The sequence below is a fragment of the Aneurinibacillus sp. XH2 genome (assembly GCF_001439585.2).
GTDB classification, from domain to species: domain Bacteria; phylum Bacillota; class Bacilli; order Aneurinibacillales; family Aneurinibacillaceae; genus Aneurinibacillus; species Aneurinibacillus thermoaerophilus.
Genome location: NZ_CP014140.1, coordinates 3,490,001 through 3,542,500, shown reverse-complemented (window position 1 = coordinate 3,542,500; position 52,500 = coordinate 3,490,001). Strand labels below are relative to the sequence as shown.

Annotated in this window: 67 protein-coding genes, 1 rRNA gene and 3 pseudogenes (1 of these 71 running past the window's edge); 60 read left to right on the top strand and 11 right to left on the bottom strand. The window is 44.7% G+C overall.

The window, feature by feature from the left end:
• Nucleotides 1–296: 296 nt before the first annotated feature.
• From ACH33_RS17795 to ACH33_RS17765, 7 genes and pseudogenes are all read left to right on the top strand, one after another.
• Nucleotides 297–857 (top strand): annotated as a pseudogene (locus ACH33_RS17795) (group II intron maturase-specific domain-containing protein); the annotation flags it as partial.
• Between the two features lie 261 nt (nucleotides 858–1,118).
• Nucleotides 1,119–2,240 (top strand): 4-hydroxyphenylpyruvate dioxygenase, encoded by a 1,122-nt coding sequence (gene hppD / locus ACH33_RS17790; RefSeq protein ID WP_057900173.1) that lies wholly within the window; start codon nucleotides 1,119–1,121, stop codon nucleotides 2,238–2,240.
• Nucleotides 2,241–3,188 (top strand): fumarylacetoacetate hydrolase family protein, encoded by a 948-nt coding sequence (locus tag ACH33_RS17785; RefSeq protein WP_057900172.1) that lies wholly within the window; start codon nucleotides 2,241–2,243, stop codon nucleotides 3,186–3,188.
• A 21-nt stretch (nucleotides 3,189–3,209) separates the two neighbouring features.
• Nucleotides 3,210–4,316 (top strand): histidinol-phosphate transaminase, encoded by a 1,107-nt coding sequence (gene hisC / locus ACH33_RS17780; RefSeq protein WP_057900171.1) that lies wholly within the window; start codon nucleotides 3,210–3,212, stop codon nucleotides 4,314–4,316.
• A 13-nt stretch (nucleotides 4,317–4,329) separates the two neighbouring features.
• Nucleotides 4,330–5,492, top strand: a pseudogene (locus ACH33_RS17775) (homogentisate 1,2-dioxygenase).
• A gap of 14 nt (nucleotides 5,493–5,506) precedes the next feature.
• Nucleotides 5,507–6,129 (top strand): annotated as a pseudogene (locus tag ACH33_RS17770) (flavin reductase family protein).
• Between the two features lie 25 nt (nucleotides 6,130–6,154).
• Nucleotides 6,155–7,600: a branched-chain amino acid transporter BcaP gene (locus tag ACH33_RS17765; RefSeq protein ID WP_057900168.1), complete on the top strand. Its 1,446-nt coding sequence runs from the start codon at nucleotides 6,155–6,157 to the stop codon at nucleotides 7,598–7,600.
• Nucleotides 7,601–7,706: 106 nt separating this feature from the next.
• Here the strand turns inward: ACH33_RS17765 and ACH33_RS17760 are convergent, their stop codons facing one another.
• Complete coding sequence (locus tag ACH33_RS17760; RefSeq protein ID WP_091260761.1) at nucleotides 7,707–8,198, bottom strand: small multi-drug export protein; 492 nt, start codon at nucleotides 8,196–8,198, stop codon at nucleotides 7,707–7,709.
• A 176-nt stretch (nucleotides 8,199–8,374) separates the two neighbouring features.
• Between ACH33_RS17760 and ACH33_RS17755 the strand changes: the two genes are divergently transcribed.
• On the top strand, nucleotides 8,375–9,217 hold the full coding sequence (locus tag ACH33_RS17755) for an SPFH domain-containing protein (protein WP_057900167.1): 843 nt from the start codon (nucleotides 8,375–8,377) through the stop codon (nucleotides 9,215–9,217).
• A 9-nt stretch (nucleotides 9,218–9,226) separates the two neighbouring features.
• Nucleotides 9,227–9,427 (top strand): type II toxin-antitoxin system antitoxin, encoded by a 201-nt coding sequence (locus ACH33_RS17750; protein WP_057900166.1) that lies wholly within the window; start codon nucleotides 9,227–9,229, stop codon nucleotides 9,425–9,427.
• 57 nt (nucleotides 9,428–9,484) lie between these two features.
• Here ACH33_RS17750 and ACH33_RS17745 read toward each other — a convergent pair whose 3' ends face one another.
• The 3 genes from ACH33_RS17745 to ACH33_RS17735 all read right to left on the bottom strand — a co-directional run bounded on the left by ACH33_RS17745 (nucleotide 9,485) and on the right by ACH33_RS17735 (nucleotide 10,976).
• A complete protein-coding gene (locus ACH33_RS17745; RefSeq protein WP_057900165.1) occupies nucleotides 9,485–9,877 on the bottom strand; it encodes a kinase-associated lipoprotein KapB in 393 nt (130 codons plus the stop codon).
• A gap of 216 nt (nucleotides 9,878–10,093) precedes the next feature.
• Nucleotides 10,094–10,354, bottom strand: coding sequence for a helix-turn-helix domain-containing protein (locus ACH33_RS17740; RefSeq protein WP_057900164.1), 261 nt, complete (start codon nucleotides 10,352–10,354; stop codon nucleotides 10,094–10,096).
• Nucleotides 10,344–10,976, bottom strand: a complete 633-nt coding sequence (locus ACH33_RS17735) for a sigma-70 family RNA polymerase sigma factor (protein ID WP_057900163.1) — start codon at nucleotides 10,974–10,976, stop codon at nucleotides 10,344–10,346. Before ACH33_RS17735 ends, ACH33_RS17740 begins: the two co-directional genes overlap by 11 nt.
• A gap of 480 nt (nucleotides 10,977–11,456) precedes the next feature.
• Between ACH33_RS17735 and ACH33_RS17730 the strand changes: the two genes are divergently transcribed.
• On the top strand, nucleotides 11,457–11,993 hold the full coding sequence (locus ACH33_RS17730) for a C39 family peptidase (protein WP_057900162.1): 537 nt from the start codon (nucleotides 11,457–11,459) through the stop codon (nucleotides 11,991–11,993).
• A gap of 572 nt (nucleotides 11,994–12,565) precedes the next feature.
• Here the strand turns inward: ACH33_RS17730 and ACH33_RS19925 are convergent.
• Complete coding sequence (locus tag ACH33_RS19925; protein ID WP_204244849.1) at nucleotides 12,566–12,718, bottom strand: hypothetical protein; 153 nt, start codon at nucleotides 12,716–12,718, stop codon at nucleotides 12,566–12,568.
• A gap of 419 nt (nucleotides 12,719–13,137) precedes the next feature.
• On the opposite strand from ACH33_RS19925, the gene ACH33_RS17715 reads away from it, so the two are divergent.
• From ACH33_RS17715 to ACH33_RS17690, 6 genes are all read left to right on the top strand, one after another.
• Entirely contained in the window at nucleotides 13,138–13,704 is a 567-nt protein-coding gene (locus tag ACH33_RS17715; protein WP_057900159.1) for a glycerol-3-phosphate responsive antiterminator, read from the top strand.
• A 307-nt stretch (nucleotides 13,705–14,011) separates the two neighbouring features.
• Nucleotides 14,012–15,358: a glycerol-3-phosphate transporter gene (gene glpT, locus ACH33_RS17710; RefSeq protein ID WP_057900158.1), complete on the top strand. Its 1,347-nt coding sequence runs from the start codon at nucleotides 14,012–14,014 to the stop codon at nucleotides 15,356–15,358.
• Nucleotides 15,359–15,583: 225 nt separating this feature from the next.
• A complete protein-coding gene (locus tag ACH33_RS17705; RefSeq protein ID WP_057900157.1) occupies nucleotides 15,584–16,294 on the top strand; it encodes an MIP/aquaporin family protein in 711 nt (236 codons plus the stop codon).
• A gap of 44 nt (nucleotides 16,295–16,338) precedes the next feature.
• Complete coding sequence (glpK, locus tag ACH33_RS17700; protein WP_057900156.1) at nucleotides 16,339–17,838, top strand: glycerol kinase GlpK; 1,500 nt, start codon at nucleotides 16,339–16,341, stop codon at nucleotides 17,836–17,838.
• A gap of 206 nt (nucleotides 17,839–18,044) precedes the next feature.
• Nucleotides 18,045–19,715, top strand: coding sequence for a glycerol-3-phosphate dehydrogenase/oxidase (locus tag ACH33_RS17695; protein ID WP_057900155.1), 1,671 nt, complete (start codon nucleotides 18,045–18,047; stop codon nucleotides 19,713–19,715).
• 201 nt (nucleotides 19,716–19,916) lie between these two features.
• Nucleotides 19,917–20,384 carry a hypothetical protein gene (locus ACH33_RS17690; RefSeq protein ID WP_057900154.1) on the top strand — a complete coding sequence of 156 codons (468 nt, stop codon included), beginning with the start codon at nucleotides 19,917–19,919 and terminating at the stop codon, nucleotides 20,382–20,384.
• Between the two features lie 256 nt (nucleotides 20,385–20,640).
• On the opposite strand, the gene tatA is transcribed toward ACH33_RS17690, so the two are convergent.
• Genes tatA through ACH33_RS17675 form a run of 3 tightly spaced genes read right to left on the bottom strand, consistent with a single transcriptional unit; the run spans nucleotide 20,641 to nucleotide 23,314 of the window.
• The gene (gene tatA, locus ACH33_RS17685) at nucleotides 20,641–20,826 is read right to left on the bottom strand and encodes a twin-arginine translocase TatA/TatE family subunit (protein WP_057900153.1); all 186 of its coding nucleotides are present in this window, start codon (nucleotides 20,824–20,826) and stop codon (nucleotides 20,641–20,643) included.
• Nucleotides 20,823–22,535, bottom strand: a complete 1,713-nt coding sequence (locus tag ACH33_RS17680; RefSeq protein WP_057900152.1) for a GMC family oxidoreductase — start codon at nucleotides 22,533–22,535, stop codon at nucleotides 20,823–20,825. The genes tatA and ACH33_RS17680 overlap by 4 nt, the downstream gene beginning before the upstream one ends.
• A gap of 23 nt (nucleotides 22,536–22,558) precedes the next feature.
• Complete coding sequence (locus ACH33_RS17675) at nucleotides 22,559–23,314, bottom strand: gluconate 2-dehydrogenase subunit 3 family protein (protein WP_057900151.1); 756 nt, start codon at nucleotides 23,312–23,314, stop codon at nucleotides 22,559–22,561.
• Nucleotides 23,315–23,503: 189 nt separating this feature from the next.
• Here ACH33_RS17675 and ACH33_RS17670 point away from each other — a divergent pair, with 189 nt between their 5' ends.
• Complete coding sequence (locus tag ACH33_RS17670) at nucleotides 23,504–24,256, top strand: hypothetical protein (protein ID WP_057900150.1); 753 nt, start codon at nucleotides 23,504–23,506, stop codon at nucleotides 24,254–24,256.
• A gap of 47 nt (nucleotides 24,257–24,303) precedes the next feature.
• Here ACH33_RS17670 and ACH33_RS19575 read toward each other — a convergent pair whose 3' ends face one another.
• Nucleotides 24,304–24,477, bottom strand: a complete 174-nt coding sequence (locus tag ACH33_RS19575) for a hypothetical protein (protein WP_156424113.1) — start codon at nucleotides 24,475–24,477, stop codon at nucleotides 24,304–24,306.
• A 328-nt stretch (nucleotides 24,478–24,805) separates the two neighbouring features.
• Between ACH33_RS19575 and ACH33_RS19570 the strand changes: the two genes are divergently transcribed.
• The 40 genes from ACH33_RS19570 (at nucleotide 24,806) to ACH33_RS17475 (ending at nucleotide 47,471) form a co-directional block, all read left to right on the top strand.
• Nucleotides 24,806–24,940 carry a SelB domain-containing protein gene (locus tag ACH33_RS19570; protein ID WP_139184967.1) on the top strand — a complete coding sequence of 45 codons (135 nt, stop codon included), beginning with the start codon at nucleotides 24,806–24,808 and terminating at the stop codon, nucleotides 24,938–24,940.
• Nucleotides 24,941–25,245: 305 nt separating this feature from the next.
• A complete protein-coding gene (rpsJ, locus tag ACH33_RS17665; RefSeq protein WP_057900149.1) occupies nucleotides 25,246–25,557 on the top strand; it encodes a 30S ribosomal protein S10 in 312 nt (103 codons plus the stop codon).
• Between the two features lie 79 nt (nucleotides 25,558–25,636).
• A complete protein-coding gene (gene rplC / locus ACH33_RS17660; protein ID WP_057900148.1) occupies nucleotides 25,637–26,269 on the top strand; it encodes a 50S ribosomal protein L3 in 633 nt (210 codons plus the stop codon).
• 20 nt (nucleotides 26,270–26,289) lie between these two features.
• Complete coding sequence (gene rplD, locus ACH33_RS17655; RefSeq protein WP_057900147.1) at nucleotides 26,290–26,913, top strand: 50S ribosomal protein L4; 624 nt, start codon at nucleotides 26,290–26,292, stop codon at nucleotides 26,911–26,913.
• Complete coding sequence (gene rplW, locus ACH33_RS17650) at nucleotides 26,913–27,203, top strand: 50S ribosomal protein L23 (protein WP_057900146.1); 291 nt, start codon at nucleotides 26,913–26,915, stop codon at nucleotides 27,201–27,203. The genes rplD and rplW overlap by 1 nt, the downstream gene beginning before the upstream one ends.
• 32 nt (nucleotides 27,204–27,235) lie before the next feature.
• Nucleotides 27,236–28,066 carry a 50S ribosomal protein L2 gene (gene rplB / locus ACH33_RS17645; RefSeq protein WP_057900145.1) on the top strand — a complete coding sequence of 277 codons (831 nt, stop codon included), beginning with the start codon at nucleotides 27,236–27,238 and terminating at the stop codon, nucleotides 28,064–28,066.
• 60 nt (nucleotides 28,067–28,126) lie between these two features.
• Complete coding sequence (rpsS, locus tag ACH33_RS17640; protein WP_057900144.1) at nucleotides 28,127–28,405, top strand: 30S ribosomal protein S19; 279 nt, start codon at nucleotides 28,127–28,129, stop codon at nucleotides 28,403–28,405.
• A gap of 37 nt (nucleotides 28,406–28,442) precedes the next feature.
• Nucleotides 28,443–28,778, top strand: a complete 336-nt coding sequence (rplV, locus tag ACH33_RS17635; protein WP_057900143.1) for a 50S ribosomal protein L22 — start codon at nucleotides 28,443–28,445, stop codon at nucleotides 28,776–28,778.
• A 16-nt stretch (nucleotides 28,779–28,794) separates the two neighbouring features.
• Complete coding sequence (gene rpsC / locus ACH33_RS17630; RefSeq protein WP_057900142.1) at nucleotides 28,795–29,457, top strand: 30S ribosomal protein S3; 663 nt, start codon at nucleotides 28,795–28,797, stop codon at nucleotides 29,455–29,457.
• A 2-nt stretch (nucleotides 29,458–29,459) separates the two neighbouring features.
• Nucleotides 29,460–29,894, top strand: coding sequence for a 50S ribosomal protein L16 (gene rplP, locus ACH33_RS17625; RefSeq protein WP_057900141.1), 435 nt, complete (start codon nucleotides 29,460–29,462; stop codon nucleotides 29,892–29,894).
• Nucleotides 29,884–30,081 carry a 50S ribosomal protein L29 gene (gene rpmC, locus ACH33_RS17620; RefSeq protein ID WP_057900140.1) on the top strand — a complete coding sequence of 66 codons (198 nt, stop codon included), beginning with the start codon at nucleotides 29,884–29,886 and terminating at the stop codon, nucleotides 30,079–30,081. Before rplP ends, rpmC begins: the two co-directional genes overlap by 11 nt.
• A gap of 20 nt (nucleotides 30,082–30,101) precedes the next feature.
• Nucleotides 30,102–30,368: a 30S ribosomal protein S17 gene (gene rpsQ / locus ACH33_RS17615; protein WP_057900139.1), complete on the top strand. Its 267-nt coding sequence runs from the start codon at nucleotides 30,102–30,104 to the stop codon at nucleotides 30,366–30,368.
• Between the two features lie 42 nt (nucleotides 30,369–30,410).
• Entirely contained in the window at nucleotides 30,411–30,779 is a 369-nt protein-coding gene (gene rplN, locus ACH33_RS17610) for a 50S ribosomal protein L14 (RefSeq protein ID WP_057900138.1), read from the top strand.
• A gap of 61 nt (nucleotides 30,780–30,840) precedes the next feature.
• Nucleotides 30,841–31,149 (top strand): 50S ribosomal protein L24, encoded by a 309-nt coding sequence (gene rplX, locus ACH33_RS17605; protein ID WP_057900455.1) that lies wholly within the window; start codon nucleotides 30,841–30,843, stop codon nucleotides 31,147–31,149.
• Between the two features lie 29 nt (nucleotides 31,150–31,178).
• The gene (rplE, locus tag ACH33_RS17600; protein ID WP_057900137.1) at nucleotides 31,179–31,721 is read left to right on the top strand and encodes a 50S ribosomal protein L5; all 543 of its coding nucleotides are present in this window, start codon (nucleotides 31,179–31,181) and stop codon (nucleotides 31,719–31,721) included.
• Nucleotides 31,722–31,754: 33 nt separating this feature from the next.
• Nucleotides 31,755–31,940, top strand: coding sequence for a type Z 30S ribosomal protein S14 (locus tag ACH33_RS17595; RefSeq protein WP_057900136.1), 186 nt, complete (start codon nucleotides 31,755–31,757; stop codon nucleotides 31,938–31,940).
• A gap of 29 nt (nucleotides 31,941–31,969) precedes the next feature.
• Nucleotides 31,970–32,368: a 30S ribosomal protein S8 gene (gene rpsH / locus ACH33_RS17590; RefSeq protein ID WP_057900135.1), complete on the top strand. Its 399-nt coding sequence runs from the start codon at nucleotides 31,970–31,972 to the stop codon at nucleotides 32,366–32,368.
• A gap of 30 nt (nucleotides 32,369–32,398) precedes the next feature.
• Nucleotides 32,399–32,938, top strand: coding sequence for a 50S ribosomal protein L6 (gene rplF, locus ACH33_RS17585; protein ID WP_057900134.1), 540 nt, complete (start codon nucleotides 32,399–32,401; stop codon nucleotides 32,936–32,938).
• A 36-nt stretch (nucleotides 32,939–32,974) separates the two neighbouring features.
• Nucleotides 32,975–33,343 carry a 50S ribosomal protein L18 gene (rplR, locus tag ACH33_RS17580; protein WP_057900133.1) on the top strand — a complete coding sequence of 123 codons (369 nt, stop codon included), beginning with the start codon at nucleotides 32,975–32,977 and terminating at the stop codon, nucleotides 33,341–33,343.
• 34 nt (nucleotides 33,344–33,377) lie between these two features.
• Entirely contained in the window at nucleotides 33,378–33,875 is a 498-nt protein-coding gene (gene rpsE / locus ACH33_RS17575; RefSeq protein WP_057900132.1) for a 30S ribosomal protein S5, read from the top strand.
• A gap of 13 nt (nucleotides 33,876–33,888) precedes the next feature.
• On the top strand, nucleotides 33,889–34,074 hold the full coding sequence (gene rpmD, locus ACH33_RS17570; RefSeq protein ID WP_057900131.1) for a 50S ribosomal protein L30: 186 nt from the start codon (nucleotides 33,889–33,891) through the stop codon (nucleotides 34,072–34,074).
• Nucleotides 34,075–34,106: 32 nt separating this feature from the next.
• Nucleotides 34,107–34,547 (top strand): 50S ribosomal protein L15, encoded by a 441-nt coding sequence (gene rplO, locus ACH33_RS17565; protein WP_057900130.1) that lies wholly within the window; start codon nucleotides 34,107–34,109, stop codon nucleotides 34,545–34,547.
• A complete protein-coding gene (secY, locus tag ACH33_RS17560) occupies nucleotides 34,547–35,854 on the top strand; it encodes a preprotein translocase subunit SecY (RefSeq protein ID WP_057900129.1) in 1,308 nt (435 codons plus the stop codon). Before rplO ends, secY begins: the two co-directional genes overlap by 1 nt.
• 59 nt (nucleotides 35,855–35,913) lie before the next feature.
• Nucleotides 35,914–36,567 carry an adenylate kinase gene (locus ACH33_RS17555; protein ID WP_057900128.1) on the top strand — a complete coding sequence of 218 codons (654 nt, stop codon included), beginning with the start codon at nucleotides 35,914–35,916 and terminating at the stop codon, nucleotides 36,565–36,567.
• A complete protein-coding gene (gene map, locus ACH33_RS17550; protein ID WP_057900127.1) occupies nucleotides 36,564–37,310 on the top strand; it encodes a type I methionyl aminopeptidase in 747 nt (248 codons plus the stop codon). The genes ACH33_RS17555 and map overlap by 4 nt, the downstream gene beginning before the upstream one ends.
• 131 nt (nucleotides 37,311–37,441) lie before the next feature.
• Complete coding sequence (gene infA / locus ACH33_RS17545; protein ID WP_003322635.1) at nucleotides 37,442–37,660, top strand: translation initiation factor IF-1; 219 nt, start codon at nucleotides 37,442–37,444, stop codon at nucleotides 37,658–37,660.
• A gap of 83 nt (nucleotides 37,661–37,743) precedes the next feature.
• Nucleotides 37,744–37,857, top strand: coding sequence for a 50S ribosomal protein L36 (rpmJ, locus tag ACH33_RS17540; protein ID WP_057900126.1), 114 nt, complete (start codon nucleotides 37,744–37,746; stop codon nucleotides 37,855–37,857).
• 22 nt (nucleotides 37,858–37,879) lie between these two features.
• Complete coding sequence (gene rpsM / locus ACH33_RS17535) at nucleotides 37,880–38,248, top strand: 30S ribosomal protein S13 (protein WP_057900125.1); 369 nt, start codon at nucleotides 37,880–37,882, stop codon at nucleotides 38,246–38,248.
• Nucleotides 38,249–38,263: 15 nt separating this feature from the next.
• The gene (rpsK, locus tag ACH33_RS17530; RefSeq protein ID WP_082706214.1) at nucleotides 38,264–38,662 is read left to right on the top strand and encodes a 30S ribosomal protein S11; all 399 of its coding nucleotides are present in this window, start codon (nucleotides 38,264–38,266) and stop codon (nucleotides 38,660–38,662) included.
• A gap of 183 nt (nucleotides 38,663–38,845) precedes the next feature.
• Entirely contained in the window at nucleotides 38,846–39,790 is a 945-nt protein-coding gene (locus ACH33_RS17525) for a DNA-directed RNA polymerase subunit alpha (protein WP_057900123.1), read from the top strand.
• A 36-nt stretch (nucleotides 39,791–39,826) separates the two neighbouring features.
• Entirely contained in the window at nucleotides 39,827–40,192 is a 366-nt protein-coding gene (gene rplQ / locus ACH33_RS17520; protein WP_057900122.1) for a 50S ribosomal protein L17, read from the top strand.
• A gap of 183 nt (nucleotides 40,193–40,375) precedes the next feature.
• Nucleotides 40,376–41,218 (top strand): energy-coupling factor transporter ATPase, encoded by an 843-nt coding sequence (locus tag ACH33_RS17515; protein ID WP_327876328.1) that lies wholly within the window; start codon nucleotides 40,376–40,378, stop codon nucleotides 41,216–41,218.
• Nucleotides 41,203–42,096 carry an energy-coupling factor transporter ATPase gene (locus tag ACH33_RS17510; protein WP_057900121.1) on the top strand — a complete coding sequence of 298 codons (894 nt, stop codon included), beginning with the start codon at nucleotides 41,203–41,205 and terminating at the stop codon, nucleotides 42,094–42,096. The genes ACH33_RS17515 and ACH33_RS17510 overlap by 16 nt, the downstream gene beginning before the upstream one ends.
• Nucleotides 42,093–42,896: an energy-coupling factor transporter transmembrane component T family protein gene (locus ACH33_RS17505; protein ID WP_057900120.1), complete on the top strand. Its 804-nt coding sequence runs from the start codon at nucleotides 42,093–42,095 to the stop codon at nucleotides 42,894–42,896. Before ACH33_RS17510 ends, ACH33_RS17505 begins: the two co-directional genes overlap by 4 nt.
• Nucleotides 42,897–42,939: 43 nt before the next feature.
• Nucleotides 42,940–43,746: a tRNA pseudouridine(38-40) synthase TruA gene (truA, locus tag ACH33_RS17500; protein WP_236781924.1), complete on the top strand. Its 807-nt coding sequence runs from the start codon at nucleotides 42,940–42,942 to the stop codon at nucleotides 43,744–43,746.
• Nucleotides 43,747–43,888: 142 nt separating this feature from the next.
• Complete coding sequence (gene rplM / locus ACH33_RS17495; protein ID WP_057900118.1) at nucleotides 43,889–44,326, top strand: 50S ribosomal protein L13; 438 nt, start codon at nucleotides 43,889–43,891, stop codon at nucleotides 44,324–44,326.
• A gap of 18 nt (nucleotides 44,327–44,344) precedes the next feature.
• Entirely contained in the window at nucleotides 44,345–44,737 is a 393-nt protein-coding gene (gene rpsI / locus ACH33_RS17490; protein WP_057900117.1) for a 30S ribosomal protein S9, read from the top strand.
• Nucleotides 44,738–44,910: 173 nt separating this feature from the next.
• A complete protein-coding gene (locus ACH33_RS17485; protein WP_057900116.1) occupies nucleotides 44,911–45,354 on the top strand; it encodes a DUF2521 family protein in 444 nt (147 codons plus the stop codon).
• Between the two features lie 240 nt (nucleotides 45,355–45,594).
• Nucleotides 45,595–46,275, top strand: coding sequence for an N-acetylmuramoyl-L-alanine amidase CwlD (cwlD, locus tag ACH33_RS17480; RefSeq protein WP_057900453.1), 681 nt, complete (start codon nucleotides 45,595–45,597; stop codon nucleotides 46,273–46,275).
• Between the two features lie 68 nt (nucleotides 46,276–46,343).
• Nucleotides 46,344–47,471, top strand: coding sequence for an Mrp/NBP35 family ATP-binding protein (locus ACH33_RS17475; protein WP_057900115.1), 1,128 nt, complete (start codon nucleotides 46,344–46,346; stop codon nucleotides 47,469–47,471).
• Between the two features lie 358 nt (nucleotides 47,472–47,829).
• On the opposite strand, the gene gerD is transcribed toward ACH33_RS17475, so the two are convergent.
• A complete protein-coding gene (gene gerD, locus ACH33_RS17470) occupies nucleotides 47,830–48,459 on the bottom strand; it encodes a spore germination lipoprotein GerD (protein ID WP_057900114.1) in 630 nt (209 codons plus the stop codon).
• On the opposite strand from gerD, the gene ACH33_RS17465 reads away from it, so the two are divergent.
• Complete coding sequence (locus ACH33_RS17465; protein WP_236781923.1) at nucleotides 48,443–49,261, top strand: KinB-signaling pathway activation protein; 819 nt, start codon at nucleotides 48,443–48,445, stop codon at nucleotides 49,259–49,261. The two genes, gerD and ACH33_RS17465, sit on opposite strands and share 17 nt — an antisense overlap.
• Nucleotides 49,262–49,280: 19 nt before the next feature.
• Here the strand turns inward: ACH33_RS17465 and pdaB are convergent, their stop codons facing one another.
• The gene (gene pdaB / locus ACH33_RS17460) at nucleotides 49,281–50,039 is read right to left on the bottom strand and encodes a polysaccharide deacetylase family sporulation protein PdaB (RefSeq protein ID WP_057900113.1); all 759 of its coding nucleotides are present in this window, start codon (nucleotides 50,037–50,039) and stop codon (nucleotides 49,281–49,283) included.
• Between the two features lie 151 nt (nucleotides 50,040–50,190).
• On the opposite strand from pdaB, the gene ACH33_RS17455 reads away from it, so the two are divergent.
• Nucleotides 50,191–50,856 carry a stage II sporulation protein M gene (locus tag ACH33_RS17455; protein WP_057900112.1) on the top strand — a complete coding sequence of 222 codons (666 nt, stop codon included), beginning with the start codon at nucleotides 50,191–50,193 and terminating at the stop codon, nucleotides 50,854–50,856.
• A 437-nt stretch (nucleotides 50,857–51,293) separates the two neighbouring features.
• A 16S ribosomal RNA gene (locus ACH33_RS17450) occupies nucleotides 51,294–52,500 on the top strand; it runs 334 nt beyond the window's last position.

The following is a 52,500-nucleotide window of genomic DNA, read 5'->3' as shown; positions in this document are numbered from 1 at the left end:
GCGCTCTTACCCGGGGAGGTCTGTCTGATAAGCCGAGTATCCTCGGTAACCTCATTCGCGACAGAGGTCATAGTACATGCCATGTGACGACATGACATGGAAGGGCCGAACATTATGGAGAACGAAAGACCAGGCGTTCGAAGACACGCGATGAAGGCAGACAATCCGTATGGACTTATCCGAAGGAGGATGTGGTGAATTCCACGGGGGACTTCGGAAGGGCAGAGTGTGCCTTCGGCACAAAAGGAACCTTTCGCTCACGCAAGGATCCGTCGTTTCCTCCAATCTGGCATTATGGTGAACGGGTGAAACAGTCTGTCACTGCCTTTATCAAAGGGAAGCTAAAATTGAAGGTCAATCAAGAAAAGAGTGCTGTTGACCGACCATGGAAACGCAAGTTTCTCGGTTTCAGCTTTACTTCTCTCCTTGAACCAAAGATTCGCATTGCAAAACAGTCACTACAGCGGGTGAAGCAGAAAATCCGTCAGATTACATCTCGACGCAGACCTATTCCTATACAATGGAGAATCGAGGAACTTAATGAATATCTGATGGGATGGATAGGATACTTTGCGCTGGCAGATACGCCAAATGTATTTCAAAATCTCGACGCATGGGTGCGCAGGCGACTGCGTATGTGTTTGTGGAAAGAGTGGAAACTTCCCCGAACAAAAGTGAAAAGGCTTCTCGCTTTAGGCGTGCCTAGAGGAAAAGCCTATGAGTGGGGAAATTCCCGTAAGGGATACTGGCGTATCGCCAAAAGCCCTGTTTTACATCGGACTCTTGATAAACGATTCTTCGAATCGTATCAACTTAAGAGTCTAAAAGGACGATATCACGCCTTGCGGCGTACATAATGAACCGCCGTATACCGAACGGTACGTACGGTGGTGTGAGAGGACGGGGGCTAGTCACCCCCTCCTACTCGATTTTATGCATCAATTTTTAATATAACTATAATAATTACCATATTTAACTTTAACATAGCACAGTGCACACGCGTTAGTGTAATCGTTTGCAACATTTCAAAAAACAATGTATCATTTCAATAGTCCAATAACTCATAAAAAAATAAATATTTATACTAAAATAATCAGTTATATGTAGGAGGGACTCTGATGGCTAAAGAACTGTTTGAAGTAAAAAAAGTAGAGAAAAAAGAGCTTTTTCCGGTTCAGGACATTCATCATGTAGAGATTTATGCGGGTAACGCCAAGCAGGCAGCTTATTATTATTGTCGCGCCTTCGGTTTTAAAGTAAAGGCTTACCGGGGGTTGGAAACAGGCTGTCGTGACCGTGTATCTTATATGCTGGAGCAAGGGAACATCCGCCTAGTAGTTACCGGGGCGTTGGATGATCAAACGGATGTTGCAGAGTTCGTAAAACTACACGGAGAAGGGGCGAAAGATATCGCCCTCAAAGTAGAAAACGTGGAAGAAGCGTATAGAGGAGCGTTGGAAAGGGGAGCGATCGCTGTCCGCGAACCGTGGACGGAAAGCGATGAAAACGGTATCGTAAAAAAAGCCGTTATTGGTACATACGGCGATACCGTACACACATTGATTGAAAAAGCAGACTACAATGGTATTTTCTTGCCAGGCTATGAACCGAATGATTTTGAAATTCCATCTGTTTCTACAGGACTTGTAGGTATTGATCATATCGTTGGAAACGTAGAACGTATGGATGAATGGACTGAATATTATGAAAAAGTGTTCGGATTCACTGTATTCAAGCATTTCGACGACGAGGATATCTCCACTGAATATTCGGCGTTAATGTCTAAAGTTATGACGAATGGAACAGGCCGAATTAAGTTCCCGATTAACGAACCGGCGGATGGAAAGCGCAAATCGCAAATTCAAGAATATCTGGATTTCTACAAAGGTCCTGGTGTCCAGCACTTAGCGTTTCTGACCAATGATATTGTCGCAACTGTGAGCGCGCTAAAAGCAAATGGAGTGGAGTTCCTTTATACACCGGACACATACTACGAGAATTTGACAAATCGTGTGGGTGAAATTGACGAAGATCTGAAGAAACTGCAAGAGCTGAACATTCTTGTAGACCGCGATGACGAAGGATACCTGTTGCAAATCTTTACAAAACCTGTTGTGGATCGTCCAACGCTCTTTATCGAAATCATTCAGCGTAAAGGTGCGCTCGGATTTGGCGACGGAAACTTTAAAGCACTGTTCGAATCAATTGAGCGCGAACAAGAACGTCGAGGAAATATCTAAATGAAGCTTATCAGTTATTATCTTAGGGACAACAAAACGGTGAGAGCAGGCTGGATTCACAACGGAAAAGTATACGACATGGAAGAAACATACCGCTATCTGGCAGAAACGAGAGGGGAAGCTATTTCCCCTCCCGTTTCTCTGCTTGACTATCTGAATCTTCCGCAAGATAAAAAAAAATGGCTTTATGCGCTGACAAGGGAAAAGGAAGCTAAGATACCTGAGGTATGTGAGGAAAAGGGGGTAAAGCTGGCCGCACCTATCCCACGTCCGCCGAGCTTTCGTGACTTTTACGCGTTTGAGGAACATGTCAAAACTGCGCGGAGAAAACGCGGACTTGATATGGTACCAGAATGGTATAAATTTCCTGTTTTTTATTTCTCGAATGCAAGCGCCATCAAAGGATCGGGAGAGCCGGTAGAAAAGCCGAGCTATACCGAATGGCTGGACTACGAGTTGGAAGTGGCCTGCGTTATTGGGAAGGAAGGCCGAAATATTAAGCGCGAACAGGCGCTGGATTATATTGAAGGCTTTATGATTCTTAACGATTGGAGTGCACGTGATGTCCAACGTGAAGAGGTAAAAGTTGGGCTCGGACCGGCGAAAGGAAAAGACTTTGCTACTTCGATGGGACCGTACCTTTTGACGAAGGACGAATTGGAGGATCGTCGCAACGGCGAACATTATGACCTGGAGATGAAAGCATTTGTTAACGGAAAATTGTTGTCCCAGGGAAATATGAAGACACTTTATTTCTCTTTCGCACAAATGATTGAACGTGCCTCACAGGATTGCACGCTGTATCCTGGCGATGTTATTGGCTCCGGAACGGTCGGAACCGGTTGTATCCTTGAGTTGGGTGCCGAAGTGCATCGTTGGCTGGAAAAAGGGGATACAATTGAACTTTCTATCGAAAGATTGGGCGTGCTTCGTAACGAAATCATTTAGAAGTAGAGTGGAGGAAGCGATATGACAGTGGCAGGACACCCAAAAATTACGGCAAAAAAGCAGCTGGAAGGACTTGGTGTCTATAAGCCGGGTAAACCGATTGAAGAGGTAAAGCGGGAACTAGGTTTAACCCAGATTATTAAATTGGCATCTAACGAAAATCCGCTAGGCTATTCGGAACGCGCTAAAGAAGCGATGATTCGCGAAATGGATAATATTACATTATATCCGGAAGGAACGGCACCAATGCTTGCGCAGAAGTTGGCTGAGCGGCTTCAGGTAAAACCGGAACAAATCATTGTAGGTAACGGTTCGGATGAAATTTTGCATTTGCTAACCCGTAGCTACATTCGCCAAGGAGACGAAGCAATCATGGCGGATGTCACCTTTCCCCGCTATGAAACAAATGTCAGAATCGAAGGTGGCGTTCCGATACATGTTCCTTTGGTAAACGGCGTACACGACCTTGATGGAATGCTGGCGGCCATTACTGAGAAAACTCGAATGATATTTGTATGTAATCCGAACAACCCAACTGGCACCATTGTTGGAAAGGCGGAAATGCAGTCGTTTATCGAAAAGGTTCCGGATCATATTCTGTTAGTTATTGACGAGGCATATTTCGAATATGTCACGGACGAAAATTACCTAGACTCCGTTTCACTTATTGGCTCACATCAGAACTTGGTTGTATTGCGTACTTTCTCCAAAATCTATGGACTGGCTGCGCTTCGTGTTGGGTATGGCGTCATGAATGAGGCATTCGTTCAGGAATTGATGAAGGTAAAAGAGCCTTTCAACACTAACCGGCTAGCGCAGGCTGCTGCACTTGCTTCGCTTGACGACGAACAGTTTTTGCAAAATTGTAAAAAGAAAAACGAGACAGGCCGACGTTACATAGAAAACGAGGTTGAAAAGCTCGGGTTAGGTTATTTCTCTTCTCAGGGAAACTTTGTAATGGTGAAACTTCCTTGCTCTGGCGATGACGTGTTTAAAGCGCTTCTGAAAAAAGGCATCATCGTCCGTTCTGGAACCGTGCTTGGCTATCCGGAAACCATTCGGGTTTCCGTAGGAACGGATGAAGAAAATCGGGCGTTTATCGCAGCTTTGCGTGAAATTATTGGATAAAAGGGGAATATGAATGCCACATTACGTAAAAATGGGAAACATTCCGCACAAGCGTCATACGCAATTCCGCAAGCCGGATGGCGGACTGTATTATGAACAGCTTATGGGAACAAAAGGATTTTCAGGAATCCAATCACTTATTTATCATATTAATCCACCAACCCAAGTACGAGAAGCAAAAAAGATTAAAGATATTCGATTTGAATTCGAGGAACAGAACACGCTTAGGCACCGTCATTTTCGTACGTGGAACGTAGAGGCGGGTGGCGATTTCTATGAAGCGAGAAAAATATTACTTGCCAATGATGACTTGGCAATCGGTATTGCCCGTCCGACAGAGCAGATGTCTTATTTCTATCGGAACGGGGAAGGTGATGAGCTTCTGTATGTTCATGAAGGAAAAGGGAAGATTGAAAGCCTTTTCGGTGAGCTTTCCTTTTATCCGGGAGATTATATCGTGATTCCCAATTGGTACTACCTATCGTGTTCATCTGGAGACGGAGGAAGCACGTTTCCTTGTTGTGGAATCCAACTCAGCAATTGTGCCACCGAAGCGCTAACCGCAACGAGCATGGGCAACTGCTGGAGCATTCCCCTTATTGTGAGCGTGATTTTCGAACGCCGGAGAAGCTGGAGCCCAAAGATGAGAAAGGCGAGTTTGAAGTGCGTGTGCGTGCGCATAGCATGCTGACGTCCTATTTGTTCGATTTCCATCCACTTGATGCGGTTGGCTGGGACGGTTATCTGTATCCGTACGCTTTCAGCATCCATGATTTTGAGCCGATTACGGGACGTATTCATCAGCCACCGCCTGTACACCAGACGTTTGAAGGGCACAATTATGTTGTTTGCTCGTTTGTACCGCGTCTGTATGATTATCATCCAGAAGCGATTCCGGCTCCGTATATTCACAGTAATGTGGAGAGCGATGAAGTGCTATATTACGCGGATGGGGATTTTATGAGCCGGCGCGGCATTGAAGAAGGGTCTATTACGTTGCATCCGAGCGGACTGCCGCACGGGCCGCATCCAGGCAAAATCGAAGAAAGCATTGGCAAGAAAGAAACAAAAGAACTGGCGGTTATGATCGATACATTCCGCCCGCTTTATGTCGTAAAGCAGGCGCATGTTTACGAAGACGAAGGATACATGTATAGCTGGCTACCGCAAGAATAAAGGAGGGCTCTATCATGAATATCGAACCGAGTACATTACGCTGGGATGAAGCATACAAATTGATGACCGGTTCCATTCTTCCACGCCCGATCGCGTTTGTATCAACGGTAAATGAAACCGGACAGGCCAATTTGGCTCCGTTTAGTTTTTTCACGGCGATCTGTGCTGATCCGATGATGATCTGCTTCGCTCCGATGCGCAGAGGAACAGACGGCGCGCGCAAAGATACATTGAACAATATCGAAGCTACGCGCGAGTTGTTGTTAATATTGTTGGTGAGAAAATCGTCAAGCAGATGAACGATTGTGCAGTTGAATATTCGCCTGATGTAGACGAATTTGAAGAGGTCGGCTTGACGAAAGCATCGAGCCGTATCGTAAAACCGCCGCGCGTAGCAGAAAGCGACGTACAACTTGAATGCGTGCTTCATGATATACTGCACTTTGGAGACAAGCCGGGCGGCGGAAGTCTCGTAATCGGTCAGGTAGTTACTATTCATATTAAGGATGAATTATATTTTGACGGGAAAATTAACACAGAAAAGTTAAACCCAGTTGGCCGTCTGGCCGGTCCTGTATATACTCGGGCTGTTTCTGATACATTTGTGTTAGAGCGCAAAAAACAACCGGCTAAATAATTAATCCGCTTAAGGAGAGGACACTATGGATTTTTTTCGCAAAAAAAGTCTTTCTCAACAATTCACCAGAAAAAAAGATAGCGATTTAAAGAAGGCATTAGGTGCTTGGGACTTAACGATGTTAGGGCTTGGTTGCATTATTGGAACGGGAATTTTCGTAGTGACGGGGGTAGCGGCGGCGGAGCATGCGGGCCCTGCCCTCGTTCTCTCCTTTGTTCTTTCTGGACTTGCTTGTGTGTTTGCAGCTCTTTGTTATTCGGAATTTGCTTCTTCTATGCCTGTAACTGGGAGCGCTTACACTTACAGCTATGCAATATTTGGAGAAGTAATCGCCTGGATTATCGGCTGGGCGATGGTATTGGAATACGGGCTTGCCGCTTCGGCTGTAGCTAGCGGATGGTCCGGATATTTTCAGGGATTAATAAAAGGGTTTGGTGTCGAACTTCCAACTGCTATCACCAGTGCCTATAATCCAGAAAAAGGAACATATATTGACATCCCGGCAATTGCGATCGTGTTATTAATTACTTTTTTATTGACCCGTGGTATTCGTGAATCCGTGCGAGTAAACAATATTATGGTCATCGTAAAGGTAGCTGTCATTTTTTTGTTTATTGGAGTAGGTGTATGGTATGTCAAACCAGAAAACTGGACACCGTTTATGCCGTTCGGCTTCTCCGGTGTAGCTGCGGGTGCAGCGAGCGTATTTTTTGCGTACCTTGGCTTTGATGCAGTCGCTTCCGCCGCCGAAGAAGTAAGAAATCCACAGCGTAATATGCCCATTGGTATCATTGCTTCATTAACTATTTGTACGTTGCTGTATATCGTTGTTTCTATGGTTTTGACAGGGATTGTGCCTTTTACCCAACTAAACGTAAAGGAGCCGGTTGCTTTTGCGCTGAGATATATTCATCAAGACTGGGTGGCCGGGTTTATTTCTGTCGGTGCAATTGCAGGAATTACGACAGTATTGCTTGTTCTTTTGTACGCACAAACTCGTTTATTCTTTGCCATAAGTCGTGATGGTTTGCTGCCGAAAGTGATGTCAAGGATTCATCCTTTCACACAAACACCTATCGCGAACACATGGATTACCGGCATAATTATAGCTGTATTTGGAGGGCTTGTCCCGCTGCATCGATTAGCTGAACTTGTTAATATTGGAACACTTTTTGCTTATATTGTTGTGTCTATTGGTGTTCTTGTGCTGCGTAGAGCACAGCCCGACTTGCCGCGTGCATTCAAGGTACCGTTTGTGCCGGTCATTCCGATTTTAGCGGTTTTGCTCTGCGGTTATTTGATTTTTAACCTCCCATCTCTTACATGGATAGGATTTGGTGTATGGTTAGTACTTGGCCTTATCATATATTTTGCATATGGATATCGAAATAGTGTACTAGCTAAGCAGAGCGTGTTATCGTCAGAAGAAGCTTTGGACGAGCCATATGAAGCAAAGAAAGGAGCACTGTAAATGAATGGATTCGGGCGGCGAATTGGCCCGAAAAATCAATAGGCTGTACGATAAATTTAAAGGACAAAAAAGGCCGCAGCCCTAAAGAGTAAGCGCTGCGGCATATTTATTTTAGCCATTGTGTAAGAATATTCCGTTGCTCTTCCGGGATGATAAAGTGAAACCCAAGATGGGCTAGCACAGCAGAAATTATTGTCCAAATGCTTAGACTAATTCCCATCCAGGCCAGAATACGCTGGCGGGAAGCGCCGAAAGAAATTCCCATCAGAGCGGTGAGATGGCTGCCAACCAGAATGGGTCCAAGCAGAGAAAGGCCGGGAATACCGTAGCGGTTCCATAGTTTTTTGGCGCGTAGTTTACGTTTAGAGTCTTTTTCTTCCCCTTCTGGGCCCCCTCTCTTTTTTTTCCACCAGAGCTTCAAACGTTCGATAAATACGATTAGCAAAAATACTGTGAGAGCGTTGCCCAGAAAGGCAACAATACTGACGGGAAAAGAAGGCAATCCAGCGAGGATTCCCAGCGGAACAACAGTAAAGACTTCGAACATTGGGGTGGCCGCCAGCACAAACACCAAAAGATAGATCCATAAATTGCTCAAAATTATTTCCTCCTCATAATAGTATATTTAAGCCTATTGAAATTATGAATTTCCGGTTGGATTTGAGACTAAGCAAAGAGGATATCATCGCTTTAATCATTTACAAATAAATACAAAAGTGATATCATTATGATATCAATATGATATCTAAAAATCAAGTAAAGGAGGAAGATAATATGACGGAAAAAAGGGCATGGGCAATTGATGGTTTTTTAGGATTGTTACTGCTTGTCGCATTATTTTTAGGCGGCGTATATTGTATTGGTAAAGCGGAGAATCCACTGCTGGGTATTCTGCTGATTTTGCTTGCGGCCATTGGAGCGAGCGGTATATTTATCGTACAGCCGAATCAGGCGGTGGTACTTATTTTCTTTGGCCATTATCTAGGTTCCGTACGGAAGAGTGGGCTGTGGCTTGGAATTCCGCTTACCGTACGTCGCAAAGTATCGCTAAAAGTGCGCAACTTTAACAGCAAGCGCCTAAAAGTGAATGATGTTCAGGGAAATCCGATTGAAATTGCGGCTGTGGTTGTATTTAAAGTGGTAGAATCAGCGAAAGCGATGTTTGATGTAGATAACTACGAACAGTTCGTGGAGATTCAAAGCGAGACAGCGCTTCGCTATGTAGCTAGCCGTTATCCATACGACAACTTTGATGAGGAAGGCTATTCTCTGCGTGGTAATCCAGAAGAAATTGCAGGTGAACTGGCGCGGGAGTTACAGGCCCGTCTTGAAGTGGCGGGAGTAGAGGTGTTGGAAGCACGTTTGACGCATTTGGCGTATGCTACGGAAATCGCAAACGCCATGCTTCAGCGCCAGCAGGCTTCCGCCATTGTGTCTGCAAGACAGCGCATTGTGGAAGGGGCTGTTGGTATGGTACAGATGGCAATTGAAGAGTTGCAGCGTGAAGGGTTTGAACTTGATGAAGAACGGAAGGCTGCCATGATTAATAATTTAATGGTGGCGATTGTGTCCGAACGCTCAGCCCAGCCGGTCATTAACTCGGGGTCTATTTATTAATCTTAATCTATGTCGCAGAAGAAGAAGTTTCTCTTGCGCATCGATCCGAAGCTGTATGAAGCGCTGGAAGGCTGGGCGGCGGATGAGTTTCGGAGCGTAAACACGCATATTGAATTTCTGCTCCGGGAAGCGGTGCGGAAAGCGGGGCGCCTGCCTTCAAAAACGGGGGCGAAAAAGGAGAATCAAAATTCGGAAAAAGAGGAGGAATAGTGGATGTGGAGAATGGAGCGGACAATATTGTACCGCTCCATTTCTGTATCAGAAGCATTACTCAGCAAAGTATTCTTTTTGTAATTCTTTCAATTGTACAAGAGAGCGTTGTGCCCATTCAGACGTATCTTCTCTTAGTTTAGATATTTGTTCTTCAAGAGCTTTTTTTAACGAGGCTTTATATTCGGGAACTTCACCGTCATAAGGACGTACGGAAGCAAGTGGTGCGGACGCTTTCTCCCCATAGGATAACGCGCGGCGTTGATGGAACAGCGGAACATTAGCTGCAAATGGATGGTGCAAATCCCCCTGTGTTGGATGGACCAATACGGCTAGTATTTTGACGACAGCTACGCGAGGTGGATACAGTTCTACTAACTCACCAACATACTCTCCCGATTTATAAGCAGCGGTTACCAAATCTCCAGACTTTAGCTGAAACTCGCTCATCGCAATCCCCTTTTCCATCAGATTTGGAAAAACGCGCGGAGTTGCGCCACGCCTTCGCTTCTACTGTATGAAGCGGGCGCAGTACGCGGGTTTTTCTTAATTCAGCATAGCATATCTCTAGGCTGTTTATGCAACGACATTAGCGTATATACATCTTTTTTTGATATTTATTCATTTGCCTGCTAATACGTCAAATGAATAAAAACACTAGCGGATCTACTTTGCTCCGCTGTTCCCTTCTATTTGTTCTATAAACTCGAAAAATCCAGGAGTAGCCTCCAGATCATAATTATATATAGCCTCTATGATTTTTAAAGTTAACTCTTGTGCTAAATCTTCACGCTCACCTATAGATGTTTGGTAAAGGGAAGACTTTAACTTTGGCTTAAATGTTTGGATGAAAAGTAACATAGCATCTAAGTTTTTATTTTGTGCTTCTTTAAGCAAAGAAGGTAAATCTCCTATTTTAAACGACATCTCTTTCCTCCATGTAGCTTCGAATTTTAGCAATAGCTCTTTTACGTGTTTTACTTACGGCTTGATGTGATATACATAATTTTTTGGCGATTGTACGATCTGACATAGCATGAACATAAGCAAGTTCTATTATTAATTTTTCTTTGGGTGTTAATCTTTTTATAGCTTTACTTAGGAGAGGATCACTTATGATTTCCTCTAAAACGTTATTTTTCTCGATAATTTGTCCATCAAAAGGTTGTTCATTAGAAGGAATCAAATCAACAATTGTGATTTCGTCGTCCTGTGATGCATTTTGAACCGGTTTATCCAGTATCAAAAGATACCTTTGATTATGTTTGCGAATCTTTTTATCGTAATCAATCGCACTGTAATAAAGGAGTTTAGACATAAAGTTAACTAATCGAATTTTCAGATAATAATTTTTAAATGATTTGTCCAATTTCTTTTTACTTTCTTTTGTAGAAGAACTTACCGCTTGAATAAAAAGGAGCAGATTTTTCTTTTCCTTAAGGAAATTTTTAAGGATGGGATTTGAAAGTAAAATTGGATGATCGTTGATAAATTGAACGACATCTTTTTTGAAATGAGAATCTTGTCTCAAAAATTTTGTGATAGACACTTCTCTTACCCCCTCTTTATGTATAAAGAGGAATTAAAATCCAAATTGGCAACCCTAAAATTAGTTTCAATATCATGTTTTATAAATAAAACGACTAAAGAGGGAGCGTTTTTATTGCCTATTATTATTTATTGAAGATAGTTGTGGTGGGTATGTTTCATTTTTTTTATTTGTCACACAAAAGAAGCTTGACACTCTTTACACGTCATACGAATGGCAGGAAGATGAAGAAATACGATATGCCCAAATGTTGAAAGGTGACGGATCTTTCATGTGTAGGTAACGTCGCATCATATTAAAAACAGAGCTTGGTGTGGAGCCGAAATTTTTATAAAGAAATTTTTCAATTCTGGTTGCCAAAAATAATCTGTCTTTCTCTTTATCATCATAGAACGAAACAGGGAAACAAGGTTAGGGGGAAATCTTGGGACTCTGTCCTCCTTTCGTTCTATAAAAGATATCTAAAGGAGAGAGTAGAAAATGGCAACCAAAACGTATAATGTGGATTTGAAAACGCAAAGCTGGAAACAAGGTGATTCTCAATGGGGATCTTTAAAAACGAGTTGTGGCGGTACGATGAGTGCAGAAGGGTGCATTATTACTTCCGTTGCTATGATTTTTAAAAGTTTTGGTGACAATGTTACTCCTAAAACCATGCTGGAAAAACTAAAGAAAAGTAAGGCTGACTGCCCCTTTAACTGGTTGTCCGCTGCTAAAGAATATAAGCATACGTATAAAGATAAAACTTTTGGAAGCTTTGATAAGCTAAAAAATAGTATCTTTAACCTTATCGTCAATAGTAAAATTCCGATTATGGTTCGTGTTCCGGGGCATACTGTAGTTGCAAGAGGCTTTAACGGAACGCTTCCTGTTGATGCAAAAGGAAATCCTGATTTATCCAAAATTACTTCTAACATGATCCTCGTTAATGACCCAGGTAGTTCTAAAAATAAAACATTGGCTGACGTGATTAATCAAAAAGGTGCCGTAGAGTATATCAATTACTACACGAAGTAAACATATAAAATCCCCCTGATTTTTTAGGGGGATTTGTTTAGTCTGTAATAGTATGATCGGAGATCTTTACTTTCTTGGGTAATAAATTTATTCCTTTGATTTGTTTCTTATCTACAAGTAGAATTTCTAATTTATCCGATTTAGTTAATGGCGTAACAGACTTTACCTTTGAACCGCGTATATCCAAGTTAGATTTTTTAATGCTTTACAGGGGGATATGTCTTTAATTTGATGATTACTTAGGACTAGGGTATCAAGTTTAGTTAAAAGTTTAAGGAAGTCAAGGGTGGAAATGTCATCTTTCATAAAATCATCTTTTCGAATTGCATTCGCTGGTTTATTAAGGGTCTGCCTCATGTCTTCCAAATTATCACTTCATTTATACACATTTTGGTAAGGATAAATTTTCCATATATATTTTGTAATGTTACTCCGAAAAATGAAGAAAATCAAATAGTATATTCTCGTTTTTATAAATTCAATGAAAAATTGGCTCATACAAAAAAACCGAACAACGGGCTGTTTTAAAGTGTCCATTATTCGGGTTATGGTTCAGGTTCTGTCCGGTAGTATTATTCTTCATGATTTAATGCATCTTGATGCCGGCGATCATTTGTATCTTGTTGGATTTGTGTGGCGTGGAAACTATTGACTTTAACTTGTTCAAGAGCCTTGACCACATTCTGAAGATTTTTATCTGTTTTTAATCTTCCTTTATTTTTCATGTATAACCCCTCTTTCTTAGTTGCGAATTGGCTAGAGGATGAAGAGTTTGGGCGCATTCGTGAGTATTGCGCATATAATCTTTTGAGAGATCGTGGATATCCGGCGTCTGTTCAACCGAAAGTCCTTGCCGTTTAATGCTTAGTAATGTACATTCGACTTTGTCGGTCTTGTCAAAGGTGGAAGGTAAGGTTCGATTCCAGGCTTTCAGCAATTCGTCTTGGTTAACAAATATATGGGTTTGTTTGTTCGCTGTTAACATCTCCGCTTATCTTAGCGTGCGAAGAAGAGGATGCTTTTATACTGCATATTTTGACGAATCGAACGGGTGAATATAGGTACAGAGGGATAATATTTGAAATAATGAATGTTTATGCTAAAATGTGTGCAACATAGTTTGCGGAATGAGGTGTGAAAGGTCGTGAGCTTCTGCAACCAGAAGGTATTACCTGCTATTCGCCAGATGAAGGATTTTGAATTGCTGTTGCAAAGCCCCTTTGAATATATGGTATTGCTGGACAGTCACATTGGTCAGCTCAAAAGTATCGTGGAAACGGCCAGAAGGCATAACAAAAAGATGCTGGTGCATGTCGATTTAATCCAAGGACTGCGAAACGATGAATATGCCACGGAATTTTTGTGCCGGGAAATCAAACCGGCTGGCGTCATTTCCACGCGTAAAAGTGCCGTACTGACTGCAAAGAAAAATAAAGTGCTTGCTGTTCAGCGTTTCTTTCTCCTAGATACTACCGCGTTGGAAACAAGTTACCGATTGGTAGAACAGACGCAGCCCGATTATATTGAAGTATTGCCTGGCGTGATGCCTCATATTATTTCTGAAATTTATGAGAGGGTAAAAATTCCCGTACTAGCCGGAGGTCTAATCCGTACGATCCGAGATGCGGAATTGGCTTTAAGCGGAGGAGCTATTGCGGTCACTACATCGCGCAAAGAAATTTGGAATCACTTCCTAGCCAATCCACTTTAAAAGAATACAAAATTTGAAGAAAACGCATTCACAATTTTTTGTTGATATGATATATTGGACCTACAGACATAAAATCATTGCTAGAAGTTAATAGGCGAATTTGGTTGGAGATTTTGAGAAAAAAACCATAAAAAACATGAAGGTATTTCTTCCTTCTTATGTTTTTTATGGTTTTTTTTATTTTGTGATGCCGAAGACTATACCTTTGGCAATGAAAAGGAGGGATTCCCAAGAGATTTGCTTATTTTATTCATACTTTATTTGCAGATTATAAAAACTATAACAAGAGAAAGGAAGGGACAAGAATATGTGGCAGAAAATTGTTAACCTTTATCGTCCTGCTCCTCATATTGAGCGATTGCCAGCCGATAAAATTGATGCGACGTATCGTCGGCTTCGGCTGCAAGTATTTTTGGGAATTTTTATCGGGTATGCTGGTTATTATCTGGTAAGAAAAAACTTTTCATTGGCTATTCCGTACTTTACAGAACAGGGATTTTCCAAGGGTGAGCTTGGGCTTGTACTTTCGGCCGTATCTATTGCTTATGGTATCAGCAAATTTGTGATGGGAATTGTGTCTGACCGATGCAATCCGCGTTATTTTCTTGCAACGGGCCTTATTTTGTCCGGGGTGCTGAATATTTTGTTCGGTACGGTACCTTTTTTAACGTCAAGCATTGCTATTATGTTTGTTTTAATGTTTATTAATGGCTGGTTTCAGGGAATGGGATGGCCTCCAAGCGGACGAACGATGGTACACTGGTTCTCGATTAGCGAGCGGGGAACGAAGATGTCGATTTGGAATGTTGCCCACAATGTAGGGGGCGGTATTACAGGGCCGCTTGTCGGATTGGGCATTTTATTGTTTGCTACATGGAAAAGCATTTTCTTTTTCCCTGGCATTATTGCCGTTTTAATCGGTATATACGTTATTATGACGTTACGTGATACCCCGCAATCGGTTGGGTTGCCCCCGATTGAGGAATATAAAAATGAGTATCCTGATGATAAGGATAAAGTTCAGGATAGAGAAAAAGAGCTTACCGCTAAAGAAATTTTATTTAAGTATGTATTAAATAATAAATTTTTATGGTTTATTGCGCTGGCTAATGTGTTTGTGTACTTTGTTCGCTATGGGGTAGTGGACTGGGCTCCTACTTATCTCACTGAGGCTAAAGGATTCAGTCACGATAATTCTCGCTGGTCTTATTTTCTTTATGAGTATGCGGGCATACCCGGAACGCTGTTATGTGGCTGGATGAGTGACCGTCTGTTTAAAGGGCGCCGGGCGCCGGCAGGCATTTTGTTTATGGTGGGCGTATTGCTTGCGGTAATTGTTTATTGGGTAAACCCGCCGGGCAATCCGCTTATTGATAATATTGCTCTTATTAGTATAGGTTTTCTCATTTATGGTCCCGTGATGTTAATCGGACTCCATGCCCTTGACTTGGCTCCTAAAAAAGCGGCAGGTACCGCTGCAGGACTTACTGGGCTTTTCGGCTACTTGATAGGTGCCACTTTTGCAAATGCTGTAATGGGATATACCGTGGATTTGTTTGGCTGGGACGGAGGATTTATCATGCTTATCGCCGCATGCTTGCTTTCTATCTTCTTCTTGGCATTAACATGGAATACCGGAAAAGTAAAACACTAACGGAATAGAAAGACAAGCAAATCATCCGTTTTTCCACATGCAAGAAAAGCGGATGATTTATATTATGTGCATATTGACAGCGTTTTCTTTTTCTGTTTTAATAAAAACACAGGTTAATTATCGTGATGGAGAACAGGAGATCCACAGTAATTCCCTATAGCTTTATAGGGTTATTTACTGTGGATTTTTGTTTTCTGCCGTGAATTAAAGGAGGGAGAATAGAGGATGTCGCCTTTTTTAGGAGAAGTAATAGGTACCATGATTTTGATCATTTTAGGCAACGGTGTTGTAGGCGGAGTAGTGCTTAACAAATCAAAAGCGCACAACTCCGGCTGGATTGTTATTACATTGGGATGGGGATTGGCTGTCGCTATCGCCGCTTATGCGGTTGGTGGGATTAGCGGAGCGCATTTGAATCCAGCGCTGACTATTGCTTTGGCTATCATTGGGCAGTTTTCATGGTCAGATGTGCCGATGTACATTGCGGCTCAACTCATTGGCGCATTTTTGGGAGCGGTAGTAGTATGGCTGCATTATTTTCCGCACTGGAAAGCGACCGAAGACCCGGCGGCGAAACTGGGTGTTTTTGCGACGGACCCGGCCATTCCGCATCGGCTGTCGAATTTAATCAGTGAAATTATCGGAACATTCATACTTGTGCTGGGCATTTTAGCAATTGGTGCCAACAAGTTTGCTGATGGCCTGAATCCGCTTATCGTAGGATTTCTCATTGTTAGCATTGGTCTTTCACTTGGTGGAACAACAGGATACGCGATTAATCCAGCACGTGATTTTGGCCCGCGCTTGGCGCATTTCCTTTTGCCTATTGCTGGAAAAGGTAGCTCGAATTGGGGATATGCCTGGATTCCGGTTATAGGGCCTATTATTGGTGGGGGGCTCGGTGCATTGTTTTACAAGGTATTTTTTCTAACTTAGAATACAAAAAAACATTGGCATAACAGAAAAAGGAGCGATTGTTCATGAAAAAAAAATATGTATTAGCGCTAGATCAAGGAACAACTAGCTCGCGGGCGATTGTATTTAATAAACAGGGGAAAATTGTAACGGTTGCCCAACGAGAATTTTCACAGTATTTTCCGAAGCCGGGCTGGGTTGAGCATGATGCGTACGAAATTTGGGGCTCAATTTTGGCGGTGATTGCGGAAGCGCTTTCTACGGCGAATATCAGCGCGAAAGAAATCGCCGCAATTGGAATTACCAACCAGCGGGAGACGACGGTTGTGTGGGATAAGCATACGGGCAATCCGGTGTATAACGCTATCGTATGGCAATCACGCCAGACGGCCGATATTTGTGAGGAACTTAAAGCAAAAGGATATTCCGATATGGTGCGTGATAAGACGGGTTTATTAATTGACGCTTATTTTTCCGGAACAAAAGTAAAATGGATTCTCGACAATGTTGAAGGTGCACGTGAAAAAGCGGAAAAAGGCGATTTGCTGTTCGGGACTATCGACACTTGGCTTATTTGGCGTTTGTCCGGGGGAGAAGCTCATGTAACCGATTACTCTAATGCATCGCGCACGCTTATGTACAATATTTATGAGCAGAAATGGGACGAAGAATTGTTGGAAATGCTGAATATACCGAAAAGCATGCTGCCGGAAGTACGTCCGTCTTCTGAAATATACGCTCATACGGCAGAACAGCATTTCTTTGGCGAAAATGTTCCGCTTGCTGGAGCAGCTGGCGACCAGCAAGCAGCGTTGTTTGGTCAGGCCTGCTATGAAATGGGCATGGCGAAAAATACGTACGGTACAGGTTGCTTTATGCTTATGAATACAGGAGAGAAAGCTGTAAAGTCCAAACATGGTTTACTAACCACGCTGGCCTGGGGAATTGACGGCAAAGTTGAATATGCGCTAGAAGGTAGCATTTTTGTCGCTGGTTCAGCGATTCAGTGGCTTCGTGATGGTCTGCGCATGCTAAAGACGGCAGCTGATAGCGAACAGTACGCCGCCCGGGTCGAGTCAACGAACGGTGTCTATATGGTACCCGCTTTCGTCGGGCTAGGTACGCCATATTGGGATAGCGAGGTACGTGGTGCGATCTTCGGGTTGACCCGTGGAACAGAAAAAGAACATTTTGTCCGTGCGACGTTAGAATCGTTAGCTTATCAAACGAAAGATGTATTATCTGCAATGGAAGCCGATTCCGGCATTAAATTGAAAACGTTACGTGTGGACGGCGGCGCGGTGAAAAATAATTTCTTGATGCAATTCCAGAGCGATATTCTCGGAGTAGAGGTTGAACGGCCGACGATTAATGAGACGACAGCTTTAGGTGCAGCTTACCTCGCTGGTCTTGCGGTCGGCTTCTGGGAAAGTCGAGAAGAAATTGCGGCTAAGTGGCAGATGGAAAAGTGTTTCAAACCTAAGATGCTGGAAGAAGAGAGAATACATTTGTATACCGGATGGAAAAAAGCCGTTGAAGCTGCGATGGGCTTTAAGTTCAAGTGATCCTTTTACCTTTGGTTGCTGGAGAAGAAAAAGCGTGTTATACTAAATAATGTAGAGTTAACGTGGAAGTTAATATTGGTCGGAGAATAGGAGAAGACCACAGCAGATCCTTTGTTGAAAAAGGATCATGTTGTGGTTTTTTGTTTTATGGAAGAGATAAGCAAGTTGTTTTGCGTCCATACTATATACAGGAGAGTGAAACAAACATGAGCTATACGTTTTCGAGCATGAACCGTCAGGAAATTTTGCGCGATATGGAGGGACAGTCATTCGATGTGCTTGTCATCGGTGGCGGCATTACAGGAGCCGGCATTGCGCTGGATGCGCAAGCGCGCGGTATGAAAACAGCGCTTTTGGAAATGCAAGATTTCGCAGCTGGAACGTCCAGCCGTTCCACCAAGCTGGTACACGGGGGTCTGCGTTATTTGAAACAGCTGGAATTTAAGCTGGTGGCTGAAGTTGGTAAAGAGAGAGCCATCGTGTATGAGAATGCTCCGCATGTTACTACACCGGAGTGGATGCTTCTTCCGATGATTGAAGGAGGCACGTACGGTAAGTTTGCTACTTCCATTGGATTGCGTGTTTATGATACGTTAGCCGGTGTCAAAAAGAGCGAACGCCGCGTAATGCTGAGTAAAGAAGAAACATTGAAGAAAGAGCCGTTGCTCCGCACAGACAAACTCAAAGGCGGCGGGTACTATGTGGAGTATCGTACCGATGATGCACGCCTGACGATTGAAGTGATGAAAGAAGCGGTGCGTCGCGGTGCACAGGCTGTAAATTATGTTAAGGTACAGGATTTGTTATATGAAAATGGTAAGGTGGTAGGTGTTGTCGCTGTAGATCAAATAACCGGCACAAAGCACGATATTCGTGCGAAAAAAGTGGTGAATGCTGCCGGTCCGTGGGTGGACAAAGTTCGCGAAATTGATGGTTCGAAAAAAGGGAAACGTCTGCACCTTACGAAAGGTGTTCACCTTGTTATCGATGGCAAGCGGTTCCCACTGCGCCAGGCGGTATACTTTGATACACCGGATGGGCGCATGGTATTTGCGATTCCGCGCGATGGAAAAACGTATGTAGGGACGACGGATACAGATTACCATGGCGATATTGCCAACCCGAAAATGACGACGGAAGATCGCGATTACATTTTGCGGGCCGCAAATTTTATGTTCCCAACGTTGAAGCTAACTAAGGAAGACGTGGAATCAAGCTGGGCTGGTTTGCGTCCGCTTATTCATGAAGAGGGCAAGTCCCCTTCTGAGCTTTCACGTAAAGATGAAATTTTTATTTCTGAATCTGGTCTTCTGTCCATTGCCGGCGGGAAGCTAACCGGATACCGTAAAATGGCGGAGCGCATTGTTGATTTGGTTGCGTCTCAGCTTAAAGAAGAAGGGTACGGCTCATATCCGGGGTGTACCACCGACAAAATTCGTCTGTCAGGAGGCGATGTGGGCGGCTCGGATAATTTTGGAGCGTTCGTACGTCAGAAAACCGGAGAAGGAGTTCAAGTGGGCTTATCGACGAAAGAAGCGGATAAGCTGACGCGTCGTTACGGTTCAAATATAGACTGTATTTATGAGATTATCCGTGAGCGTCAAGCAGAAGCGGAAGCTTCCGGTTTGCCAAAAGACGTTTTTGGTTCACTTGTGTATGCTATCGAAGCTGAAATGGCCACAACACCAGAAGATTACTTCGTTCGTCGTACCGGAGCGCTATACTTTGATATTCGTTGGGTAGAAAGGTGGAAAGAGCCGGTTATCGCTTACATGGCCCGGAAACTGGGCTGGACGGAAGAAGAGACGGCTCGTCACCGCGCACGTTTGGAACAACTTATGCATGATGCGGTAGTACCGCAGGAGAATGAAGCTTAGATTTCCACATAATAGCATAGTTATGACTAGTACGAAAGCCAAAGCGTGTTGTTGCTTTGGCTTTTTTTAGCCATTTTTTCATGTAAAAATATGATATAATGAAATGTAAAATACAATTATGTAATATATTGGATTTTACAGCTTTTGTTACCTAATTTTTTGTTTTTTCATGATATAATATAAAAAAGTGAGGTGAGCAGTATGGAGGGAATGCTTAAGGAAATCATATCTAAGCTAGAGTCGATTGAGAAAGGACAACAGCGGTTTGATCAAGAAGTAAAAGAAATTAAGCATGTTCAACAGCAGTTGAGCCAAGAAGTAAAAGAAATCAAGCATGTTCAACAGCAGTTAAGCCAAGAAGTAAAAGAAATCAAGCATGCTCAACAGCAGTTGAGCCAAGAAGTAAAAGAGATTAGACAAGAAGTAAAAGAAATTAGAAATGAACAACAACAGCTAGAACAAGAAATAAAAGAAATTAAGCATACTCAACGACAACATACTGATATGATTGTACAACTGATTAACAGTGTAGGCGTATTGAATGGGAATGTGGAAGAACTTAAAGAAGAAGTGATCTTAAGCAAAGAATATGCTACCTCAGCTTTTGAAGAAACGCTTCGCTTAAAGCCGAAAGTAAGAAAATTAGAAGAATCGTCAAATAAACAATAGTCCAGCCTAATGACCCCGGTCTAATGGCTGGTTTTTTGTTATACATTGATCATTATTATATATAATCTACTCCCATTTCTTAACATCAAAAATTTGGAAACTTTATCTCAGGAGATGTAGAACATTTCTAGTAATATGGAAGAGATGGAAGGATAACCCACTGGAATTGTTCGCGAAATTAAGCGGAGGATCAATCAGGTATGAAGTTGTAAAGAAAAACAGTCCTTGAACCATAAACAAGGACTGCTTTTTATATTTATATTTTCTTCTTTTCGTCAGCTATATCTGTGGACTCTTCGAGAATCCCTTTAGCTGAATGACGGAACTCGCGCAGCGCATCTCCGACTCCGCGGCCGATTTGCGGCAGTTTCTGCGGTCCGAAAACGATAAGCGCAATAATAAGGATAAGGATTAAACCGGGAATCCCGATGTTGTTGATCATACGACTGGCCCGCCTTTTTTGCTATATTTGAGGATCCCTTCTGCCGCGCGGTAGGACAGAGCCCCAACGGTTCCGGTAGGATTATAGCCGCTATTATGAGGGAATGCGGAAGCGCCTACTACGAATACGTTCTCGGCATCCCACATTTGCAGATAACTATTTACGGCGGAAGAATCTGGGCTGTCCCCCATGATGACTCCACCCGTATTGTGCGTAGACTGATAAGGCACAATATCATATGGCCCTAATTCCTTATTGGCATCGACGCGGTCTGCGCCCATTTGTTTCAAGATTTCTTCGCACTTTGTAGCGAGGAAGAGAGCCAATTGACGGTCCTGCTCTTCAAAGTCGAAGGTAATGCGAATTAGCGGATCATCGAATACGTCTTTGTATGTAGGATCAAGATCAAGAAAGTGATGCCTGAAAGGCATTGAAGCTCCCTGAGCGGCGACAGTTAAGGAACGATTGGCATACTTAATGGATTGCCTTTTAAATTCCTTCCCCCAGCTTGGTGTACCTTTAGGAACTGGATTGTTAGCGATAGGTCTTAACCCTGTTTGTGTTAAGCTTATACTTGCGCCATGAATAAACTTTAAGTCGGAATGGTCGAAGTTGTCTCCATTATAATCATCCAGCGTTACTCCAAGAGCGCCCGCTCCAGCAAACGTATTGAACTCTTTGTTTTCGAAAAATCCGATAGCATTTCCTCTCATTACTTGATAAGCGTAATTTTTGCCGATGACACCTCTGCCTGTTGCCGGGTCGTACGGACGCCCGAGTTTGGAATTCAACAATAAACGGACATTATTGAACACATAGCTCGCAATCACAATAATATCCGCTGGTTGTTCGATTTCTTCACCTGTCGTGACATCGGTATACATAACTCCTATTGCCTTGTTTCCTTTATGCAGAATACGCCTGACATAAGAGTGGGTACGGATTTCGAAATTTCCGGTTTTTTTGGCTACAGGAATGACGGTTACTACCGGATCGGCTTTTGCTCCGTATTCGCAGCCGAACCGTTCGCAAAATCCGCAATACTGGCAGGCAGAACGTGCTACTCCATCGGGGTTTGTATATGCCTGCGACAAATTTGCCGATGGCAGGATATAAGGATGAAGCTTCATCTTTTTAGCCGTTTCCATAAACATCTTCATAGCCGGAGATGATTTCATGGGAGGAGTTGGGTATTTGCTGGAACGTTTTCCGGCCAACGGGTTTTCCTCTCCCGAAATTCCGGCCATTTTTTCAAATTTGTCATAATACGGTTCCAGTTGGTCGTATGTAATACCCCAGTTTTGAATCGTCATGCCGTTGGGGATTTTGTTTTTACCGTAGCGCTCGATCGTTTTGCTTTTAATCTCGAAATCATAAGGAAGAAAACGGTATGTTTGTCCGTTCCAGTGAACGCCTGCGCCGCCGATACCGTTTCCAATTAAAAAAGAGCCGTACTGTCGCATTGGTAGCGCCCGGATTTTTTCGTTGCTGCGAAAGGTAATCGTTTCTTTTGAAAGATCTTGCATTAATTCATACCGGTAGGCATAACGCAATTCGTCATGCACCATGAAATAGTCTTCTGTTTTCCGCTCTTTTCCTCGTTCCAGACCAACTACTTTCAGTCCATTTTTTGCCAGTTCCGAAGCGATAATCCCCCCAGCCCAGCCTACTCCGACGATGACTACGTCAACTTTAGGCAATTTTCTCATTCCTTTTATTCACCTTTCTTTCTTTAAGTATGGAGGTGATCTTTCAAGCTTTTTGGCGGCATTTTAACAAATTCATCTTTTTCGATAATGTTGGTGTATGCCATCTGATTGCCGGGATAATTCTTCAATTTCCAGCCGCCCATATTTTTATTTCCACCGTATAGCGGATCGGCGTATACTCCTTCGATTGTGGCATTTCGCAATATGCGGAAAAATCCGCTTGGAGAAATGGTTGTTAGCTTTATTTCATCTTTTTCGAAAGCGCGCAATACCTCGTCCTGTTGTTCTTCTGTCAGATCGGCAAAATTTTTTTGATATTTTCTCTGGCTGTAGTTCTGCATTTCCTGAAGCGCGATATCAAAAATTTCTCTTCGGTTTAGCCTTCCTTGATAACCTTGAACTGTTTCACCTTTGAAGAAAGGACTTCGCATGTAATCGCGGGCATTGAATCCCCAATCCCCGGCCAATTGGTGATCGATAAAATAAGCGACACCCAAATCTTTGGCGCCAGGGCCATTCTCGTCAGCGGGGAAAATCCGCTCTGTAGCCGCTTCAACCATTCGGAATTGGTCGGGCCTAAAGTACATCAAAGCCTGGTTATAGTCGGTCGTTGATTGTGTTTGCGGCGCAGGAGATGGTGCCGCTTGTCTTTGGCCGACCGTCAGCAAGCTTCCGACAACACCGCCAACCAGCAAGCCTCCTAGTGCATATCCGGATTTTTTTAGAAAGTTCCGGCGGGATACATTTTCGTTCCCTTTTGTATCGTCCTGAGGAGACATACATTCACCTCCTGATAAGTTGTTTATTATTCTTTCTATACAAAAGAGGGCATCGTTAAACTGTGTATTCTAAAAATTTTGTCATAATGTTTTTTTTGATTTATTTGTGTATTGTTCAGGAAAATAAAGGGAAGGATAAGAATGCGATTTATGAAGAATTCGTTCTAAAGCAATATGGAGGGAATCGAGTTGAGAAGAATAAAGATAAGTGTCGTGCTGTCGCTTGCTTTACTAGCTACTGCGTGCGGCAATCAGGCGGCACCGAAAGACAATGCCGCTCCACCCAGTGCCCAGCATGCAGAGCATGCACAGGAAATTCAAGGAACGATCAAAATACCTGGATATAATAATGAAACAGGGAAAATGGAAGGTTCAACCGTTAAAGCTACAAGTTATGAAGGAAAGGAAGCGCAGAACACAGGAATGTCTGTTTATAGTTTGATTGGCAGTTCCAGTCTTCATGAAGGAGGGATTTCCGCTCACTTGCAATCGAGATTGGCCAGTGGGGGAGTGGAAGGTGTCAAAGTATTGGTACTTGATGACACAGTGATTTTGGGAAGAACAGATAAAAAGATTGTATCGACGAGCTATGATCCGATGCAGAACAAACTGCTGAACGGGACTTCGGGAAATTCGGCCACAGGTATAGCCAATATAAGCCGCCCTCCAGAAAAACTTCCAGATAATAAAGCGGGCGGGGAAAAAGTCAATGGTACAGCAGGAACATCAGGGACGCCCAATGTAGCTTCCTCCGATAATATGGAAGAAGCCCGCCGTCAGATTGCTTCCATGTTTGACGGAAATGTTCGGATTTTGAAAGTAGAGCAGCGTGAAGCAGTAACGGCGATGGATCGGATTAAAAAGGAAATGCAGGCCTCTTCTCCATCAGCGAAAAAGCTAGTAAAAGATATTTCTTTGATTATTAGAAATGCTTCGGAATAAAGAAAGAGGAAAGGCACATCCTGTTGTGAGGAAGTGCCTTCTCTTCATTATCGGCTATCCCGCATGCCGGTATCACGGTGATTTACGTCATCATGCTCAATCTCACTGCCGATATCCATATCTTCAGCAAGGTTGGAAGCCACCGTAGTTCGTTCCAATTCATTTACCATTGTTTTCATGTCTTCGTAGTCCTGCTTTTTCTTATTTTTATGTGCCATCATATTCATCCCCTATACGTCTGTTTTGGATTTTGCCATTTATCTGGTTGCATCTTTTTTTAACCTGTAGCATTTTGGCTAGATTTATACATGCTCATTCAAATTGTTGAAGAAAGTAACACGGTAAGGCTATACTTTACTTTCCGGAAGAACATCGTCTGAAAATGGAACAGGTGGTTGCTGATTTACGTGAAGGAGGGCTTGTGCCGCCCAACTGGAACGAATGAATGCAGCGTTATGATATTTCGGACGGATTGGCTGGTGATTTGAAAGCATACTTGCTTGATATCAGGCAGATGCTTGAACTTGCAGATAACCTCTATAATATAGGATGAAATGGAAAGAAAGCGTCGAAAAGCTGCGTCGGGAAACAGTAGTGGAGGAAATATTGACGCCGGGCGCCGCCAAGGAAGTACTGGGATTATCGCGCAAATGTTTGATGCCTTTTCTTGAATCGCTTGATTGACATAAAATCACTCGCGGTACGGAGAAAGGGCGTATTTGGCTCAAAAAAATAAACATCGTGTCTTGCTTTTTAAATAGGGATACGATAGAATATTCAAGGTCTGGGTCATTACATAAATAATGATGCAGAGAGAGAAAAACCTTGCATTCAACCTATGCTTTTAATATAATGTTGAATGTTGGTTTGATGAATGCGATGATGCGGGAGGTTGCTGACACACCAGGCTCCGATGCCATGGCCTGGGATCAGGTTTTTCCGCTGAGAATTGTCTGTTTTTCAAAATAGGCGACAAAGGAGGGACTAAAATGGCAGCAAAACAAAAAATTCGTATTCGCTTGAAAGCATACGATCACAGAATTCTTGATCAGTCCGCAGAGAAGATTGTTGATACTGCGAAGCGTTCCGGTGCGGAGGTTTCCGGTCCGATTCCGCTTCCGACAGAGCGCAATGTCTTCACAATCCTGCGTGCGGTTCATAAGTACAAAGACTCTCGTGAACAATTCGAAATGCGTACGCACAAGCGTCTGATTGATATCGTAAATCCGACGCCGCAAACGGTTGATTCGCTCATGCGTCTTGATCTGCCGTCAGGTGTTGATATCGAAATTAAACTGTAAGCAAACACAAACCAACGAAACGAAAATAATTGAACGATAAATACATGGATTTTTGATTACACAATAGGAGGTGGCTACCATGACCAAAGGAATCTTAGGTAGAAAAATTGGGATGACCCAAATTTTCAATGCTGATGGCGTAGTGGTTCCGGTAACTGTTGTTGAAGCGGGTCCTTGCGTTGTTTTGCAGAAGAAGGATCAAGCGACTGATGGATATGAAGCGATCCAGTTGGGCTTCGCTGACAAGAAAGAAGTTCGTGCTAACAAGCCGGAAAAAGGCCATGCAGCAAAAGCTAATACAACGCCTAAGCGCTTCGTTCGTGAACTTCGTAATGTTGATTTGTCCCAATACGAAGTTGGTCAGGAAATTAAAGCTGATATTTTTGCAGAGGGAGACATCGTTGATGTAACCGGTACTTCCAAAGGGAAAGGGTTTGCCGGTTCTATCAAGCGTCATGGTCAAGCTCGCGGACCGATGGCTCACGGTTCCCGTTACCATCGTGGTCCTGGTTCGATGGGTCCGATCGCTCCGAACCGTGTAGTAAAAGGTAAACCGCTGCCGGGTCGTATGGGTGGAGAAAAAGTTACGATCCAAAATCTTGAAGTTGTATCTGTTGACGCAGAACGCAACCTACTATTGATCAAAGGTGCCATTCCGGGCGCTAAAAATAGTTTCGTAGTTGTAAAATCTGCCGTGAAAGGCAGCAAATAATCAGGAAAGGAGGACTCGCAATGCCTAAAGTAACTCTTTTTAATCAAGCTGGCAAACAAGTAGGTGAAATCGAGCTTTCCGATGCTGTATTCGGAATCGAACCGAACGAAGCGGTGCTTGCTGACTATGTTATTATGCAACAAGCTTCCCGTCGCGCCGGCACTCACGCTACAAAAAATCGTTCCGCGGTAAGCGGTGGTGGCCGCAAGCCGTGGAGACAAAAAGGGACAGGACGCGCTCGCCAAGGTAGCATCCGCGCGCCACAATGGGTAGGCGGTGGTACTGTATTCGGACCGACGCCACGCAGCTATGCTTACAAACTTCCTAAGAAGGTTCGTCGTCTGGCAATGAAATCCGCACTGTCTTCCAAGGTGAAAAACGATGAAATCGTAGTATTGGATTCTCTGAGCTTTGAAGCACCGAAAACAAAAGAAATGGTGAAAGTGCTCGGAAATCTGAAAGTAGATAACAAAGTTCTTGTTGTTACTGGCGAATACAATGACAACGTCGCGCTGTCCGCTCGTAACATCCCTGGAGTAAAATTTGTTTCTGCCAGCGGAATCAACGTTCTTGATGTTTTGCATCATGACAAGTTGCTGATTACGCAGGATGCAGTCGCAAAAGTTGAGGAGGTGCTTGCATAATGAAAGATCCTCGCGATATTATCAAGCGCCCGGTTATTACCGAACGTACTGCTGACATGATGGCCAGCAACAAATACGTATTCGAAGTTGATTTACGTGCAAACAAAACAGAAATCAAAGATGCAATCCAACGCATCTTCGACGTAAAAGTTGTGAGCGTAAATACAATGCGTGTTAAAGGTAAGCCGAAGCGCGTAGGTAGATATTTTGGAAAACGTTCTGACTGGAAAAAAGCGATTGTCCAACTGAGCGAAGACAGTAAATCGCTTGATTTTTTTGAAGGTGTATAATTCTAGCGACGTAAGCGAAGGAGGGAAAATAAATGGCAATCAAAAAGTATAAACCGACTTCTCCTGGTCGCCGTCAAATGACTGTGTCTACTTTTGAAGAGATTACAACTTCCAAACCGGAAAAATCTCTACTTGCGCCGAAACATAAAAAAGCCGGTCGCAACAACCAAGGTAAAATCACAGTTCGTCATCATGGTGGCGGTCATAAGCAGAAGTATCGTATTATTGACTTCAAACGCAATAAAGATGGTATTCCGGGCCGCGTTGCTACAATCGAGTACGACCCGAACCGTTCTGCAAATATCGCGCTGATCAACTACGCTGATGGTGAAAAGCGTTATATCCTGGCACCGCATGGTTTGCAAGTAGGCATGATCATCGAATCTGGTCCGGATGCTGATATCAAAATCGGTAACGCGTTGCCTTTGGAAAAAATCCCGGTAGGTACGGTTATCCACAATATTGAATTGAAAGCAGGCAAGGGCGGTCAGCTTGTTCGTTCTGCTGGTGCTGAAGCGCAGTTGCTGGGCCGTGACGGTGATTATGCAATCGTGCGCCTGACTTCCGGTGAAACCCGCATGATTCGCAAAGAATGCCGTGCGACAATTGGTCAGGTTGGTAACCTTGATCATGAGCTTATCAATATCGGTAAAGCTGGCCGTTCCCGCTGGTTAGGCAAGCGCCCAACGGTTCGCGGTTCTGTAATGAACCCGGTTGACCATCCGCACGGTGGTGGTGAAGGTCGTGCTCCGATCGGCCGTAGCGGTCCGCTTACTCCTTGGGGCAAACCGACTCTTGGTGCGAAAACTCGTAAGAAAAACAAGCACTCTAATAAATATATTATTCGTAGCCGTAAAAAATAATGCTGTTTGCAAGGTGCGGTCGCAGGTCACCGCACTTCTATCACGAAGGGAGGTTCGTTCATGGGACGCAGCTTAAAAAAGGGACCTTTTGTTGATGATCATCTTATGAAAAAGGTCATTGAGCAAAATGAAAAAGGCGAGAAGAAAGTAATCAAAACTTGGTCTCGTCGCTCCACAATCTTCCCGGAATTCGTTGGTCATACATTTGCAGTGTACGATGGACGTAAACATGTGCCTGTATATGTAACCGAGGATATGGTCGGACATAAGCTTGGAGAATTTGCTCCAACACGTACCTTCAAAGGTCACGTAGATACTGACAAAAAGACAAAGCGGTAATAACTTATAGGTTGAAGGAAGAGAGGAGGTTACTCACATGGAAGCGAAAGCGGTAGCTCGTTATGTTCGCATTGCTCCTCGTAAAATGCGTCTGGTAGTTGACTTAATTCGCGGTAAAGAAGTAGGTGAAGCGATTGCTATCTTGAAGCATACGCCGAAAGCTGCTTCTCCGGTTATCGAAAAAGTGTTAATGTCAGCTGTTGCCAATGCGGAGCACAACCTGAACATGGACTCTAACAATCTGGTTATTAGCAAAATTTTCGTAGACGAAGGCCCGACACTGAAACGTTTCCGTCCTCGTGCAATGGGTCGTGCGAGCCGGATTAACAAGCGCACAAGTCACGTAACGGTCATTCTGTCTGAAAAGAAGTAATAAGGAGGGATAGCGAGTGGGTCAAAAAGTTAGCCCGGTAGGACTTCGGGTTGGCATTATCCGTGACTGGGAGTCTAAATGGTTCGCGGAGAAAGATTATGCTGATCTGTTACATGAAGACCTGAAGGTCCGTCAATATATTAAAGACCAGTTGAAAGACGCTTCTGTTTCTACAATTGAAATTGAGCGTGCTGCCAACCGTTTGAATGTTACTATCCACACTGCGAAGCCAGGTATGGTTATTGGGAAAGGCGGAAGTGAAGTAGAAAAGCTTCGCAAAGCTTTGTCTAACCTGACTGGCAAGAAAGTTCATATCAACATCAACGAAATCAAAAATCCTGATATGGATGCAACGCTTGTTGCACAAAGCATTGCACGTCAGTTGGAAAACCGTATTTCTTTCCGTCGTGCGCAAAAACAAGCGCTGCAACGCACAATGCGCGCAGGTGCTCAAGGAATCAAAACGATGGTAAGCGGCCGTTTGGGCGGCGCAGACATCGCTCGTTCCGAAGGATACAGCGAAGGTACGGTTCCGCTGCACACACTGCGTGCTGACATCGACTATGGTACTGCTGAAGCTGATACTACGTACGGAAAAATCGGCGTAAAAGTATGGATTTATCGTGGAGAAGTTCTTCCTCAAGCGAAGAAGAGAACTGAAGAGGAAGGAGGCCAATAATTATGTTAATTCCTAAGCGCGTAAAACACCGCAAACAGCACCGTCCGAACCTGAGAGGGCAAGCAAAAGGCGGTACAACTGTTACTTTCGGTGAATACGGTCTGCAAGCTTTGGAAGCTTCTTGGGTTACAAACCGTCAGATCGAGGCCGCTCGTCGTGCGATGACTCGTTATATTAAACGTGGCGGTAAAGTATGGATTAAAATCTTCCCAGATAAGCCGATCACGGCGAAGCCGTTGGAAGTACGGATGGGTTCTGGTAAAGGTTCTGTAGAACACTGGGTAGCGGTTGTAAAACCAGGAAAAGTAATGTTTGAGCTGGCTGGTGTGTCCGAAGAGGTAGCTCGTGAAGCAATGCGTCTGGCCATGCACAAACTTCCGATTAAATGCAAGTTTGTAAAACGGGAAGAAACGGGTGGTGACGCAAATGAAAGCTAATGAAATTCGTAATTTGACCACTGCCGAAATTGAACAAAAGTTAACTTCCCTGAAGGAAGAACTTTTCAACCTCCGTTTTCAATTAGCGACTGGTCAGCTGGATAACACTGCACGTATTCGTCAGGTACGCAAAGACATCGCGAGAGCAAAAACTATCCTTCGCGAACGTGAATTAGGCATTAGCTAATAAGAGAGGAGGTCGCAAACATGGCAGAAACACGCAATGGGCGTAAAGTTGTTCTTGGAAAAGTTGTTTCCGACAAGATGGATAAAACGATCGTGGTTCTTGTCGAAACATACAAAAAGCATCCGCTTTACGGAAAGCGCGTGAAATACTCCAAGAAATTCAAAGCTCATGATGAGCAAAATACTGCAAAAATCGGCGATCTAGTAAAAATCATGGAAACCCGTCCGCTGTCTAAAGACAAGCGTTGGAGACTGGTTGAAGTGGTTGAGAAAGCCGTTATTATCTAATCATTTGGACGTTTCAGTAACATCTGAAGGGAGGGACTCTCCGTGATTCAAACTCAAACTCGTTTACGTGTAGCCGATAACTCCGGAGCGAAAGAATTAATGTGCATTAAAGTTCTGGGCGGTTCTGGTCGTAAGTTCGCTAACATTGGTGATGTGATCGTTTGCTCAGTAAAACAAGCAACACCAGGTGGCGTTGTTAAGAAAGGCGATGTAGTAAAAGCCGTAATCGTGCGTTCTAAGAGCGGCGTTCGCCGTAACGACGGTTCTTACATCCGTTTTGATGAGAACGCGGCAGTTATCGTGCGTGAAGATAAGAGCCCGCGTGGAACACGTATCTTCGGACCAGTTGCCCGCGAACTTCGTGACAAAGACTTCATGAAAATCGTTTCACTGGCTCCTGAAGTACTGTAAAACCTGAACGAGGCATGCTAAGTAAACATAAGGAGGTGCCGTCATGTCCGGGAAAGTAAAAATGCACGTAAAAACCGGTGATAACGTAATGGTTATTAGCGGTAAAGATAAAGGCAAAAAAGGACGTATTCTTGCAGCTTACCCGAAAACGGGCCGTGTGCTTGTAGAGGGCGTAAACATGGTGAAAAAGCACACGCGTGCAAATGCTAGCAATCCTCAGGGCGGTATCGTTACACAGGAAGCTCCGATTCATGCTTCCAACGTAATGATTATTGACCCGAAAACTGGCGAGCCGACTCGTATCGGTCATAAAATTGTAGACGGAAAGAAAGTACGCGTTGCAAAAAAATCTGGCGAAGTATTGGATTAAGTAGTCAGGTCGGAAAGGAGGTCTTTTAAATGGCTGCTAGATTATTAGAAGCTTACAAGGAAAAAATCACACCGGCCCTGATGCAGAAGTTCGGATATAAGTCTGTCATGCAGGTGCCGAAAGTTGAAAAAGTTGTTATCAACATGGGTCTGGGTGAAGCTGTTTCCAACCCGAAAATTCTGGACGGAGCGGTTCGCGACCTCGAGACGATCGCGGGTCAAAAACCGGTTATCACTCGTGCAAAAAAATCCATCGCAGGCTTCCGCCTTCGCGAAGGTATGCCGATCGGATGCAAAGTGACATTGCGCGGTGAGCGTATGTATCACTTCTTGGATAAATTGTTCAACATTGCTCTTCCCCGCGTGCGTGATTTTCGAGGCATTTCCACAAAAGCGTTCGATGGACGCGGAAACTACACACTCGGTTTAAAAGAGCAATTGATTTTCCCTGAGATCGAGTACGATAAAGTGGATGCAATCCGCGGAATGGATATCGTAATCGTAACGACAGCGAAAACGGACGAAGAAAGCCGCGAACTGTTGACACAATTGGGCGCTCCTTTCGCCAAGTAGTTTCGGATTTTTATACGATAAGGAGGAAAGCACGTGGCTAAAAAATCAATGATCGCGAAGCAAAAGCGCAAGCCGAAGTTTAAAGTACGTGCCTACACACGTTGCGAACGCTGCGGTCGTCCGCATTCCGTGTATCGTAAATTTAAACTGTGCCGGATTTGTATTCGCGAATTAGCATACCAAGGCCAATTGCCTGGAGTGAAGAAAGCAAGCTGGTAATCCCTTAAGATGGGAAGGAGGTTAAACATATGGTAATGACAGATCCAATTGCAGATATGCTTACTCGCATTCGCAATGCCAATATGGTGCGTCACGAGAAGTTAGAAGTGCCTGCTTCCAAAATTAAGCTGGCAATCGCTAACCTTCTGAAAGAAGAAGGATTTATCCGTGATGTTGAATATGTAGAAGATAACAAACAAGGCATTCTTCGTATTTTCCTGAAATACGGCGCGAATAACGAACGTGTAATTAATGGTCTGAAGCGCATCAGCAAGCCTGGCTTGCGTGTATACGCGAAGAAAGGCGAGATTCCGCGCGTTCTAGGAGGACTTGGAATCGCGATTCTTTCTACTTCTAAAGGCGTTATGACTGATAAACAAGCTCGTCAACAGCAAGTGGGCGGCGAAGTATTAGCATACATTTGGTAATACATTCGATAGCGAATGGAGGTGTAACGAATGTCCCGTATTGGTAAAAAACCGGTCGCTATTCCTGCGGGGGTAGATGTGAAACTTGATGGTACGACATTGACTGTTAAAGGCCCAAAGGGTACGCTGACCCGTACGCTTCATGATGATATCACAGTAAAGGTAGAAGGCAACGAAATTATCGTTGAGCGTCCTTCTGATAATAAAATGCACCGCGCACTGCATGGTACGACTCGTAGCGTTATCGCCAACATGGTGGAAGGTGTAACGAACGGATTTTCTAAAACACTGGAACTGGTTGGTGTAGGTTACCGTGCTTCCAAGAGCGGCAAAAACCTGACATTGAATGTTGGATACTCTCATCCAGTGGAAATCACTCCGGAAGAAGGCATTGAATTCGAAGTGCCGGCGCAAACGCAAATCATCGTAAAAGGTATCGATAAAGAGCGCGTAGGCCAGGTTGCTGCCGAAATTCGTGCCGTGCGCAAACCTGAACCTTACAAAGGCAAAGGTATTCGTTATCAGGGTGAACACGTACGTCGTAAAGAAGGTAAGACTGGTAAGAAGTAATCGCTAAGGCGTATGTAAGAAAGGAGTGAAATTGACGTGATTTCGAAACAAGACAAAAATAAAGCACGGAAGAAAAGACATCTGCGTGTGCGTAAGAAAGTTTCTGGTACGGCACAAGCTCCTCGCTTGAATGTATACCGTTCTTCCAAGCACATGTATGCTCAATTGATTGACGACGTAGCAGGCGTAACGTTGGCTTCCGCTTCTACGCTTGATCCTGAGCTGAAAGATAAAATTACTCATGGCGGCAACCAGGAAGCCGCTGCAAAAGTCGGCGAACTGATTGCAAAGCGCGGTCTTGAAAAAGGTATCAAAGAAGTTGTATTTGACCGTGGCGGATATTTGTATCATGGGCGTGTAAAAACTCTTGCAGACGCTGCGCGCGAAGCCGGCCTGCAATTCTAATTGAACGAAAATCCTTACACAAGGAGGGAACTTCATGCGTATTGACGCTTCTAACCTGGAGCTGGAAGAGAAAGTTGTCGCCATTAACCGCGTTGCGAAAGTTGTAAAAGGCGGACGTCGTTTCAGCTTCAGCGCTTTAGTAGTCGTTGGCGATAAGAACGGACATGTAGGCGCTGGAATGGGTAAAGCTCAAGAGGTGCCGGACGCGATCCGCAAAGCCATCGAAGATGCAAAGAAAAATTTGATCAAAGTTCCGCTTGTAGGAACTACACTTCCTCATGAAGTAAATGGACGTTTTGGCGCAGGCCGCGTATTCATGAAGCCTGCTGCGGAAGGTACTGGAGTTATCGCCGGCGGTCCGGTTCGTGCGGTACTCGAACTTGCCGGTGTAGGTGACGTATTGAGCAAATCTTTGGGTTCTAACAACCCGATTAACATGGTACATGCAACATTGGAAGGTTTAAGCCGTCTGAAAACTGTTGAGCAGGTTGCAAAGCTCCGCGGAAAAACTCCGGAAGAGCTTTTAGGTTAGGAGGGACTTAAACATGGCAAAACTGCAAATTACCCTCAAAAGAAGTCTGATTGGTCGTACGCAAAATCAAAAAGCTACGGTTGCGGCTCTTGGACTTCGTAAAATCCACCAAACAGTAATCAAACCGGATAACGCAGCGATGCGCGGCATGGTGGAAAAAGTAAAGCACATGGTTGAAGTTAAGGAAATCGCTGAGTAATAAAAAATTTGACACAAGGAGGAGGTGCGACAATGAAATTACATGAGATCAAACCTGCTGAAGGTTCCCGTCACACTCGTAAGCGTGTAGGTCGTGGTATCGGTTCTGGCAACGGAAAAACAGCTGGTCGCGGACATAAGGGACAAAACGCTCGTTCGGGCGGCGGCGTACGTCCTGGCTTCGAGGGTGGTCAAAATCCGCTGTATCGTCGTCTGCCAAAACGCGGTTTCACAAATCCGAACCGCAAAGTGTACGCTGTAATTAACCTCGAAAAACTGAACAAGTTTGAAGAAGGTACAGTTGTAACACCGGAACTGCTTCTCGAAACAGGGATTATCAAACATACACGCGATGGCGTTAAGATTTTAGGGGATGGAGAACTTAACGTTAAGCTGACGGTTCAAGCTCAGAAATTTTCTCAATCTGCGGTTGAGAAAATTGAGGCTCTCGGCGGAAAAGCCGAGGTGATCTAATGTTCTCCATGATCACCAACATTTTTAAGATTGCCGACTTGCGTCGAAAGGTGATGTTTACCCTTTTGATGCTTGTCGTCTTTCGGATTGGCAGCTTTGTTCCAGTGCCGAACATTAATGTTTCGGTACTAGAACAGCTGTCAAATCAAAGCAGCGTCTTCGGATTCTTTAACACATTCACGGGTGGTGCCTTACAGAACTTCTCCATTTTTGCGATGGGGATTATGCCGTATATTACCGCCTCGATTATCATGCAGCTGTTGTCGATGGATGTTGTTCCGACATTCACTCAGTGGTCAAAAGAAGGAGATATCGGGCGGCGCAAGATTGCCCAGGTTACCCGCTATTTGACGATCATTCTCGGATTGATTCAAGCGGTTGGGCTTTCTATCGGATTTAACCGGATGATACCGGGCCTCGTGATAGACCCTTCTTTTACGACATATGCGCTAATTGCGCTCGTACTGACTGCCGGTACAGCCTTTCTTATGTGGCTAGGTGAACAAATCACCGAGAAGGGCATCGGAAACGGCATTTCCATTATTATTTTTGCGGGTATCGTAGCTGGAATTCCGAACGGTGTAAAACAAATCTATGCCTCAGAGTTTATTGGCGCTGAGGATCAAATGTTTTTAAATGTTGTTAAAGTGTTATTAATTCTGCTGGCTGTTATTCTCGTTATCGTGGGAATAGTTTTCATCCAGCAGGGAGCGCGCAAAGTTCCCGTGCAGTATGCAAAACGCGTAGTCGGCAGAAAAATGTACGGTGGTCAATCCACCCACATCCCGTTAAAAGTAAACAGTGCTGGAGTAATTCCTGTAATCTTTGCTCTGTCATTGATTATCTTTCCGCCTACGATTGCTCAATTCTGGCCAGGGCATCCTGTTTCCAACTGGGTGATTCAAACGTTTAACATCCAGACGTTTAGCTCGCAGAATTGGATCGGCATGGTGCTGTATGTACTGCTGATCATCGGGTTCACGTATTTCTACGTGTTTGTGCAGGTTAATCCAACGCAGATGGCTGACAACATGAAAAAGAACGGCGGATACATCCCAGGCATACGTCCAGGAAATGAGACAGCCCAATATATTACGAGAACGCTAAACCGAATTACTTTGGCAGGAGCAATCTTTTTGGCAGCCGTATCCATTCTGCCCATCTTCTTTACGAAGCTGAGCGGGTTGCCGGCTTCGGTTCAGATCGGCGGCACAGCGCTGTTGATTGTTATCGGGGTCGCGCTGGATACGATGAAGCAAATTGAAAGCCAGCTTGTGAAACGCCATTACAAAGGGTTTATTAAGTAAAAGTAATATAGGTGACGAAGTATTTGGCTGTGAATTCACTGACGTATGGAGGGGTAAAGATGAATATTATCTTAATGGGATTACCTGGTGCGGGAAAAGGAACACAAGGCGAAAAAATTGTTGCCGAGTTTGGCATCCCGCATATTTCCACCGGCGACATGTTTCGTGCAGCCATCAAAGAAGAAACCGAGATGGGGAAACAAGCAAAGTCTTATATGGATCAGGGGCTCTTGGTACCGGATGAAGTTGTCATCGGTATTGTTAAAGAACGTTTAGGTAAACCTGATTGTGAGACAGGGTTTATGTTGGACGGCTTTCCGCGTACGATGGCACAGGCGGAAGCTTTGGACAGGACGCTTGAAGAAATGGAACGTACAATCGATCATGTCATCAATATTGATGTGGATCGCAGCATTTTGTTGGAACGACTGACCGGTCGCCGAATCTGCAAAAATTGCGGTGCTACGTATCATGTAATATTCAACCCTCCTTCCCGGGAAGGAATTTGTGATAAATGCGGCGGAGAATTGTATCAGCGGGACGACGACAATGCGGCGACTGTCGCGACTCGCCTCGATGTAAACATCGAACAATCCGCTCCGATCTTGAGCTATTACAAAGCAAAAGGATTGCTTCGTAACATTAACGGGCAACAAGATATAGACAAGGTGTTTGAGGATATTGCAAACGTGTTGAGAGGTCAGGCTCAATGATTATATGCAAATCCAAAACAGAGATCGACATCATGAGGGAGGCGGGACGCATCGTCGCCCTCACACACAAAGAACTGAAAAAAGCTATTCGTCCTGGTATCACTACTGGTGATCTGGATGAGATTGCTGAAGCGTTCATTCGCAAACATGGAGCGAAACCTTCTTTCAAAGGCTATGGAGGCTTTGCAGGCAGTATTTGTACTTCAGTGAACGAAGAACTTGTTCATGGCATCCCGGGCAAGCGCAAACTGAAGGAAGGAGATATCATCAGTTTGGATATTGGCGCCGAAGTGGACGGCTATCATGGTGATTCTGCTTGGACCTATGCGGTAGGCAAGATTTCTCCGGAGAACCAGCGCTTGTTGGACGTTACCGAGAAATCTCTTTATGAAGGATTAGCACAAGCGAAGCCGGATGCGCGCCTGACAGATATCTCTCATGCCATTCAAGTTTACGTGGAGGCAGCCGGATATTCCATTGTCCGTGAATACGTGGGGCATGGCATCGGACGGAGTTTGCATGAAGATCCGCAAATTCCTAACTTTGGACCTCCGGGCCGCGGACCAAGGCTGAAGCCGGGAATGGTACTTGCGATTGAGCCGATGGTAAATGCGGGCAAACGTTATGTGCGCACCCTTGCTGATAATTGGACAGTTGTTACCGTGGACGGTTCAATGTGCGCTCACTTTGAGCATACAATTGCGATTACTGAAGATGGTTATGAAATCTTAACGAAAGAATAAAACTGGAATTGCCATTTCCCTTCGAGATAGACAATGTGATATGATTGCCGATGGGGATATTGTAGGTTTAATCGGCTTGCGTTAAGAGGGCTAAGCAAAAGCAGCCATGCTGAAGAAAGGAGAGTGGCTTTATGGCGAAAGAAGATGTAATTGAAGTAGAAGGTACCGTGATTGAGCCTCTGCCAAACGCTATGTTTCGCGTAGAGCTAGAGAACGGGCATAAAGTGCTCGCTCACGTATCCGGTAAAATCCGCATGCATTTCATTCGTATATTGCCGGGTGACAAAGTTACCGTCGAATTATCGCCGTATGATTTAACCCGTGGACGGATCACATATCGTTACAAATAGAGCAGGAAACGACAGGAGTTAGAGGTTTATCTAACCTCCAACCTCTAATAGTTCCACTCTAGAAATGATGGGAGGTTATCCGAATGAAAGTAAGACCATCTGTAAAGCCGATTTGCGAGAAATGCAAAATTATTCGCCGTAAAGGCAAAGTCATGGTAATTTGTGAAAATCCGAAGCATAAGCAAAGACAAGGTTAATTTATAAGGAGGTGCACGATACATGGCACGTATTGCTGGGGTTGACTTACCTCGTGATAAACGCGTTGTTATTGCGTTAACTTACATCTTTGGCATTGGCCGTTCTACTGCTAGCAAAATTTTGAGCGAAACCGGTATCGATGAAAATACTCGCGTTCGTGATCTGACTGAAGATGAAGCAACAAAGCTTCGTGACTATATTGACAAGAATATCAAAGTTGAAGGGGATCTTCGTCGTGAGGTTTCTCTCAACATCAAGCGTTTGATTGAAATTGGCTGCTATCGTGGTGTTCGTCATCGTCGTGGCTTGCCGGTTCGTGGTCAACGTACGAAAACCAATGCACGTACTCGCAAAGGTCCGCGCCGTACCGTTGCGAACAAGAAGAAGTAAAGGGGGTAAATGAAGTTGGCAAAAAGAAAAGTAGCTGCGACTCGCACTCGTCGTCGCGATCGCAAAAACGTTGAAGCTGGTGTCGCGCATATTCGTTCTACATTCAACAACACGATCGTTACTATTACTGACCCGCATGGAAATGCAATTTCTTGGGCAAGTGCGGGTGGCCTTGGTTTCAAAGGTTCTCGTAAAAGCACTCCGTTCGCGGCGCAAATGGCTGCTGAGCAGGCTGCTAAAGCTGCGATGGAACACGGTATGAAAACTGTTGAAGTTATGGTTAAAGGACCAGGTTCCGGACGTGAAGCTGCAATTCGTTCCCTGCAGGCTACAGGACTTGAAGTCAGCATGATTAAAGACGTTACACCTATTCCTCACAATGGTTGCCGTCCACCAAAACGTCGCCGTGTATAATTTGGCAGCAAGTCGCATAAACTAGCAGTTTAAAAAGTTATACACCTGTGCATACTATCTTAATATGGAACGAACAGGTCTGTGCTTTGGTTGCGATTTACTGGTAACCGCCAAAGGGGAATTCCGGTCGTGGACCTTATGACCCGTCCGGAATTTTCGACGTTTTGAAGGAGGGTTTGTTTGATGATCGAAATCGAAAAGCCAAAGATCGAAGTGGTAGAAGTAAGCGAAGACTCTACCTATGGCAAGTTTGTGGTAGAGCCTCTTGAACGAGGATACGGCACAACGCTTGGAAACTCCTTACGTCGTATTTTGCTGTCTTCCCTGCCGGGTGCCGCCATTATCAGTGTTGAAATCGATGGGGTTCTCCACGAGTTCTCCACGATCGAAGGCGTCGTAGAAGACACTACCCAGATCATCTTGAATTTAAAAACACTTTCTTTGAAAATTCATTCGGATGAAGAGAAAGTGCTTGAAATTGATGCGGAAGGCGCCGGTGTCGTAACAGCTGCCGACATTCGCGCAGACAGCGATGTAGAAATTTTGAATCCGGACCTGGTTATTGCAACGATGGAAGAGGGGGCTCGTCTCCACATTCGTATGGTTGCCAACCGCGGACGCGGCTATGTGCCTGCCGATCAGAACAAACGCCCGGATATGCCAATTGGCGTGATTCCAATTGATTCAATCTACACACCAATTACCCGTGTGAACTATCAAGTGGAAAACACACGTGTAGGCCAAGTGACTAACTATGATAAGCTCACGCTTGAAGTATGGACGGATGGCAGTATCCGCCCGGAGGAAGCGGTAAGTTTAGGCGCAAAGATCATGACGGAACATCTGAATCTGTTTGTAGGGCTAACTGATGAGGCGAAAGAAGCCGAAATCATGGTGGAAAAAGAAGAAGATAAGAAAGAAAAAGTACTTGAGATGACAATCGAGGAACTTGATCTTTCTGTCCGTTCCTACAACTGCTTGAAGCGTGCAGGTATCAATACTGTGCAAGAGCTGACGCAGAAAACAGAAGAAGATATGATGAAAGTCCGCAATCTTGGCCGCAAATCTCTGGAAGAAGTTCAAGAAAAGCTCGAAGAACTCGGACTTGGACTTCGCAAAGATGATTAAGATTGACCAACTGTTCGTTTTAAGGAGGGAAAAAATATGGCATATGCTAAATTAGGCCGTAATAGCGCCGCTCGTAAAGCTTTATTCCGCGATCTGGTAACGGACCTGATTATCAACGAGCGCATCGAAACAACGGAAAGCAAAGCGAAAGAAGTACGTTCTATCGCTGAAAAAATGATCACATTAGCTAAACGCGGTGACCTGCACGCTCGTCGTCAAGTAGCCGCTTTTGTGCGTAAAGAAACAGCTAACAATGAAACCAACCAGGATGCAATTCAAAAGTTGTTTGATACGATTGCACCTCGCTTTTCTGAGCGTCAAGGTGGTTACACTCGCATCTTGAAAATTGGTCCTCGCCGCGGCGACGGCGCACCAATGGTATACCTTGAGTTAGTTGAATAGTTAGCACTGGCGCAAGAAAGGGTGAGGATGAAATCACCCTTTTTTTGCATAGGAAAAACAATGTCTATTCTTTTCTTTACAGAAGTTTTTTATACCTATTCCCTTGTTTCGAAGAAAGCCCGCTAACAAAACATTTGTTTTTATTTCTTTTTTTCTTAAGTAAGGGGAACGGAAGAAAGCGGTGTGGTGGATTTGACTGAAACAATCATACGCCTCAACCATGTTTCTTTTGCGTATGAAGGCGCTGAAGAGAAGGCAGTGAAGGGCGTTTCGTGTGAAGTGAGGAAAGGGGAGTTCCTTTCGATTATCGGTCATAACGGTTCCGGTAAATCCACGCTGGCAAAATTGCTGAATGGTCTGCTTTTGCCAACTGAAGGGAGCGTGGAAGTTGCCGGTGTTGTTACATCGGATGAAGAGCAGATTTGGCAAGTGCGTCAAACGGTAGGCATGGTTTTTCAAAATCCGGACAATCAATTTGTGGCGCCGACAGTAGAGGATGACATCGCCTTTGGCATGGAGAACATCGGCATCCCTCCTTCAGAGATGGAAGCGCGTATCATAGATGTGCTGCAAAAAGTGAATATGTCGGAATTTCGGACGGCTGAGCCAAATCGACTTTCTGGAGGACAGAAACAGCGTGTGGCTATCGCCGGCGCTCTGGCCGTCCGTCCGGCTGTGCTTGTGCTGGACGAAGCGACAGCGATGCTTGATCCCCGGGGACGAAAAGAAGTCTTGGAAGTTGTGCGGCGGATGAACCTTGAACAAGGTATGACGGTCATCCAGATTACTCATTACCTTGAAGAGACGCTGGAAAGCGACCGTATTCTTGTGATGGACGGAGGCGCTCTTGTAGGCGAAGGAACACCGGAAACAATCTATCAAAAAGTGGATTGGCTGCGCAAGCTTGGCCTTGACGTGCCGTTTGCCTGCGATTTGCAGTACCGGTTACGAAAGAAAGGCTTTCGTTTTCCTGTGCTGAATATAACCGGTGAAGGAGTGCTCGATAGCTTATGGATATCCGATTAGAAAACGTGAGTTATACGTATTCGCCGGGCACCCCGTTTGCTTATCAGGCGCTTAGAGACGTGTCGCTTTATATTCCGCATGGTCGTTATGTCGCCATTATTGGCCATACAGGCTCGGGCAAGTCTACGTTCATTCAGTTGTTGAACGGCTTACTGCAGCCTACGGAAGGTACGATGCAGATCGGCGAATTTACATTGCCTGCCAAGAAGAAAAAAGGTCTTGAGAAGCTACGACAGCAGGTAGGGCTAGCGTTTCAATATCCGGAATATCAGCTGTTTGAGGAAACGGTACGCAAAGATGTTGCGTTCGGTCTTGTCAATATGGGCGTCCCGCCTGAGATGATTGTAGCGCGTGTGGATGCTGCTTTGCGCCTTGTGGGCCTTGATCCGGAGAAGTATGGAGAGAAATCTCCTTTCGCCTTGAGCGGGGGCCAGATGAGACGAGCAGCACTTGCCGGCGTGCTTGTTATGAATCCAAAAGTACTGATACTGGATGAACCGACCGCAGGATTGGATCCTGCCGGGCATCGTGCGATTCTGGAGATGATTGCCCGTGTTCATCGTGAAGAGAAACGGACGACGATTCTCGTTACGCATAGCATGGAGGACGCTGCGCTATATGCTGATTATCTTTATGTGATGAATCAAGGACGCGTATGGATGGAAGGAACACCACAGCAGGTGTTCCAGGAGCCGGAGAAGATTCAGCAAGCGGGCCTGGATTTACCGGAAATTACTCGTTTTATCGTGCAGTTTAACGAGCGCGTGCGTACGGCTGGGAGCTCGGTGCCGCCTCTTCCGCTTGATATTTTCGATTCAGAACAGCTGGCTGACGAGCTGGCCCGTCGCTTTTCGCGTAGAGGAGGGAAGCGACGATGAGTTTTTTGAATTCCATTCCGATTGGCCAGTTTGTGCCGCGTCAGTCGTTTCTTCACCAGTGCGACCCACGCAGCAAACTTTTATTCGTACTTTTTTTTATCATTTTTATTTTTATGGCGAACACGCTGGCCGCTTTCTTGTTTGTGGCAGCGGTCACGCTTCTGGGAATCGCGGTTTCGCGCATTCCGGTTATCTACGTTCTGCGTGGATTAAAGCCCGCTCTCTGGATTATCGTATTAACGGTGATTTTACAAGTTTTCACGAATAAGGAAGGCGCACTTTTATTTTCATGGAAGTTCATTGAAATTCACGAAAAAGGGCTGCAGGACGCGGCCTTTGTGTCAGCACGCATTATTCTGCTGATGCTATCGGCTTCTTTATTAACACTGACAACTTCTCCGATTCAGCTAACGGATGGGCTGGAGAGTTTGTTTTCCCCTTTCCGGAAATTTGGTTTTCCAGCACATGAGCTGGCACTGATGATGTCGATTTCGCTACGCTTTATTCCGACACTGCTTGAGGAGACGGATAAAATCGCCAAAGCGCAAATGTCACGCGGGGCTTCTTTTTCCAGCGGTTCGATTATAAAACGGATTAACGGCATCCTTCCTTTAATTGTTCCGTTGTTCGTACAATCGTTTCGTCGGGCGGAAGAGCTGGCGTTTGCGATGGAAGCGAGAGGATACCGCGGTGGAGAAGGACGGACAAAGTACCGGCAGTTGCGCTTCGGCAAGCGGGATGCGATGCTTCTTCTCATTACAATAGGGATAGCGGTCACTGTCTGGCTGCTGCGGGCGTAAGCGGCGGCTTTGGCATTGACTGGTTTTGTCCGGCAATGAAAGGATGAATACAACACAGATGGAAGAGCGTAAGATTAAGCTTACGTTTGGCTATCAGGGAACGGCTTATTATGGCTTTCAGCGGCAGAACAACGGTCCCAGCATACAGGCCGAAATTGAAAAAGTGCTGAAACATATTCTCCGACATGAGACAAAAATCGTGGCATCCGGGCGCACGGATTCGGGTGTTCATGCGAGGGAACAGGTCGCCCATTTTGTTACGACTAGCCGTATACCTGCAGATAGGCTGGTGCCAGCGATGAATACGTTTTTGCCGGACGATATTGTTGTACTGCATGCTGTAGATGTGCCAATGGATTTTCATGCTCGGTATGATGTCACGGAGAAAACCTATAAATACCGGATTCTTAATCAAGATACTCCTGATCCTTTTATTCGCGACTGGGCTTATCATGTAAAAGCGCCGCTTGATATTGAGAAGATGCGTGCGGCCGCCGCTTATTTTTTGGGAACGCATGACTTTACCTCGTTTTGTTCGATGCGCACGCAGGTGGAAGACAAGGTGCGGACGATATATGAAGTAACGATCGAGGTTACGCAGCGTGACAAATTCGTGCCCGGGCAGGGGCTTGACATTTGGCTTACGTTTCGTGGCAACGGATTTTTGTATAACATGGTTCGTATGATGACAGGAGCGCTTGTAGAAGTCGGCAAGGGCCGCTGGGAAGTCGATTACGTGAAATGGATGCTTGAAGCGAAGAATGGTACGATCGCTAAGGCCAACGTCCCCCCGCAGGGCCTGTATTTATGGAAAGTAGAGTATAGGAAGTCAACGCCACCTGGTGTATAATTTTTTCTTGACTTTAATACCAAAATTGTAGTAATATCAAATTCGGTATTTTAAAACCCACTAACGCCCCGAAAATGTGTTGGTTTTTAAAATATAAAGGTTAACGGAACTTTTTGAAATGCAAGTTACAGGAGGGAAAACAATGCGCACCACATACATGGCCAAGCCACTCGAAGTAGAGCGTAAATGGTATGTTGTTGATGCTGAAGGACAGACGCTCGGACGTCTGGCCAGCGAAGTAGCGGCTATTCTTCGCGGAAAATTCAAACCTGAATTCACACCGCACGTTGACACTGGCGATTTCGTTATCGTTATCAATGCTGATAAAATCAAACTGACTGGTAAGAAAATGACGGATAAGCTGTATTATCGTCACTCCGGTTATCCGGGCGGCTTGAAAATCACTACGGCTGGCCAAATGTTGGCTACCAAGCCTGAGCGCATGATCGAGCTTGCTGTTAAAGGCATGCTGCCGAAGAACCGCCTTGGTCGTCGATTGGTTACAAAACTGCATGTATATGCTGGTTCTGAGCATCCACATCAAGCGCAAAAACCAGAAAAATGGGAACTGCGCGGATAGTAAAAGGAGGGTAATTTCGTGGCACAAGTTCAATACTACGGAACAGGTCGTCGCAAGCATTCCGTTGCACGCGTTCGCTTAGTACCTGGCGATGGTCAAATCATCATCAACAAGCGTCCAATGGATGAATATTTTGGTCTTGAAACTTTGAAACTTATCGTAAAGCAACCGCTCGTTCTTACTGAAACGGAAGGCAAGTACGATGTGCTTGTAAATGTGAATGGCGGCGGTACAACCGGTCAAGCGGGTGCGATCCGCCATGGCATCTCCCGCGCGTTGCTGCAAGCTGACCCGGATCTTCGTGGCGCTTTGAAAGCAGCTGGATTCTTGACTCGCGATCCACGGATGAAAGAACGTAAGAAATACGGTCTTAAAGCTGCTCGTCGCGCACCTCAATTCTCCAAACGCTAATTTGGACGATATTTATATTCAGAAAAAGCCCAATCCTTTTGGATTGGGCTTTTTGTTACACGTTTTGCTGACTGCTTTCGTTTAAGATAATCAGATTTTTAAACAAGGTATGAAACAATAAACGAAAAGGCCATCCTAAGAGTAACATTCATACGATAAAACAGGGTGATCGCATGGACAGCAATATAGTATCGTTTGAAGAACGTGCTAGGATACGGAACGAAAATATGCGTAAGAAAATTAAGGATGGCATCGACATCCAAGAGGTGCGCCGCTACTACTATAACACTGTCGAAGTTTCCATTCGTCATCTCCCTTTGCTGCAACGCTACCTTGTCGAAGAATATCTGGCCGAAATTATTTACGAATTCTTTTTCCAAGGCGTTGCAGCTAGTAAGTTATATAAAGCGGGGCGTACGGCGGAAGAAATTGAACGCAGCTACTCCCAGCAACATCTTCTGAGTATTTACACATTAGCTAATGATTTTAACCTTATGAGTCGCCTTGGCGAATGGGACTTTTATTCAGTATCCATTATAGCGGAAGATTTGGCGGCAAAGTGGTTTCGCCACGGCCTTGTCTATGGAAAAAAACAGCGAAAACTTAAATTGCTTTGAAGCGATTTAGAGCGGGCTTATGACAAAAGCTCGCTTTTTTATTTGAACGAAACCAGGGGATATATGTTCCGCGAATAAACAGGAAGGTTGTACATATGTTTTATATATAAGAGCTAGAGATGTACTTTGCTCTATTAAACAATGTCAATCGATCAAGTCAAATGTATATAGTAATTAGAATAGGGGGGGGAGTATACTTTGCGAAAAAAAAGAAACGTAATACTGTGGTTAGGAGCACTGATGTTCCTTATAACACTTTTGACATATAATATGCCGATGGATGATGAGTCATGGTCCGTTTGGTCGCTGCCGCTTTCCGGAAAAATTATTGTCGTGGATGCTGGGCATGGCGGACTAGACGGCGGAGCCAAAAGCAAAGGTGGAATAATTGAGAAAGACATCACTTTGCCTATTAGTATGTATTTACGCGATTTTCTACAGGAGGCGGGCGCTTTGGTTATTATGACACGCGAAACGGATACAGATTTGGCCGCTCCTGGCACAAAAGGGTTGAGTAAACGTAAAACCGAAGATTTACTGCGGCGCGTCCGGTTAATTAAAGATAATCAGGCTGATTTGCTGATAAGCATTCATCTGAATGCCATTCCATCTCCGCGCTGGTCAGGGGCACAAACATTCTATTCGCCTGCGTTAAAGCAATCCGGCCAGATGGCTCATCTTATTCAGGATGAAATTAAACGTGTCATAAGCAATACAGACAGAGTGGCAAAAAAAACAGATGATATTTTCATCCTTCGCACAGCGGAATGTCCATCCGTACTGGTGGAAGTCGGGTTTCTATCCAACGAGCAAGAGGCTAAACTTATGGCGACTTCCCGTTATCAAAAACAAATGGCCAATGCGATTTACCAGGGGATTTTACGTTATTATTCAGGGGAAACTGTTGAAGAAATGCAATAAGCTTTGTAGGAAAAAATAACAGAGTGGTATAATGAAAAAAGTACGCCATTTTGAGAGGTGAAAGACAAGTGATTACAGAAGAGAAAGTGTTAGAGGCGCTGAAAGGGGTTCAAGATCCGGAGATCCACCGCAGTGTAGTGGAACTGGGCATGGTACGTAATATCAAGATTGATGACGATAGAGTAGAATTGGATGTTATTCTTACCATTCAGGGCTGTCCGTTAAAGGTGAAGATTCAGGAAGATGTGGAAAATGCGATTAAAGCGCTTGGTGCGAAAGAAGTTGTTGTTCACTTTGGAGCGATGACAGATGAGGAAAGAGCGCGTGTCGCTGCGATAATTCGTGGCGGTAGTGCAGATGGTTCGCCTTCCGCGCCAAACAATGGCGCGGTACAGGGACACGGCGCGGGCTTAAGCCAAATCTCCCCTCTTCTTGCACCGGATTCGAAAACGCAATTTATTGCAGTAGCAAGCGGAAAAGGCGGCGTCGGAAAATCCACGGTAACAGTTAACCTAGCGGTTGCGTTGGCACGTATGGGCAAGAAAGTCGGTGTCATTGATGCGGATATTTACGGTTTTAGCGTACCGGACATGATGGGCATTACGCAACGGCCGGTTGTAATTGACAGTATGGTTATGCCCGTGCAACGTTTCGGCGTAAAAGTGATCTCCATGGGATTCTTCGTAGAGGACAATTCGCCGATTATTTGGCGCGGGCCGATGCTGGGAAAAATGTTGCGTAACTTCTTTAGTGAAATTCATTGGGGTGAACTAGATTACATGATTCTCGATCTGCCGCCAGGAACGGGTGATGTAGCGCTTGATGTGCACCAGATGATTCCACAGAGCAAGGAAATTATCGTAACGACTCCGCATCCCACAGCGGCGTTCGTAGCAGCGCGTGCCGGTGCGATGGCCCTCCGCACAAACCACGAAATTCTTGGGGTAGTAGAAAACATGTCTTACTATATAAACAAGAACGGCGAAAAAGACCCGATCTTCGGAAGCGGCGGAGGTCAGAAGCTCGCGGAGGAGCTGAAGACAGAATTGCTGGCGCAAATTCCGCTAGGACAGCCGGAGCCGATGCGCGACGAAGATCGTTACGCACCTTCTGTATATCAAGAACATGAAGAAATCGGCAAAATCTATGCGGAACTAGCGCGGAAAGTTGATGAGAAAGCTGGTATTTCCGTATAAGCAAAATACGGCGAAAACGGAAGATGAGGAACTCCTCACTTCCGTTTTTTTTCGTATTAAGAAAGTATATGTTGCTTTATAGTGATAAAGCAATATACACTTTCTTTCCATAAGTAAATGAAGAAAAACTCGTGAGGTGTGTGCCAAACGTTTTCTTTTTCCATGTGGCATGTGGAGCGTGTGGCACGGAGGGAGAGAAAGACTGGCAAATGTCTCCCTCCTCGAGGGCTCCAGATGTTTTGTCAGTCCGGCCGACGTACCACAAGGTGGCCGGTTTTCTTCTATGTGGAAAAAGGACCAGGCATAAGCCAGCGAGTTTTTCTTGTACAAGCGGTTTTAGCTTTGGAAGGAAGGAGAATTACTTTTTACCTCCACCGCCCTCTTGTTTTCCTCCGCCTTCTTTTCCTTTTCCTTTTTCTTTTTCTTTACCTTTGCCTTGCTCAGGCTTTATCATTTGTTCCTGAGCTTTCTGGGCAAGCTGAATCATTTCCAGACGGAACATTGGACTTTGTAGCGCATCTTTCATTACACTCATTGTCTGTTGGCGGTACGCGGGACTTTTCATTGTTTCTAGCACCAGCTTTTGATATTCAGGGTCTTTCATAATATCGAGCATCATTTTCTGGTACTCAGGTTCTTTCATGAGATCTTTTAGTAATTTTTTGTTTTGCTCCTGCATCGCTTTAGCCATAGAAACTGCAAATTTCGGGTCTTGCATCATTTCATGGGCTTGAATTTTCATCTCTTCGCCGCCCCCTTGCCCTGCTCTCTGGACGCTTTGTGTAGATGAGCGTTCGTTCATGGCTTCATGAATTGCTTTTTGCCCCTCTTTTGTTTTTAAAATGTCGACAACCATTTGCTTTGTTTCTTTATAGTCGGAAGAGGCGGATTTTTCTTTTTGTTGACCTCCGCTACAACCCGTGACCAGAACAGCAGCGAGTAGAATGGAAGAAAGCACATATTTTATGGAAATGGTAAAATGGTTCATCACTTTGCTTCCCTCATTTCTCAATTTGTATAGCTATGATTTAGCATGTCAAACGATGATGCTGTTTATCCTTATTGACCGGGCCTTGCGCGTGGTGAATTATGGAGGAAATGGAGGATGTGACGAATGGGCGAAATTACTGGTTTTTTACTGGGGCTGTTGGTACAATCAAGAAAGGGAAACGAGGAAGCATGGGGGTATGTTGGTGACATTACGAAAGTGGTCTTTTTTGTTTTATACGACGCTTCTTATGGGAGCCTTGGGAGCGGTAATTACTGGTGCTTTTATTGGCATGGAATCGCTTGGCGGCGGATTCGGGAATTTTGGGATAGGTATTTTTGGAAGATTAATTATGGGTCTTATGTTTAGTATAATTAGCCAGATGGGTTTTTTCGCCTATTTAATGTTGAATTATTTAGCGCTTAGCGTACTCAGAAGAAAAAGTCTTTGGCTGGGAGTACAGGTGCTCTTGATTCTGTTTGTATTTGTTGATTTGGTCGTTTTACGACATGATCTGTTCGCAAAAGAAGAACCGATTCTCGGATATGTATGGCTGCCGTTTAGCCTGCTCGTTTATGCGGTGGTGGTTGCTTATTTTAAAGTCAAGGCGACGAATGCTTCTGCTTGGATTCCGACCGTTTTTTTTATGTTTGTTGTTACGGTTCTTGAGTGGCTTCCGGCGCTCAAAGAAAACAATCCGAAAGCAATGATTATGATGATTGTGCCGTTGTTATTATGCAATACGTGGCAAATTATGCAGTTGCATCGTGTTCTGCAAAAAAACGAAAGCCTGGCGAAGTAACCGCCCGGCTTTTTCTCATTTATTGAACCTCGTTTGTATTTATTTTTGCGTTAGCGATAAGTTCAGAAACGGTGACAAATTCGTAACCTTTGGAGCGCAATTGTTCGATGATGGCCGGAAGGGCCAGATGGGTCTGCTTGCATGAATCGCTTGCGTGCATCAAAATAATATCACCGGGATGTGCACTGTCCACGACATTTTTAATGATTTGCTCTGTTCCAGGATTCAGCCAGTCTTTCGAATCCGTATCCCATTGGACGACTGTATACCCCATTTTGTCGGCGATTTTAAGTACGCGTTTATCGAAATCGCCATTCGGAGTACGGATAAGATTAGGTGGAGTTCCAGTTAATTCCTTTAAAATTTCGTGGGCTTTTGTGATTTCCGCTTGAATTTCTTCGTCGTTTAGGCTGCTGTAGTTAGTGTATTTATGTCCATGAGAACCGATTTCAAATCCCATGTCTTTAATGCGTTTTACGATGTCAGGGTGGCTTTTGCTCCAGGGCGAGGAAAGGAAGAACGTTGCTTTTTTCACACCTTTTTGCTCAAGAATGTCAAGAATTGGGCCTACACGTTCTTCGCCCCAGCTAATATCAAAGGTGAGAGCGAGCTTTTTTTCCCGCGTGTCCACTTTGTAAATAGCGTTCGGCCCATTTTTTCCTGACGTGAAGATTGAAATATTATCCCTTTCGGCCCAGGCGATGCCAATGGCGAATAAAGCGGCAGTAAGAATGATAAGATACTGTTTAAGACGTCTGGCGTTTACAATCCAAAACAAAAATCACACCTCCTTATTAGTTTAACCCTTGTCCATTACATATGTATGCCTGTGAGTCAAGGATATGCCTTTTTGAAAATAAGGAATACGGAAGAAAGAATCGCGGTATTATCAAGAAGAGGAAAGTACAGGAAAGGGGAGCAGATATGCAATGGTAAAAAGACTGGCAAGCATTGTCTGTGAGAATAAACGATACATATGGCTCGGTGTTGCGCTGATGTTGATAGGTGTGTTCTTCGGATATACGAATGCGGAAGAAATTAAACAATTTGCCAAGCAGATGATAGACAACATTCAACGAATTGGAAGTGATATTAGAGAAGCCAATAACCCGTTATATACATTTGGGGTTATTTTTAAAAATAATGTAATGGTCGCGTTTAGCATGGTGGGGCTTGGCATCTTTTTCTTTGGGCTGTATCCCGCCCTGGGGCTAGTGACAAACGGTATTTTGCTCGGTTTCTTGTTAAAAGTATATGCAAGCGGAGGCATAAGTCCGCTAAAGATTTTGCTCGCTGGAATTTTGCCGCATGGGATTATCGAACTGAGTGCCATCATTTTCGCAGCAGCCATCGGTATTAAGTTGGGTGTATTGACGTATGACTGGGTTGTTAGTCTGTTTGTAAGAGAGAAACGGACAACTGTGAGGAAAAAGTTCAGTGATATGCTGAGAGATCTCCCTTTGGCTGTTGGCACTATTGTAGTTATGCTATTTGTGGCAGCTGTTGTTGAGACTACCATCACTCCCCTGTTGATTCAGAGCTTCGTGGAACAGGAAATAGATATTATGAAGCAAATGCTTAAATTAAAGGGCTGAAAGGGCTTTGTTTCCCCTGAGACTCTTTATTTTTGATGTGGTATAATTCGCAGTGAAAACTGGAAACATAATTCCAAAATAAAAAATACAAATATAAAGATATAATAAATGTGTTGACAATAGTGATTATTATATGATACATTTTCAATTGTCGCTGTTAAAACAGTGATAAATCCTTGAGATAAAACAGGGTTATTTTTAAAAAAGATATTGCAATTTAGTCTAAGATTTGATAAAATGTAAAAGTCGTCAACAGAATGCGACAGAGAAAAAGAAGTCCCTTGAAAACTGAACAGTGACACTCGTTTGTGTGCGAGGTAAATATCCCATGAAAGTGAAGGTCAGCTTCAAAGTTGATTTCAGGCACTTTTATGGGGCCCGAAAAACATTCTTTACTTTATGAGCTAGCTTACGAGCTTGCGTATCAATCTTCATCTTTTTTGGAGAGTTTGATCCTGGCTCAGGACGAACGCTGGCGGCGTGCCTAATACATGCAAGTCGAGCGAACCGATGGAGTGCTTGCATTCCTGAGGTTAGCGGCGGACGGGTGAGTAACACGTAGGCAACCTGCCTGTACGACCGGGATAACTCCGGGAAACCGGAGCTAATACCGGATAGGATGCCGAACCGCATGGTTCGGCATGGAAAGGCCTTTGAGCCGCGTACAGATGGGCCTGCGGCGCATTAGCTAGTTGGTGGGGTAACGGCCTACCAAGGCGACGATGCGTAGCCGACCTGAGAGGGTGAACGGCCACACTGGGACTGAGACACGGCCCAGACTCCTACGGGAGGCAGCAGTAGGGAATCTTCCGCAATGGACGAAAGTCTGACGGAGCAACGCCGCGTGAGTGAGGAAGGTCTTCGGATCGTAAAACTCTGTTGTCAGGGAAGAACCGCCGGGATGACCTCCCGGTCTGACGGTACCTGACGAGAAAGCCCCGGCTAACTACGTGCCAGCAGCCGCGGTAATACGTAGGGGGCAAGCGTTGTCCGGAATTATTGGGCGTAAAGCGCGCGCAGGCGGCTTCTTAAGTCAGGTGTGAAAGCCCACGGCTCAACCGTGGAGAGCCATCTGAAACTGGGGAGCTTGAGTGCAGGAGAGGAGAGCGGAATTCCACGTGTAGCGGTGAAATGCGTAGAGATGTGGAGGAACACCAGTGGCGAAGGCGGCTCTCTGGCCTGTAACTGACGCTGAGGCGCGAAAGCGTGGGGAGCAAACAGGATTAGATACCCTGGTAGTCCACGCCGTAAACGATGAGTGCTAGGTGTTGGGGAGTCCACCTCCTCAGTGCCGCAGCTAACGCAATAAGCACTCCGCCTGGGGAGTACGGCCGCAAGGCTGAAACTCAAAGGAATTGACGGGGACCCGCACAAGCGGTGGAGCATGTGGTTTAATTCGAAGCAACGCGAAGAACCTTACCAGGGCTTGACATCCCGCTGACCCCTCCAGAGATGGAGGCTTCCTTCGGGACAGCGGTGACAGGTGGTGCATGGTTGTCGTCAGCTCGTGTCGTGAGATGTTGGGTTAAGTCCCGCAACGAGCGCAACCCTTGTCCTTTGTTGCCAGCATTCAGTTGGGCACTCTAAGGAGACTGCCGTCGACAAGACGGAGGAAGGTGGGGATGACGTCAAATCATCATGCCC

Coding starts and splice junctions, on each gene's coding strand:
- rpsM (WP_057900125.1), top strand. CDS start 37,880: ATGGCACGTATTGCTGGGGTTGACTTACCTCGTGATAAACGCGTTGTT.
- rpsS (WP_057900144.1), top strand. CDS start 28,127: ATGGGACGCAGCTTAAAAAAGGGACCTTTTGTTGATGATCATCTTATG.
- rpmD (WP_057900131.1), top strand. CDS start 33,889: ATGGCAAAACTGCAAATTACCCTCAAAAGAAGTCTGATTGGTCGTACG.
- gerD (WP_057900114.1), bottom strand. CDS start 48,459: ATGAACCATTTTACCATTTCCATAAAATATGTGCTTTCTTCCATTCTA.
- hisC (WP_057900171.1), top strand. CDS start 3,210: ATGACAGTGGCAGGACACCCAAAAATTACGGCAAAAAAGCAGCTGGAA.
- rpmJ (WP_057900126.1), top strand. CDS start 37,744: ATGAAAGTAAGACCATCTGTAAAGCCGATTTGCGAGAAATGCAAAATT.
- ACH33_RS17765 (WP_057900168.1), top strand. CDS start 6,155: ATGGATTTTTTTCGCAAAAAAAGTCTTTCTCAACAATTCACCAGAAAA.
- rpmC (WP_057900140.1), top strand. CDS start 29,884: ATGAAAGCTAATGAAATTCGTAATTTGACCACTGCCGAAATTGAACAA.
- ACH33_RS17740 (WP_057900164.1), bottom strand. CDS start 10,354: ATGTCGTTTAAAATAGGAGATTTACCTTCTTTGCTTAAAGAAGCACAA.
- tatA (WP_057900153.1), bottom strand. CDS start 20,826: ATGATCAACAACATCGGGATTCCCGGTTTAATCCTTATCCTTATTATT.
- ACH33_RS17555 (WP_057900128.1), top strand. CDS start 35,914: ATGAATATTATCTTAATGGGATTACCTGGTGCGGGAAAAGGAACACAA.
- rplE (WP_057900137.1), top strand. CDS start 31,179: ATGGCTGCTAGATTATTAGAAGCTTACAAGGAAAAAATCACACCGGCC.
- rplC (WP_057900148.1), top strand. CDS start 25,637: ATGACCAAAGGAATCTTAGGTAGAAAAATTGGGATGACCCAAATTTTC.
- rplV (WP_057900143.1), top strand. CDS start 28,443: ATGGAAGCGAAAGCGGTAGCTCGTTATGTTCGCATTGCTCCTCGTAAA.
- ACH33_RS17690 (WP_057900154.1), top strand. CDS start 19,917: ATGGAGGGAATGCTTAAGGAAATCATATCTAAGCTAGAGTCGATTGAG.
- ACH33_RS17745 (WP_057900165.1), bottom strand. CDS start 9,877: ATGAGCGAGTTTCAGCTAAAGTCTGGAGATTTGGTAACCGCTGCTTAT.
- map (WP_057900127.1), top strand. CDS start 36,564: ATGATTATATGCAAATCCAAAACAGAGATCGACATCATGAGGGAGGCG.
- rplF (WP_057900134.1), top strand. CDS start 32,399: ATGTCCCGTATTGGTAAAAAACCGGTCGCTATTCCTGCGGGGGTAGAT.
- ACH33_RS17675 (WP_057900151.1), bottom strand. CDS start 23,314: ATGTCTCCTCAGGACGATACAAAAGGGAACGAAAATGTATCCCGCCGG.
- glpK (WP_057900156.1), top strand. CDS start 16,339: ATGAAAAAAAAATATGTATTAGCGCTAGATCAAGGAACAACTAGCTCG.
- ACH33_RS17680 (WP_057900152.1), bottom strand. CDS start 22,535: ATGAGAAAATTGCCTAAAGTTGACGTAGTCATCGTCGGAGTAGGCTGG.
- ACH33_RS19925 (WP_204244849.1), bottom strand. CDS start 12,718: ATGAAAAATAAAGGAAGATTAAAAACAGATAAAAATCTTCAGAATGTG.
- rpsH (WP_057900135.1), top strand. CDS start 31,970: ATGGTAATGACAGATCCAATTGCAGATATGCTTACTCGCATTCGCAAT.
- ACH33_RS17755 (WP_057900167.1), top strand. CDS start 8,375: ATGACGGAAAAAAGGGCATGGGCAATTGATGGTTTTTTAGGATTGTTA.
- ACH33_RS17510 (WP_057900121.1), top strand. CDS start 41,203: ATGGATATCCGATTAGAAAACGTGAGTTATACGTATTCGCCGGGCACC.
- ACH33_RS17505 (WP_057900120.1), top strand. CDS start 42,093: ATGAGTTTTTTGAATTCCATTCCGATTGGCCAGTTTGTGCCGCGTCAG.
- ACH33_RS17785 (WP_057900172.1), top strand. CDS start 2,241: ATGAAGCTTATCAGTTATTATCTTAGGGACAACAAAACGGTGAGAGCA.
- ACH33_RS17750 (WP_057900166.1), top strand. CDS start 9,227: ATGTCGCAGAAGAAGAAGTTTCTCTTGCGCATCGATCCGAAGCTGTAT.
- ACH33_RS19575 (WP_156424113.1), bottom strand. CDS start 24,477: ATGATGGCACATAAAAATAAGAAAAAGCAGGACTACGAAGACATGAAA.
- rplB (WP_057900145.1), top strand. CDS start 27,236: ATGGCAATCAAAAAGTATAAACCGACTTCTCCTGGTCGCCGTCAAATG.
- infA (WP_003322635.1), top strand. CDS start 37,442: ATGGCGAAAGAAGATGTAATTGAAGTAGAAGGTACCGTGATTGAGCCT.
- ACH33_RS17705 (WP_057900157.1), top strand. CDS start 15,584: ATGTCGCCTTTTTTAGGAGAAGTAATAGGTACCATGATTTTGATCATT.
- rplW (WP_057900146.1), top strand. CDS start 26,913: ATGAAAGATCCTCGCGATATTATCAAGCGCCCGGTTATTACCGAACGT.
- rplP (WP_057900141.1), top strand. CDS start 29,460: ATGTTAATTCCTAAGCGCGTAAAACACCGCAAACAGCACCGTCCGAAC.
- rpsE (WP_057900132.1), top strand. CDS start 33,378: ATGCGTATTGACGCTTCTAACCTGGAGCTGGAAGAGAAAGTTGTCGCC.
- ACH33_RS17455 (WP_057900112.1), top strand. CDS start 50,191: ATGGTAAAAAGACTGGCAAGCATTGTCTGTGAGAATAAACGATACATA.
- rplD (WP_057900147.1), top strand. CDS start 26,290: ATGCCTAAAGTAACTCTTTTTAATCAAGCTGGCAAACAAGTAGGTGAA.
- cwlD (WP_057900453.1), top strand. CDS start 45,595: ATGTTCCTTATAACACTTTTGACATATAATATGCCGATGGATGATGAG.
- rpsQ (WP_057900139.1), top strand. CDS start 30,102: ATGGCAGAAACACGCAATGGGCGTAAAGTTGTTCTTGGAAAAGTTGTT.
- rplQ (WP_057900122.1), top strand. CDS start 39,827: ATGGCATATGCTAAATTAGGCCGTAATAGCGCCGCTCGTAAAGCTTTA.
- ACH33_RS17730 (WP_057900162.1), top strand. CDS start 11,457: ATGGCAACCAAAACGTATAATGTGGATTTGAAAACGCAAAGCTGGAAA.
- rplO (WP_057900130.1), top strand. CDS start 34,107: ATGAAATTACATGAGATCAAACCTGCTGAAGGTTCCCGTCACACTCGT.
- rpsJ (WP_057900149.1), top strand. CDS start 25,246: ATGGCAGCAAAACAAAAAATTCGTATTCGCTTGAAAGCATACGATCAC.
- ACH33_RS17465 (WP_236781923.1), top strand. CDS start 48,443: ATGGTAAAATGGTTCATCACTTTGCTTCCCTCATTTCTCAATTTGTAT.
- rplX (WP_057900455.1), top strand. CDS start 30,841: ATGCACGTAAAAACCGGTGATAACGTAATGGTTATTAGCGGTAAAGAT.
- ACH33_RS17485 (WP_057900116.1), top strand. CDS start 44,911: ATGGACAGCAATATAGTATCGTTTGAAGAACGTGCTAGGATACGGAAC.
- glpT (WP_057900158.1), top strand. CDS start 14,012: ATGTGGCAGAAAATTGTTAACCTTTATCGTCCTGCTCCTCATATTGAG.
- ACH33_RS17695 (WP_057900155.1), top strand. CDS start 18,045: ATGAGCTATACGTTTTCGAGCATGAACCGTCAGGAAATTTTGCGCGAT.
- rplM (WP_057900118.1), top strand. CDS start 43,889: ATGCGCACCACATACATGGCCAAGCCACTCGAAGTAGAGCGTAAATGG.
- secY (WP_057900129.1), top strand. CDS start 34,547: ATGTTCTCCATGATCACCAACATTTTTAAGATTGCCGACTTGCGTCGA.
- hppD (WP_057900173.1), top strand. CDS start 1,119: ATGGCTAAAGAACTGTTTGAAGTAAAAAAAGTAGAGAAAAAAGAGCTT.
- ACH33_RS17525 (WP_057900123.1), top strand. CDS start 38,846: ATGATCGAAATCGAAAAGCCAAAGATCGAAGTGGTAGAAGTAAGCGAA.
- ACH33_RS19570 (WP_139184967.1), top strand. CDS start 24,806: ATGAAATGGAAAGAAAGCGTCGAAAAGCTGCGTCGGGAAACAGTAGTG.
- truA (WP_236781924.1), top strand. CDS start 42,940: ATGAATACAACACAGATGGAAGAGCGTAAGATTAAGCTTACGTTTGGC.